Source organism: Corynebacterium sanguinis (assembly GCF_007641235.1).
GTDB classification, from domain to species: Bacteria; Actinomycetota; Actinomycetes; order Mycobacteriales; family Mycobacteriaceae; genus Corynebacterium; species Corynebacterium sanguinis.
The window spans coordinates 1,596,030-1,652,568 of the sequence record NZ_CP038157.1 but is presented as its reverse complement, the minus strand read 5'-3'; the positions used below and the strand labels follow the sequence as shown (position 1 = coordinate 1,652,568).

Annotated in this window: 56 protein-coding genes (1 of these 56 running past the window's edge); 18 read left to right on the top strand and 38 right to left on the bottom strand. The window is 66.4% G+C overall.

Going from position 1 to position 56,539, the window contains the following annotated elements; all coding sequences use genetic code 11:
- Positions 1-204: 204 nt before the first annotated feature.
- Positions 205-342, top strand: coding sequence for a hypothetical protein (locus tag E3227_RS11470; RefSeq protein WP_153257539.1), 138 nt, complete (start codon positions 205-207; stop codon positions 340-342).
- On the opposite strand, the gene smc is transcribed toward E3227_RS11470, so the two are convergent.
- The 10 genes from smc to gdhA form a co-directional block, all read right to left on the bottom strand.
- Positions 339-3,779: a chromosome segregation protein SMC gene (gene smc, locus E3227_RS07995; RefSeq protein ID WP_144318125.1), complete on the bottom strand. Its 3,441-nt coding sequence runs from the start codon at positions 3,777-3,779 to the stop codon at positions 339-341. The genes E3227_RS11470 and smc overlap by 4 nt on opposite strands.
- A gap of 122 nt (positions 3,780-3,901) precedes the next feature.
- Positions 3,902-4,645, bottom strand: a complete 744-nt coding sequence (locus E3227_RS07990; protein ID WP_136651583.1) for a hypothetical protein — start codon at positions 4,643-4,645, stop codon at positions 3,902-3,904.
- Complete coding sequence (locus tag E3227_RS07985; RefSeq protein WP_136651582.1) at positions 4,642-4,962, bottom strand: PadR family transcriptional regulator; 321 nt, start codon at positions 4,960-4,962, stop codon at positions 4,642-4,644. Before E3227_RS07985 ends, E3227_RS07990 begins: the two co-directional genes overlap by 4 nt.
- 100 nt (positions 4,963-5,062) lie before the next feature.
- Positions 5,063-5,347 carry an acylphosphatase gene (locus tag E3227_RS07980; RefSeq protein WP_136651581.1) on the bottom strand — a complete coding sequence of 95 codons (285 nt, stop codon included), beginning with the start codon at positions 5,345-5,347 and terminating at the stop codon, positions 5,063-5,065.
- Positions 5,340-6,839, bottom strand: a complete 1,500-nt coding sequence (locus E3227_RS07975) for an alanine/glycine:cation symporter family protein (RefSeq protein ID WP_144318124.1) — start codon at positions 6,837-6,839, stop codon at positions 5,340-5,342. The genes E3227_RS07980 and E3227_RS07975 overlap by 8 nt, the downstream gene beginning before the upstream one ends.
- A 53-nt stretch (positions 6,840-6,892) precedes the next feature.
- A complete protein-coding gene (mutM, locus tag E3227_RS07970) occupies positions 6,893-7,717 on the bottom strand; it encodes a bifunctional DNA-formamidopyrimidine glycosylase/DNA-(apurinic or apyrimidinic site) lyase (RefSeq protein ID WP_144318123.1) in 825 nt (274 codons plus the stop codon).
- Positions 7,717-8,481: a ribonuclease III gene (rnc, locus tag E3227_RS07965; protein WP_144318122.1), complete on the bottom strand. Its 765-nt coding sequence runs from the start codon at positions 8,479-8,481 to the stop codon at positions 7,717-7,719. The genes mutM and rnc overlap by 1 nt, the downstream gene beginning before the upstream one ends.
- Entirely contained in the window at positions 8,478-9,008 is a 531-nt protein-coding gene (locus E3227_RS07960; RefSeq protein ID WP_246062659.1) for a YceD family protein, read from the bottom strand. The genes rnc and E3227_RS07960 overlap by 4 nt, the downstream gene beginning before the upstream one ends.
- Before the next feature lie 32 nt (positions 9,009-9,040).
- Positions 9,041-9,847, bottom strand: a complete 807-nt coding sequence (locus E3227_RS07955; RefSeq protein WP_144318120.1) for a DivIVA domain-containing protein — start codon at positions 9,845-9,847, stop codon at positions 9,041-9,043.
- An 816-nt stretch (positions 9,848-10,663) separates the two neighbouring features.
- The gene (gdhA, locus tag E3227_RS07950; protein WP_136651575.1) at positions 10,664-12,010 is read right to left on the bottom strand and encodes an NADP-specific glutamate dehydrogenase; all 1,347 of its coding nucleotides are present in this window, start codon (positions 12,008-12,010) and stop codon (positions 10,664-10,666) included.
- A gap of 252 nt (positions 12,011-12,262) precedes the next feature.
- Here gdhA and E3227_RS07945 point away from each other — a divergent pair, with 252 nt between their 5' ends.
- Positions 12,263-13,393, top strand: coding sequence for a glycerate kinase (locus E3227_RS07945; RefSeq protein WP_136651574.1), 1,131 nt, complete (start codon positions 12,263-12,265; stop codon positions 13,391-13,393).
- On the opposite strand, the gene E3227_RS07940 is transcribed toward E3227_RS07945, so the two are convergent.
- Positions 13,363-13,761: a hypothetical protein gene (locus E3227_RS07940; protein WP_136651573.1), complete on the bottom strand. Its 399-nt coding sequence runs from the start codon at positions 13,759-13,761 to the stop codon at positions 13,363-13,365. The genes E3227_RS07945 and E3227_RS07940 overlap by 31 nt on opposite strands.
- A gap of 31 nt (positions 13,762-13,792) precedes the next feature.
- Here E3227_RS07940 and E3227_RS07935 point away from each other — a divergent pair, with 31 nt between their 5' ends.
- The 4 genes from E3227_RS07935 to E3227_RS07920 are packed head-to-tail and all read left to right on the top strand — an operon-like array spanning position 13,793 to position 19,319.
- Complete coding sequence (locus E3227_RS07935) at positions 13,793-15,118, top strand: DUF4921 family protein (RefSeq protein ID WP_211346221.1); 1,326 nt, start codon at positions 13,793-13,795, stop codon at positions 15,116-15,118.
- A 44-nt stretch (positions 15,119-15,162) separates the two neighbouring features.
- Positions 15,163-16,416, top strand: coding sequence for an amidohydrolase (locus E3227_RS07930; protein ID WP_136651572.1), 1,254 nt, complete (start codon positions 15,163-15,165; stop codon positions 16,414-16,416).
- Between the two features lie 60 nt (positions 16,417-16,476).
- Positions 16,477-18,867 carry a glycogen/starch/alpha-glucan phosphorylase gene (locus tag E3227_RS07925; protein WP_211346220.1) on the top strand — a complete coding sequence of 797 codons (2,391 nt, stop codon included), beginning with the start codon at positions 16,477-16,479 and terminating at the stop codon, positions 18,865-18,867.
- Positions 18,867-19,319, top strand: a complete 453-nt coding sequence (locus tag E3227_RS07920; protein WP_136651570.1) for a nucleoside deaminase — start codon at positions 18,867-18,869, stop codon at positions 19,317-19,319. The genes E3227_RS07925 and E3227_RS07920 overlap by 1 nt, the downstream gene beginning before the upstream one ends.
- On the opposite strand, the gene E3227_RS07915 is transcribed toward E3227_RS07920, so the two are convergent.
- From E3227_RS07915 to E3227_RS07905, 3 genes are read right to left on the bottom strand one after another with little or no spacing between them, the layout of a single operon-like run.
- The gene (locus E3227_RS07915) at positions 19,316-20,260 is read right to left on the bottom strand and encodes an ABC transporter substrate-binding protein (RefSeq protein WP_246062658.1); all 945 of its coding nucleotides are present in this window, start codon (positions 20,258-20,260) and stop codon (positions 19,316-19,318) included. The genes E3227_RS07920 and E3227_RS07915 overlap by 4 nt on opposite strands.
- Positions 20,257-20,985 carry an ABC transporter ATP-binding protein gene (locus tag E3227_RS07910; RefSeq protein ID WP_144318118.1) on the bottom strand — a complete coding sequence of 243 codons (729 nt, stop codon included), beginning with the start codon at positions 20,983-20,985 and terminating at the stop codon, positions 20,257-20,259. Before E3227_RS07910 ends, E3227_RS07915 begins: the two co-directional genes overlap by 4 nt.
- On the bottom strand, positions 20,982-22,040 hold the full coding sequence (locus E3227_RS07905) for a FecCD family ABC transporter permease (RefSeq protein WP_144318117.1): 1,059 nt from the start codon (positions 22,038-22,040) through the stop codon (positions 20,982-20,984). The genes E3227_RS07910 and E3227_RS07905 overlap by 4 nt, the downstream gene beginning before the upstream one ends.
- Positions 22,041-22,138: 98 nt before the next feature.
- On the opposite strand from E3227_RS07905, the gene E3227_RS07900 reads away from it, so the two are divergent.
- Positions 22,139-22,447 (top strand): ArsR/SmtB family transcription factor, encoded by a 309-nt coding sequence (locus tag E3227_RS07900; RefSeq protein ID WP_006840017.1) that lies wholly within the window; start codon positions 22,139-22,141, stop codon positions 22,445-22,447.
- Between the two features lie 239 nt (positions 22,448-22,686).
- On the opposite strand, the gene E3227_RS07895 is transcribed toward E3227_RS07900, so the two are convergent.
- Genes E3227_RS07895 through E3227_RS07860 form a run of 8 tightly spaced genes read right to left on the bottom strand, consistent with a single transcriptional unit; the run spans position 22,687 to position 28,742 of the window.
- Entirely contained in the window at positions 22,687-23,613 is a 927-nt protein-coding gene (locus tag E3227_RS07895) for an urea transporter (protein ID WP_170228655.1), read from the bottom strand.
- 31 nt (positions 23,614-23,644) lie between these two features.
- Positions 23,645-24,490, bottom strand: coding sequence for an urease accessory protein UreD (locus E3227_RS07890; protein WP_144318115.1), 846 nt, complete (start codon positions 24,488-24,490; stop codon positions 23,645-23,647).
- Entirely contained in the window at positions 24,487-25,101 is a 615-nt protein-coding gene (ureG, locus tag E3227_RS07885; protein WP_144318114.1) for an urease accessory protein UreG, read from the bottom strand. The genes E3227_RS07890 and ureG overlap by 4 nt, the downstream gene beginning before the upstream one ends.
- A gap of 11 nt (positions 25,102-25,112) precedes the next feature.
- On the bottom strand, positions 25,113-25,796 hold the full coding sequence (locus E3227_RS07880; protein WP_144318113.1) for an urease accessory protein UreF: 684 nt from the start codon (positions 25,794-25,796) through the stop codon (positions 25,113-25,115).
- Positions 25,796-26,287 carry an urease accessory protein UreE gene (ureE, locus tag E3227_RS07875; protein WP_144318112.1) on the bottom strand — a complete coding sequence of 164 codons (492 nt, stop codon included), beginning with the start codon at positions 26,285-26,287 and terminating at the stop codon, positions 25,796-25,798. The genes E3227_RS07880 and ureE overlap by 1 nt, the downstream gene beginning before the upstream one ends.
- Before the next feature lie 11 nt (positions 26,288-26,298).
- Complete coding sequence (ureC, locus tag E3227_RS07870) at positions 26,299-28,014, bottom strand: urease subunit alpha (protein ID WP_144318111.1); 1,716 nt, start codon at positions 28,012-28,014, stop codon at positions 26,299-26,301.
- A 5-nt stretch (positions 28,015-28,019) separates the two neighbouring features.
- Positions 28,020-28,430 (bottom strand): urease subunit beta, encoded by a 411-nt coding sequence (locus E3227_RS07865; protein ID WP_144318110.1) that lies wholly within the window; start codon positions 28,428-28,430, stop codon positions 28,020-28,022.
- Between the two features lie 9 nt (positions 28,431-28,439).
- The gene (locus E3227_RS07860; RefSeq protein ID WP_144318109.1) at positions 28,440-28,742 is read right to left on the bottom strand and encodes an urease subunit gamma; all 303 of its coding nucleotides are present in this window, start codon (positions 28,740-28,742) and stop codon (positions 28,440-28,442) included.
- A gap of 219 nt (positions 28,743-28,961) precedes the next feature.
- On the opposite strand from E3227_RS07860, the gene pabB reads away from it, so the two are divergent.
- The 3 genes from pabB (at position 28,962) to E3227_RS07845 (ending at position 32,956) form a co-directional block, all read left to right on the top strand.
- Entirely contained in the window at positions 28,962-30,875 is a 1,914-nt protein-coding gene (pabB, locus tag E3227_RS07855) for an aminodeoxychorismate synthase component I (RefSeq protein WP_246062657.1), read from the top strand.
- Entirely contained in the window at positions 30,872-31,579 is a 708-nt protein-coding gene (locus tag E3227_RS07850) for an aminotransferase class IV (protein WP_144318107.1), read from the top strand. The genes pabB and E3227_RS07850 overlap by 4 nt, the downstream gene beginning before the upstream one ends.
- Before the next feature lie 195 nt (positions 31,580-31,774).
- A complete protein-coding gene (locus E3227_RS07845; protein WP_136651556.1) occupies positions 31,775-32,956 on the top strand; it encodes a zinc-dependent alcohol dehydrogenase in 1,182 nt (393 codons plus the stop codon).
- Between the two features lie 76 nt (positions 32,957-33,032).
- Here the strand turns inward: E3227_RS07845 and pyk are convergent, their stop codons facing one another.
- The 4 genes from pyk to E3227_RS07825 form a co-directional block, all read right to left on the bottom strand.
- Positions 33,033-34,454 (bottom strand): pyruvate kinase, encoded by a 1,422-nt coding sequence (gene pyk / locus E3227_RS07840; RefSeq protein ID WP_136651555.1) that lies wholly within the window; start codon positions 34,452-34,454, stop codon positions 33,033-33,035.
- A gap of 25 nt (positions 34,455-34,479) precedes the next feature.
- Positions 34,480-35,445 (bottom strand): prolipoprotein diacylglyceryl transferase, encoded by a 966-nt coding sequence (gene lgt, locus E3227_RS07835; protein ID WP_246062656.1) that lies wholly within the window; start codon positions 35,443-35,445, stop codon positions 34,480-34,482.
- Between the two features lie 49 nt (positions 35,446-35,494).
- Positions 35,495-36,322: an indole-3-glycerol phosphate synthase TrpC gene (locus tag E3227_RS07830; RefSeq protein ID WP_246062655.1), complete on the bottom strand. Its 828-nt coding sequence runs from the start codon at positions 36,320-36,322 to the stop codon at positions 35,495-35,497.
- A gap of 67 nt (positions 36,323-36,389) precedes the next feature.
- On the bottom strand, positions 36,390-37,070 hold the full coding sequence (locus E3227_RS07825; protein WP_144318106.1) for a TIGR02234 family membrane protein: 681 nt from the start codon (positions 37,068-37,070) through the stop codon (positions 36,390-36,392).
- Positions 37,071-37,209: 139 nt separating this feature from the next.
- On the opposite strand from E3227_RS07825, the gene E3227_RS07820 reads away from it, so the two are divergent.
- Positions 37,210-37,431, top strand: a complete 222-nt coding sequence (locus E3227_RS07820; RefSeq protein ID WP_144318105.1) for a hypothetical protein — start codon at positions 37,210-37,212, stop codon at positions 37,429-37,431.
- Between the two features lie 295 nt (positions 37,432-37,726).
- On the opposite strand, the gene hisI is transcribed toward E3227_RS07820, so the two are convergent.
- The 10 genes from hisI to hisD are packed head-to-tail and all read right to left on the bottom strand — an operon-like array spanning position 37,727 to position 45,660.
- Entirely contained in the window at positions 37,727-38,080 is a 354-nt protein-coding gene (hisI, locus tag E3227_RS07815; RefSeq protein WP_136651550.1) for a phosphoribosyl-AMP cyclohydrolase, read from the bottom strand.
- A complete protein-coding gene (gene hisF, locus E3227_RS07810) occupies positions 38,077-38,850 on the bottom strand; it encodes an imidazole glycerol phosphate synthase subunit HisF (protein WP_144318625.1) in 774 nt (257 codons plus the stop codon). Before hisF ends, hisI begins: the two co-directional genes overlap by 4 nt.
- 16 nt (positions 38,851-38,866) lie before the next feature.
- Positions 38,867-39,658: an inositol monophosphatase family protein gene (locus E3227_RS07805; RefSeq protein ID WP_144318104.1), complete on the bottom strand. Its 792-nt coding sequence runs from the start codon at positions 39,656-39,658 to the stop codon at positions 38,867-38,869.
- 44 nt (positions 39,659-39,702) lie between these two features.
- Positions 39,703-40,446, bottom strand: coding sequence for a bifunctional 1-(5-phosphoribosyl)-5-((5-phosphoribosylamino)methylideneamino)imidazole-4-carboxamide isomerase/phosphoribosylanthranilate isomerase PriA (gene priA / locus E3227_RS07800; RefSeq protein ID WP_144318103.1), 744 nt, complete (start codon positions 40,444-40,446; stop codon positions 39,703-39,705).
- An 11-nt stretch (positions 40,447-40,457) separates the two neighbouring features.
- Positions 40,458-41,108 carry an imidazole glycerol phosphate synthase subunit HisH gene (hisH, locus tag E3227_RS07795; protein WP_144318102.1) on the bottom strand — a complete coding sequence of 217 codons (651 nt, stop codon included), beginning with the start codon at positions 41,106-41,108 and terminating at the stop codon, positions 40,458-40,460.
- An 11-nt stretch (positions 41,109-41,119) separates the two neighbouring features.
- On the bottom strand, positions 41,120-42,433 hold the full coding sequence (locus E3227_RS07790; protein ID WP_144318101.1) for an MFS transporter: 1,314 nt from the start codon (positions 42,431-42,433) through the stop codon (positions 41,120-41,122).
- Between the two features lie 3 nt (positions 42,434-42,436).
- Positions 42,437-42,625 (bottom strand): hypothetical protein, encoded by a 189-nt coding sequence (locus E3227_RS07785; RefSeq protein ID WP_136651545.1) that lies wholly within the window; start codon positions 42,623-42,625, stop codon positions 42,437-42,439.
- Between the two features lie 2 nt (positions 42,626-42,627).
- Positions 42,628-43,230, bottom strand: a complete 603-nt coding sequence (hisB, locus tag E3227_RS07780) for an imidazoleglycerol-phosphate dehydratase HisB (RefSeq protein ID WP_144318100.1) — start codon at positions 43,228-43,230, stop codon at positions 42,628-42,630.
- Positions 43,211-44,320, bottom strand: a complete 1,110-nt coding sequence (locus E3227_RS07775) for a histidinol-phosphate transaminase (RefSeq protein ID WP_375543106.1) — start codon at positions 44,318-44,320, stop codon at positions 43,211-43,213. Before E3227_RS07775 ends, hisB begins: the two co-directional genes overlap by 20 nt.
- Positions 44,321-44,355: 35 nt before the next feature.
- A complete protein-coding gene (gene hisD, locus E3227_RS07770; protein ID WP_136651543.1) occupies positions 44,356-45,660 on the bottom strand; it encodes a histidinol dehydrogenase in 1,305 nt (434 codons plus the stop codon).
- 808 nt (positions 45,661-46,468) lie between these two features.
- On the opposite strand from hisD, the gene E3227_RS07765 reads away from it, so the two are divergent.
- Entirely contained in the window at positions 46,469-47,536 is a 1,068-nt protein-coding gene (locus E3227_RS07765) for a YbjN domain-containing protein (protein ID WP_246062654.1), read from the top strand.
- Here E3227_RS07765 and E3227_RS07760 read toward each other — a convergent pair.
- Together E3227_RS07760 and E3227_RS07755 are read right to left on the bottom strand one after the other, a co-directional pair.
- Positions 47,508-48,047: a hypothetical protein gene (locus E3227_RS07760; protein ID WP_144318098.1), complete on the bottom strand. Its 540-nt coding sequence runs from the start codon at positions 48,045-48,047 to the stop codon at positions 47,508-47,510. The two genes, E3227_RS07765 and E3227_RS07760, sit on opposite strands and share 29 nt — an antisense overlap.
- On the bottom strand, positions 48,047-48,745 hold the full coding sequence (locus tag E3227_RS07755) for a nuclear transport factor 2 family protein (protein WP_144318097.1): 699 nt from the start codon (positions 48,743-48,745) through the stop codon (positions 48,047-48,049). Before E3227_RS07755 ends, E3227_RS07760 begins: the two co-directional genes overlap by 1 nt.
- Positions 48,746-48,914: 169 nt before the next feature.
- On the opposite strand from E3227_RS07755, the gene E3227_RS07750 reads away from it, so the two are divergent.
- The 6 genes from E3227_RS07750 to E3227_RS07725 all read left to right on the top strand — a co-directional run.
- A complete protein-coding gene (locus tag E3227_RS07750; protein WP_136651539.1) occupies positions 48,915-49,514 on the top strand; it encodes a TetR/AcrR family transcriptional regulator in 600 nt (199 codons plus the stop codon).
- Positions 49,515-49,575: 61 nt separating this feature from the next.
- A complete protein-coding gene (glgX, locus tag E3227_RS07745; protein WP_144318096.1) occupies positions 49,576-51,759 on the top strand; it encodes a glycogen debranching protein GlgX in 2,184 nt (727 codons plus the stop codon).
- A gap of 21 nt (positions 51,760-51,780) precedes the next feature.
- Entirely contained in the window at positions 51,781-53,178 is a 1,398-nt protein-coding gene (locus E3227_RS07740; protein WP_144318095.1) for a 3'-5' exonuclease, read from the top strand.
- A 36-nt stretch (positions 53,179-53,214) separates the two neighbouring features.
- On the top strand, positions 53,215-53,823 hold the full coding sequence (locus E3227_RS07735) for a hypothetical protein (RefSeq protein ID WP_144318094.1): 609 nt from the start codon (positions 53,215-53,217) through the stop codon (positions 53,821-53,823).
- A 71-nt stretch (positions 53,824-53,894) separates the two neighbouring features.
- Positions 53,895-56,435: a malto-oligosyltrehalose synthase gene (gene treY / locus E3227_RS07730; RefSeq protein WP_144318093.1), complete on the top strand. Its 2,541-nt coding sequence runs from the start codon at positions 53,895-53,897 to the stop codon at positions 56,433-56,435.
- A gap of 20 nt (positions 56,436-56,455) precedes the next feature.
- Positions 56,456-56,539 carry the 5' end (the start) of a GTP pyrophosphokinase gene (locus E3227_RS07725; protein ID WP_144318092.1) on the top strand. Its footprint extends 954 nt past the window's final position, so 84 of the gene's 1,038 nt are visible here — the first part of the coding sequence; its start codon is at positions 56,456-56,458; its stop codon lies off the right edge, out of view.

The window sequence follows — 56,539 nt, the reverse complement described above, 5'->3', positions numbered from 1 at the left end:
CGCCGACGCCACCCCGGCCACCGGTGAGACGCTGCTCCACGTCATGAACAGCACCTGGGTCCCCCAGCCTGCCGTCGACGGCATCCGCGTCAGCTTCGTCCCGCAGGGCAGCATGGAGGGCTTCCGCGTTGAGGGCGGCCCCTGCAACGGCTACGGCACCGCCACACCGGCGCCTACACCACCACGAGCCTCCCGGTCACTCGCATGGCCTGCGACACCATGGCCTACGACGGCGCGGTCACCGAGGCGTTTCGCAACGGCACCGGCTTCTACACCGTCGGCGAGGACACCCTCTACGTCGCCGGTGCATATGGCGCACTGAAGCTGGTCCGCGACAACTAGGAACTGGCGGGGCTCATCCGCTGCGAGATCACGCGGGTGACCCCGTCGCCGCGCATCGTGACGCCATAGAGCACGTTGGCCACGTCCATCGTGGGCTTCTGGTGCGTGATCACGATCAGCTGCGAGTCGCGGCGAAGTTCTTCGAGTAGCGCGATGAGCCGGCGCAGGTTGACGTCGTCAAGCGCCGCCTCGACCTCGTCGAACACGTAGAAGGGGCTGGGGCGGGCGCGGAAGATGGCCACGAGAAAAGCCAGCGCAGTCAGAGACTTCTCCCCGCCCGAGAGCAGAGAGAGCCGCTTGACTCGCTTGCCGGGCGGGCGCGCTTCGATCTCGATGCCGGTGGCGAGCATGTCGCCGGGCTCGGTGAGGATCAGCCGCGCCTCCCCGCCCGGAAACAGCGTGCCAAACACCGCGGGGAATTGCTTTTCGACGTCCGCCCACGCATCCGTAAACAGCTTCAGGATCTGATCGTCGACGTCGTTGATCACGCCGAGCAGGTCCCTGCGCGCCTGGTTGACGTCGTCAAGCTGGGTACTCAAAAACGAGTAGCGCTCCTCGAGTGCCTTGTACTCCTCCAGCGCCAGCGGGTTGACCTTGCCGAGCGCGCGCAGGTCCTTTTCCGCCTGCGCGAGGCGCGCCCGCTCGGCGGCGCGGTCGAAGCCCTCGCCGGGGCTGTGCTGGGCGAGAAGGTCGGCGATCGCGATGCCGAGGGATTCGGTGGCCTTCGCCTCGGCCTCGTCGATGCGCACCTGCGCCTGCTCGCGGGCGATGTCGGCGGCGTGCGCGCTGTCCGTCAGCCGGCTCAGCTGCTGCCGCGTCGCGCTGACCTGCTGTTTCGCCTGCTGCGCGCGGCCTCGAAGTTGCGCGACCTCGGCGGAGAGCTCGTCGCGGCGCGCCGCGGCCCGCGCCACCGCATCGCCAACGCGCCCAGCGAGAACCCGCGCGTGCTCGGCGACCGTCGCGGCTAGCTCGGCCTGCGCCTTCTGCTTGGCGACGCCCGCCAGAAAGCGCGCCTTCGCCGCCCGCTCGTGCTCCGCCTGACGACGCAGCGCGTCGCCCTTGCCCGCCGCTGCCTCCGCCGTCTGCTGCGCGGTGCGCGCCGACAGCGTGGCCTCCATCTCTAGTGCCGTGACCTCGGTCAGCGCGGCCTGGGCCCGATCGCGCTCGGCGCTTGAAGGCTCGTCTGCCTCGGTGGAGTCCGAGTCGATGCGCGACAGGCGATCGCGGGTCTCGGCAAGCTCCTCCTGGCGGCTGTGTAGACGCGCCTCGGCATCGGTGGCGCGCTGCGCTGCGCGCTCGTGCTCGGCGCGCTGGGCGTCGCGGTGTCGCGCCGCGCGCTGCGCCTCGCGGCGGGTCGCCTCCAGAGTCGCATCGTGCTCGCGCAGCGCCGCCTTCGCGCTCGCCGCGGCCACCCGCGCCTCCTCGGCCGACAGCTTGGCGCCTTCGAGCGTTCCGGAGAGCTCGCGCAGCCCGGCGCGCGCGGTCTCCAGCTCCGCCGCGGCGCGCTCGATGCGCGCGGAGACCTCGACGGTCGACACCTGCCCGGTGCCGGCGGCGATCCAGCCCTCGCCGGCGAGCACCCCGGTGCGCGTGACCGCCCGCAGGCGTGGGTCGTCCGCGACGATGCGCCTAGCTTCCTCGACTGTGTCGGCGAGGGCGACGTCGACAAGCACGCGCGTGAGCGGCCCCGCGATCGACGGGTCGAGGCGGACGTGGTCGAGCAGCCAGTCGACGGGCGCGTCGGTGTCCATCCGCCAGGTGCTGCCGCCAACCGGATCCACCACGATGGCACGCTCGGCCTGAGCCAGCGCATCCGCCACGTCCCCCGCCCCGACGAGCGCTTCCGCGAACGGGCCCAGAGCCGCGGCAAGCGCCTTAGCGACGCCCTGATCAGCGCTGATCAGCCCCGCCAACACGCCGACATCGCCGCCGAGCGCGTCCGCGGCAGCCTGCTTCGGAGCCTGCTCGGACAGGGTGGCGATGCGCGACTCCAACGTAAACACCGTGCGCTCGCGCTCCCGCTGTACCGCGCGCAGCTGCTCGAGGCGCTTATCGGCCGCGTCCGACTCCGCGGCCGCGCGCACGTGGGCCTGGTAAAGCTCATCACGCTGCTCGCCGTCGCCGGTAATGGCGCGGGCCAGCTCCTCGGCCTCCCTCGCGGCGACGTGCGCGCGCTGGCGGGTCTCGCCCAGTGCTTCCTCGATCCGGGAAATCTCCTCTTCGGCGGCGGCGACGGCGGCAAGCTGGCTTTCCTCCTGCGCCAGCAGGCGCACCACGCCCTCGCGGCGGTCCGCGATCGCGCGCACCTGCGCGAGGTGCTCGCGCTCCGCGGCGTCGAAGACCTCACGGCGCTCGGCGATCTCCTCCCGGATCGATTCGAGCTTCTCCGCCGCCTCCTCGGCGCGCTCCAGCGCCTCGGCGTACTGCTCGTCGGCCACGCTCGCCCGCGCCAACAGGTCGTCCGGGTCTTGGCCGTGGTAGGTGGTCTGCCCGACGGAGTTCGCGGCGCGCTCCGAAGCAATGCGCACCGTGGCGCTCACGCGCTCGGCCAGCGTAGACAGCGTAAACCACAGCTGCTGCGCCTCCTCGGCCGCCGGCTCAACCTCCCGCTGGCGGGCCTCAACGGCCTCCTGCTGCGCCTCAGCTTCATCCAGTTCTGCGGCGACGGCTTCAACCTTGGCGGTGACAAGCGCGACGTTGGAGGAGGCGTCGTCACGCTTCGCGCGAAGAGTGAGCACCTCATCGGCCGCGAGGATAAGGCGGGCCTCGCGCACCGTCGCCTGCACGCTCGCCGCGCGCTGGGCCGTTTCCGCCTGCCGGGCCAAGGGGGCGAGCTGCTTGCCCAGCTCCTCGGTAAGATCGGTGAGGCGATCGAGGTTCGCCTGCATCCCGGTGAGCTTGCGCTGCGCCTTCTCTTTGCGGCGGCGGTGCTTGAGCACGCCGGCGGCTTCCTCGATGAAGGCGCGGCGCTCCTCCGGGCGTGATTCCAGGATCTCCGCGAGCTTGCCCTGGCCAACGATGATGTGCATCTCACGGCCAATGCCCGAATCCGACAGCAACTCCTGGATATCCATCAGGCGGGCCTTCGACCCATTGACCTCGTACTCGGACGCGCCGTCGCGGAACATCCGCCGCGTAATCGCCACATCCGTGTAGTCAATAGGTAGCCGCTTATCCGTATTGTCAAAGGTCAGCGTCACCTCCGCGCGGCCCAAAGGCTTACGATCCCCCGCGCCCGCGAAAATGACGTCCTCCATCTTCCCGCCACGCAGGTTTTTCACCCCCTGCTCGCCCATCACCCACGCCAACGCGTCGACGACGTTCGACTTGCCCGAACCGTTAGGCCCCACAACAGCACAAATACCCGGCTCGAACTTCATCGTCGTCGCCGACGCGAAGGACTTAAACCCCTTAAGCGTGAGCGATTTCAGGTGCATTGTTCGGATTCTAGGACACGGGTGGGTTCACGCACCCCTTCAACCTAAACTCGGAGACCTAAGAACGCGCCCAGAACGGCCGTTTTTGCGTGACATTTACCCGTCCGGGTTTAGGGGGGAAGCTAACCCCGCGCCGCCCCCACGAGGGGCACCACAACCACCGCCCCGGAAAGCGCAAACCCAGCCGCAAACACCGCGGCCGCCTGTAAGCGTCCTCCTGCACGAGGGGTCTCCGATACCGCGCGGGCGAGACCAGCGGCGCTGAGCAGGGTGGCCAGCGAGATCCCGGCGAGCTCGTCGCGGACGTCTCTATGCTTCAGCGATGCAATCGGCAGCGCCATGCTCGCGGCGAGCGCCAGCGCGGGCCCGACGCCGGACGCCCCGGCCCTGCGCGCCACCGTGACGGCGCCCGCCGTCAGCGCAACCGGCGTCAGCCACGCCGCGACCCGGGCAGCCGCGGGCGTGTTGGCCAGGGTCGTTGCGTCGAGGTCATCGGGGCGCAGCCACCCGGCCTTGACGGCGACGGCACCCCAGTTGATGGACCAACCCAGGCCCATCAGGTGCGGTTGGAGAATCTTCTCGTCCTCGGGGTCGAAAATCCTCCGGCGCGAGGAAGCGAACAGCGCGCCGAACGGGGTGGTGCGCCGGCCGTGGTCGTCGTATCCCACGCCCTCGTACTCCCGCGCCACGCTCGCGGCGTAGTCGCGTGGGGTCCCGAGCTCATCGCAAAGCGATGCTCCGTCCGACGCAAGCTCTTCCAGCAGGTCCCGCTGCTCCCCCACGATCGCGTTAATGCGGGCGCGGCCAAGCCGCGTGGTGGCCAGCGCGCGCTCGATGGCGGCTGTGTATGTATCAATTGTGCTCATTGCTTGTCCTCTCCGAACAGTGCTGCGATGTCCCGGGTCAGGGTGTGGAAGTCTCCTTGTAGGTGGCGCAGGGCGTCGGTGCCGGCGTCGCTTAGCGAGTAGTATTTGCGCGGCGGCCCCTTCGGCGACTCCTCCCAGCGCGTTTGCACGATGTTGTTGCTGGTCAGCCGGCTCAGAAGCGGGTACACGGTGCCGGCCGGCGCAGCGAGGCTCGGGTAGTTTCCGAGCCGCTCAACAAGCGCCGCGCCGTAGAGCTCCTCGCGCTCGAGCAGCGACAGGATCGCCAGTTCGAGCGCACCCTTGCGTAGCTGGGTCATTGGGGGTCTTGTCGGTGTCAATAACCTCCTCCTTACTTTGCAATGCAAGGTACATTCTATCCCTAAGTACTTTGCAGTGCAAGGTATAAGCCCGAAGGCCCTAGCGCTCCTCGAAGCCTCGCGCACCCTTCGGCTCCGAGCACCGCTCCACCACCGTGTCCACCCGACCCGGCCGCCCGGCCGTCGACGGCTGCTCCCTCAAGAGCCGCAGGAACTTATCGACGCCCTCACGTGCGCCTTCAGCAACCACCTCGACGCGGCCGTCGTCAAGGTTCTTCGCGTAACCCGCCAACCCGAGCTCGAGCGCGCGCGAGCGGGTCCACCAGCGAAAACCCACCCCCTGAACGTGACCGTGCACGTGGGCGGCGAGGCGGACGCTACTCATTGTCCGCCAGCGTGATGCGGTCCTCGATGCTGCGCCGCGTCACGGGGTCGGAGCCGTCCCAGAACTCGACGTTCTTCAGCTCGGGCAGCATGTCGCGGTGGAAGACCGGGTCGACGCCCTGGCGGCGCTGCTCGTTGAAGTTCTTCAGCAGCTTGATCGCAACACCGCCCAGCGGGACGATCGCGATGATGTTGATAATGGCCAGGCTGCCGGCCATGGTGTCGCCGAGCGCCCACACCAGCGGCAGCGAGCCGAACGCGCCAAAGAAAACAAACCCGATCACGAGCACGCGGAACCCGGTCATCACGGCCTTCGACTTGGTCAGATACTCAATGTTGGCCTGCGCGAGGTAGTAGTTGCCGATCACAGAAGAGAACGCGAGGAAGAACAGGATGAAGGTGATCGCGTGCGCGCCCCAGGCGCCGACCGAATCAGCCAGCGCCGCCTGCGTCAGCGCGGCACCCTGGATGTTTTCCTTGCCGTAGGTCACCTGTGGGCCGAGCAGGACGATGAACGCGGTGATCGAACAGACCAACAGGGTATCGAAGTACACGCCGAGGGTCTGAACAAGACCCTGCTTCACCGGGTGCGACACGGTCGCCGTCGCGGCCGCATTCGGTGCCGAGCCCATACCCGCCTCGTTGGAGAAGAGCCCGCGGCGCATGCCGTGCATGAACGCCATCGCCAGCGTGGCGCCAGCGACCTCACGTAGTCCAAGCGCGCTGCCGACGATGGTGGCGATCATGTTCGGGACCTCGCCGATGTTCACAATCACCACGATCAGACCGATGATGACATAGGCGCCGGCCATAAACGGAACGATCACCTGCGTCGCGGACGCAATGCGGGTCACGCCACCGAAGATGATGGCCGCGGTCAGCGCGGCGATGACAACCGCGACGATGCCCTTGAGAGTGTTGCTGTTGTTGTCCAGGGAGCCTCCCACCGCTTCCACGATGGAGTTGGTCTGAATCGCGTTGTAGACGAAGCCGTAGGTGAAGGCTAGGAAGATGGAAAAGATGATCGCCACGGGCCTCCAGCCGAGCCCGCGTGTCATGTAGTACGCCGGGCCGCCGTGGTAGCTACCCTCGGGGTCTTTGGTCTTCCACAGCTGCGCCAGGGTGGATTCGACGAACGAGGTCGCTCCACCGATCAGGGCGATCATCCACATCCAGAACACCGCGCCCGGGCCGCCGATCGAGATCGCGAGCGCGACGCCCGCGATGTTTCCCGTGCCCACGCGCGAAGCGGCCGAAATGGTGAACGCCTTGAACGCCGAGATGCCGCCGTAGTCCGCATCCAGGTCGCGGCCCTCGCGGTCCTTGCCTTTCGGGGTCTCGGCGACCGCGCGGAACATCGACGGCAGCAAGCGGACCTGCACGAACAGCGTCCGGAACCCGAAGTAGATGCCCGCCAGCACGAGGAACCAGGGGACGATGTTCCAGATGAACCCGTTAATCGTCCCATCGACGATCTCGTATGCTTTTTCCATGCGCCAAATCTTAACGGGTGGGTGCCAGGCTATGTGTAACTAATCACAATAACTCACAGTGTCTGGCACCCCTGGCAGAAACAGCTCGAGCGCCCGTTGACCACAACCTTGCGCATCTCGGTGCCGCAGCGCAGGCACGGCTGGCCCTCCCTGCCATAGGCGTTGAGCGAGCGTGAGAAGTACCCGCTCGCGCCGTTGACGTTGACGTAGAGGGAATCGAAGCTGGTCCCGCCCTGTTCCAACGCCTTGGCCATGACGTCGCGGGAGTGCTCAAGCACCCGTACCGCGTCCGACTGGCGCAGCGACCTGGCCCGCCGCGTGGGCTTTACGCCCGCCGCCCACAGCGCCTCGTCGGCGTAGATGGAGCCAATTCCGCTGACGATCGCCTGGTTGAGCAGCACCGTCTTAATCGCGGAGCTGCGCGTGCGCACGAGGCGGGCGCGCTCGACGATGTCGAAGTCTGCCTCGAACGGGTCCGGCGCAATGTGGCCAATCGACTCCGGGACGCCATCTTCGCCCAGCGAGACGTACTGCCAGGAGCCGAAGGTCCGCTGGTCCACGAACGCCAGCTCGACGTCGTCAAGCAATGCTCGAATCCGCAGGTGAGGGCTCACCGCGGTGCCGGGAGAGCCGACGAGCATTTGGCCGCTCATGCGGAGGTGAACCATGAGCGCGGCGCCGTCGTCAAGCGTCAGCCACATGAACTTGCCGCGCCGCCCCGTGCCGGTGACCCGCCGGCCCGGCAGCATTTCGCGGAGGTCGACGGAGTTGCCGCGCACCGCCCGCGGGTGCAGCACCTCCACGGTGCTGAAAGTCCGTCCGACAAGATGGGTGTCGAGGCCGCGGCGCACCACCTCAACCTCAGGCAGCTCCGGCACTACCCCTGCCTCGCCACGGCCTCGGGGTGATCGCGCAAGAACGCCACCGCGACACGCGCCGCCTCCTGCTCCGCGAGCTTCTTGTTCGGCCCGACGCCGCGCCCGCGCGACTGCTCGCCGACGAGCACGTCGGCGGTGAACGTCTGGTCGTGATCGGGGCCGACCGAGGTCGCGCGGTACTCCGCCGCCGGGGCCTTGAGCTCCGCGAGGCGCTCCTGCAGCACCGTCTTCCAGTCCTGGTGGCGGCCCGTGGCCGTCGCGCTCTCCAGCTTCGATTCAAACAGCCGCAGCACGACGTCGCGCGCGGGCTCGAAACCGTGCTGGCGGTAGATCGCGCCGAACAGGGCCTCGGTGGTATCCGCCAGGATCGAGTCCTTGTCACGGCCACCCGTGACCTCCTCGCCCTTGCCCAGCAGCACATGCGCCCCGAGGCCAATCTCGCGCGCCACATACGCCAGGCCATAGCGCGAAACTATCGACGCCCGCATCTTCGAAATGTCCGACTCAGGACGCGAAGGAAATCGCTCGTAGAGGCTGTTCGCCACGGACAGGCCGAGCACGGCATCACCGAGGAACTCGAGGCGCTCGTTGTTGGGCAGCGGACCGTGCTCGTTGGCAAACGAGCGGTGCGTCAGCGCCAGACGCAGGATCTCGGGCTCAACCTCGACGCCGAGGGCGGCGAGCAGCGGGGCGTGGTCGACGCGCCCGAATGCCTCGTTCCACGCCTCCTCGCCGGTTATTTTGGTGCGGCGGGAGCGACTCACAAGAACTTCTCCAATCCGGCCCAGCGCGGATCAACCCGCTCCTCCTCGCCCGAGATCCCGTCCGGGCTGGGCACCTCACCCGCGTTGACGCACTCGGGCTCGCAGACCGGGTTGAACGGCAGGGTCATGCCCATCTCGTCGATAAACGCCTGTTCAAGGTCGACCGTATCGTCGACGACGGCCATGATCTCGTCGCCGGAGCCCTTGTCCTGGTCGTCATCGTCTGCGCCGACGATGAAGTCGTCGGAGGCGGAAAAGACCTGGTTCACCGTCGCGGAAAACTCCGGGGTCAGCCTGGCCAGGCAGCGCACGCACTCGCCCTCGAGGGTGCCGGTGGCGGTGGCATCGACGAGCACGCCCGAGCCGAGCGGGGTGATCGTCGCTTCGACCGTGACTTCGGCGCCCTTGGGCAGGGCAATCATTTCCGGGCCGATGCGTGACGGCGAGGGCCCCGTCTGCGTTGTGGTGACCGGAAGACCATCTCCGTGAACTGCTTCGGCGACGTTAAAGACAAAAGGATTAGCCATAACAGCCACCACCCTACAACGATGAACGGGAACTAGTAATCGAGCTCCGAGCCGGAGCCGTCGTTACGCGGGCGGCGCACCCGCTCGCGGCGCTCGACGCGCTCAATCCGCTCGCCCGAGCGCGGGCGATCGTAGCGCTCGCCAGCCGCTCCAGAAGCCCCGGCGCCGCGACGGAGCGCGGAGCGGTCAGAGGAGACCGTGCGCAACACAGAAGAAAGTGATTCCTCGAAATCGGCGAGCTTCGAATCAACGTAGCTATCGCACTCGGCGCGCAAGCGCGAGGATTCCGAGTGCGCCTGCTCAACCAGGCGGTGCGCCTCTTCGTCGGCGCGACGCATGACCTCTGATTCCGAGATCAGACGCTCCTGCTCCGCCAGGCCCTGCTCAACCGAGCGCTGGTACTCCTGGTTGCCGTTCTGGATCAGGCGCTCCGCCTCGCGCTGCGCGCCGGCGATGGTCGAGTCCGCCTCCTCGCGCGCGCGAGTGACGGTCAGCTCCGCGTCCTCCTCGGCGTTGGCGACGAGCAGGGTCGCGCGCGACTGGGCGTCGGAAAGCATGTCCTCAGTGCGGGTGTGGACGTCGGACATAATCTCGCGCGCCTCGGCCTCGGCGCTGCCGACGATCGCGTCGGCGCGCTCCTGGGCCCCGCGCAGGATCTCGTCCTGGTTGTCCAGCACGTCCTGGGCGTCGTCGATCTCGACGGGGTAAGCGTTGCGGATGTCGTCAAGAAGTGCGAGCACCTCGTTGCGCGGCACCATGCAGTTGGAAGTCATCGGCACGCCGTAGGCCTGCTCCACGGTCTGGACAAGTTCATCGAGAGCTTCGAATACGCGGTACATAGTGCTTTAGAGTACTGCGCCAGCGCGCCTGCCTCGGGTTCGGCGCGCGGGGGTTTGTTGGCGCGGCTGGTTGGGTCTAAGCGGGTGTGGTTCGTGTTGACCGGGTGGATGTGCGCGTGTGCGCGGTTTGGACTGCGCGATTTAGGGAATCTGTAGTAGCAAAGTCCCTGTTCGTGGGTAGGCCGCTCAGGTAAATTGCGCAATGCCCATTGCGCAGTCGGCTCCGCCGCGCACGCGGCAAGGAACACGAGTCTCGATCGCCCCACAAGCAGCAACGGTGCGCTTGCCGTAGGTCTCAGGTTGCCCCAACACGTCCGCGCAGTTTGGACTGCGCAATATAGCGAATCTGCACCAGCAAAGTCCCTGTTCGCGGCAGGCCCGCTCAGTTAGTTTGCGCAGTCCACATTGCGCAGTCGGCCCCGCCCATCCATGACCAGGAACACAGCCCTCACCCGCCCCACAAACAACACCGGCGCGCTTGCCGTAGGTCTCGGGCGGCCAGCAACGCGTCCGCGCAGTTTGGACTGCGCAATTTAGTAAATTTGCGTCAGCAAAGTCCCTGGTCGCAACAGGCCCGCTCAGCTAAATTGCGCAGTCCACATTGCGCAGTCGGCCCCGCCCATCCACGACTAGGAACCCAAGCCCGCGCCCGACCCAAAAACCGACCCACCCCACGCATCCGCGCAGTTTAAACCGCGCAATCCACCCACCAGAGACAGCAAAGCCCCTGGTCGCAAACAACCCGCGGAGCCAAACTGCGCAGTCCACAGCAGGCCCCGCCGCTCAAGCGACCAGGGACACACCCCAGCAAAGAGGCTAGATAACGCCCTGAGCAAGCATCGCGTCGGCGACCTTCTTGAAGCCGGCGATGTTCGAGCCGACGATGTAGTCGCCCTCGCGGCCGTACTCCTTGGAGGTCTCGTCGGCAACCTTGAAGATGTTCGACATGATCTTATGAAGGCGGTCGTCCGTGTAATCGAAGGTCCAGGAATCGCGCGAGGCGTTCTGCTGCATCTCCAGCGCGGAGGTTGCCACGCCACCAGCGTTGGCGGCCTTGCCCGGCCCGAAGCTGACCCTGTTCTCCCGGAAGACCTCGACGGCCTCCGGGGTCGAGGGCATGTTCGCGCCCTCGGCGACGTAGCGCACGCCGTTGGCGACCAGGTTCTTCGCGTGCTCGCCGTTGAGCTCGTTCTGGGTCGCGCACGGCAGTGCGACGTCGGCGCTGAGGTCCCAGATGCTGCCGTCGGAGTGGAAGGTCGCGCCCTCGGCGTCGTCGACGTAGGTGCCAACGCGCTCGCGCCGGACCTCCTTGACGTCTTTAAGCAGCTCGATGTCCACGCCGTTCGGGGTCTCCACCCAGCCGGAGGAGTCGGAGAAGCCGATCACGGTCGCGCCGAGCTCCTGGGCCTTTTCGATGGCGTAGATCGCCACGTTGCCGGAGCCGGACACGATAACCTTGGCACCGTCGAGGGACTCGCCGCGGGCCTTCATCATCTCGTCGGTGAAGTAGACGCAGCCGTAGCCGGTGGCCTCGGTGCGCACGAGGGATCCGCCCCAGCTCAGGCCCTTGCCGGTGAGAACGCCGGACTCGTGCTGGTTGGCCAGGCGGCGGTACTGTCCGAACAGGTAGCCGATCTCGCGGCCGCCGACGCCGATGTCGCCGGCCGGGACGTCGCGGTACTCACCGATGTGGCGCCACAGCTCCGTCATGAAGGACTGGCAGAAGCGCATGATCTCGCGCTCGGACTTGCCCTTCGGGTCGAAGTCGGAGCCGCCCTTGCCGCCGCCGATGGGCAGGCCGGTCAGCGAGTTCTTGAAGATTTGCTCGAAGCCCAGGAACTTGATGATGCCCAGGTTCACCGATGGGTGGAAGCGCAGGCCGCCCTTGTAGGGGCCGAGCGCCGAGTTGAACTGCACACGGAAGCCGCGGTTGACGCGGACCTGGCCGTTGTCGTCGACCCACGGCACGCGGAAGATTATCTGGCGCTCGGGCTCGCACAGACGCTCAATCAGGCCGTAGTCGGCGTAGTAACTGTCCTTCTCCAGCACGATCTTGAGCGAGTCGAGCACCTCGGCGACCGCCTGGTGGAACTCCGGCTCGCCGGCGTTGCGCTTGAGAAGTTTATCGTAGTAGCTGGCCACTTCTTGATCGATATTGGTCATGCGAATCCCTTTCCGTGGATGATCTCCAGCGGCCCGCGTCGAGCAGGGCCCTGGTTCATCCTCGCGTTGAACAAATATACCTAGCGTACAGCAGGTTTTAACCCTCCCCACACTACAGGCGCACCGGCGTCCGCAAAGCCGGGCGCCGACTCCGTTAAGACCGGGCACCTTGGTCGACCGCTGAACCGCGGCGCTAAAGTGGGCCCCAGCAGCACATTTACCACGCTTGAACCACTACTTCCAAGGAGCACTATGACGCGTATCACGCAAGGATCCCCCACTGTCGTCATCGCGCCCGACGCGTTCAAGGGAACGGCGAGCGCTCAGCAGGCCGCGAGCTGGCTTGCCGACGGCATCATCAGCGTGATCCAAGACGCGAACATCATCGCCGTCCCCATGGCCGACGGCGGAGAAGGAACGTCAAGCCTGTTTGAGGGCGAGCGCATCACGCTGCCCACCACCGACGCGGCGGGCCGGCTCACCGAGGCGACCTACACCTTTGATGCCGAAACCGAAACCGCCTACATCGACGTCGCCGCGGCGACCGGGATGCCCGCGGTCAAGGACAACCCCGTCGCGATGACAGGCGACACGTACGGCACGGGCGTGCTCATCGCCGACGCCGAGACCCGCGGCGCGCGCCGCATCGTGCTCGGCCTCGGCGGATCGGCCACCGTCGACGGCGGCACCGGCATCCTCGTCGCGCTCGGGGTCAACCCGCTCAACGCCGCGGGCTACAACCTCCCGCCCGGCGGCGGCGCCCTAGTCGACCTCGCCGACTTCGACACGGCGAAGATGAACATCCCCGCCGCCTCCATGGAGTGGATCCTGCTTGCCGACGCCCTCGTCCCCGCCACCGGCGAGCGCGGCGCGGCGCGCATCTTCGGGCCACAAAAGGGCGCGAGCGAGGAGGACGTGGAAAAGCTCGACCGCGCGCTGGCCCAGTTGTGCGAAGTTACCGGCGTCGACGGCTCCCGCCCCGGCTACGGCGCTGCGGGCGGGATCGCAGTGGGCCTGAGCTGGGTGTCGAAGCTCCTGCACGGCACGGAGGAGCACGTGCGCGTGCTGCCGGGAGCCCAGGTCATGGCCCAGGCGAACGATCTCCCCGACAAAGTCGCGACGGCTTCGCTCGTTGTCACCGGCGAGGGGCGCTTCGACTCGCAAACCGCCGAGGGCAAGGTGGTGAAAACGGTCCTCGATCTCGTTTCCCACACGGACGCCGTGGCCGCGGTGGTGGCCGGCTCCTTCGAGGCCGAGGTCGACTCCGCCAACCCGGCCGTGACCGTCACGCTCGAGGAGCTGGACGACGTGCAGGAGCAACTCACCCGCGCCGGCACGGAGGTCGCTGCACGCTACCGCAGGATCTCCACGACCCAGGGGTAAATCGACGGTTGCTCAAAGCGCTGCTCCTGCTCCAGGGCAGCCGGGTCGCGCGGCAGCTGCGCCTTGGGTGTGAGGATGCGCGAGAGCCCCATCGCGAGCTGGTTGTAGCTCGACGCGCCGGCAGCCGAAATGGAGAAACGGTGCGGCTGCGCCCCGGCCTCATCCGGGTCTTCACCGCGGTCGGCCTCGTAGACTCCCTTGAGCTGGGCGTGGGTGTGGGCGTCGAGAAGCGGGTGCGACTCGTGGCTGACCGAGGCCGAGTCGAGCACGCCGCGGGAGACCAGGATGTCGAGGGCGCGGGCGAAGGCGCCTTCAACCTCGCCGGCGGCGGCGTCGGGCACGAGAACGTCGAATTGGATGACGGGCATGACGCTAGGTTAGCTAATACGCTTTAACGTCATGACCTTCCCCGCGCACCCCTACCGCAATGCCCTTACCACCATGGCGGACGGGACGATCAAGCAGATCAACCCCTTTTCGGGCACCGAAGTGTGGACGGTGCCGGGTCGCGGCAACCGCCCATTGTCCACCGCTACCAAGGACCCGACGGAGCTGACGCCGCACGACTTCACCCACAGCTGCAACTTCTGCGAGGCCCACGCGCTGTCCACACCGCCGGAGAAGGCGCGCATCGTCCGCGACGACGCCGGCTGGCGCATCTTGAAAAACCTCCTGCCCCACGAGCTGGCCGCCATCCGCGCCGAGTTCCGCCGCGTACCCAACCTGTTTGAGATCGTCTCGTACAACTACTGGAACAAGAACTACGGCTACGTCATGCCCGACGAGCAGCAGCGACACATGGAGCGCTACCTGGGCGACCCCGCCGGGCGCGAGCACGTCTTCGACACCGTGCGCACCCGCCTGCGCGCCAGCGGCAAAAGCGCCGACGTCAGCGAGGAGGAACTGCTCGCGCTCGCCCCGGCCTACTTCGGCGGTGGGCACGACGTGATCATCGCGCGGCGCCACTTCGTCGACGACGCCACCGATTCCTCCCAGCTCGCCTCCTCCGGCACCCTGTCGGTGGACGAGCACTACGCGTTTATCTCCTTCACCATTGCCTCCATGCACGAGCTCTACGACCGCAACCGCTACGCGCCCTACGTGGTGGTCTTCCAAAACTGGCTCGCCCCGGCGGGCGCTTCCTTCGACCACCTGCACAAACAGCTCGTAGCTATCGACGAGCGCGGCGTGCAGGGCGAGATGGAGCTGGCCAAGCTGCGGCAGAACCTCAACATGTACAACGAGTGGGGAGTAAACTACGCGTTTTACAACAACCTCGTCATCGCGGAAAACGACGAGGCAATCCTGATCGCAGGCATCGGGCACCGCTACCCCACCATGAGCATCTACTCCAAGTCCGCCGCGACGCACCCGTGGGACATGAGCGATACGGAAGTCCGCGGTTTTTCCGACCTGTTGCACGCCGCGCACGCGGCGACGGGGCCCGACGTCGCGTGCAACGAGGAGTGGCACCACAAGCCTGTCGACGTGGACGTGCCCATGCCGCTGCGCGTGAACCTGAAGTGGCGCGTGTCCACCCTCGCCGGTTTCGAGGGCGGGACAAAAATTTACGTCAACACGCTGTCGCCGACCGACATTCGGGATCGGATGGTGACGCGTTTGTATGGGCGTCGAAAAGCGGGCGCGATTGCTGCCGACATCAGGATCGCCACCGAGTGCCACCCGGCGCGCAACGTCTTGCGCTACAACCCGCGGCTGACCTAGCTAGGGTGGCGGGTACACAAGCGGAGGAAGTGAGAAGGAACACAGTGAACGACATCAGCGCCATACTGGACAGCTACGAAGTAGACCCCGTGTGGCAGCGCCGGCTCTACGAGCTGCTGCACGCCAACCCCGAGCTGTCCATGCAGGAGGAGGAGACGCACCGCCGGATCCTCCACGAGCTCAAACGCTTTGACTGCGAGGTCATTAGCCCCATCGGCCCCTACGGGGTGGTGGCGGTGTTCCGCAACGGCGAGGGGCCGACGGTGCTCTTCCGCGCCGACTTCGATGGCCTGCCCGTCACCGAGGACACCAACGTATCCTACGCCTCCCACAAGATGATGACCGGGCGCGACGGGAAAACCGTGGGCACCATGCACGCCTGCGGCCACGACATCCACACCACCGCGCTGTTGAGCCTGTGCGATTTCCTCGACCACACTCGTGACAGCTGGTCGGGCACGTTCGTGGCGCTGTTCCAGCCCGGGGAAGAAACCTCGGAAGGCGCGATGTCTATGGTCGATGACGACCTGACCAGCCGCGTGCCGCGCCCCGCAGTGTGCTTCGGCCAGCACGTCATGCCGGGCCGCGCCGGCCAGGTGATGTCCAAGGCAGGGCCCCAGTTTGCGGCCTGCGACTCGATCCGCATCGTCATCCCCGGGCGCAGCGCGCACGGCTCGATGCCGCACAACGCTATCGACCCGACGTACACCGCGGCGATGATCATCACCCGGATGCAGGCGATTGTGGGCCGCGAAGTGGACCCGAACGACTTCGCTGTGATCTCCGTGGGCACCATGCGCGCCGGCTCGGTGACCAACATCATCCCGGCCAGCGCGGAGCTGACGCTGAACTGCCGCTTCTACTCCGACAAGACGAAGGAGAAAGTGTGCGCCTCCATCGAGCGCGTCGTCCACGCCGAGGTGCTCGCGTCCGGCATGACAGAAAAGCCCACCATCGAGTACTTCGCCCACGGTGAGCTCTTGACCAACGACGCCATCGTTTACCGCAAGGTTCGCCCCACTTTCGACGCGGTGTTCGGCAAGGACTCGGTCAACGCCCCGCGTAAGACGGTGTCGGAGGACTTCCCGTTCATTCCCATGGCGTTCGGCGTGCCCTACTTCTTCTGGCTGATCGGCTGCACCCCGCGCGAGCAGTGGGACGTGGCTGTTGCCGCCGACAGGGTGGCGGAGGACGTGCCGGTCAACCACATGGCCAACTTCCTGCCGGAGTACGAGCCGACGATCAACGCCGCGACCCGCGCGGCCGCGGCCGCGGTGCTGACTTATCTGGCGGGATAACGTTATCCCGGTAGGCTCGGTAGCTGACTGCACCAGCACACGACACCGAAGGTGGCGACAATGTCCGAATCTGCCCAGCCAACATTCGTCGAATCCATCCCCGGCCACGTCCGGGGGTTTTCCGGGGCGACACCGCAAAATTCAACCGTTAAGAAGTACTGGACCGGTTTGTCCGCGGCCGTTATCGACCAAATCGCTGATGATTGGGACGCGACGCGCAAGGCCTACGCGGCGACGCGTCGTCAAGCGTACTTCTCCGCCGAGTTCCTCCAGGGCCGCGCGCTGCTGAACAACCTCACCAACCTCGGGCTTGTCGACGAGGCCAAGCAGGTAGCAAACGAGCACGGCTTCAACCTCACCGACGTGCTCGACGCCGAGCACGACGCCGCGCTGGGCAACGGTGGCCTGGGCCGCCTCGCCGCCTGCTTCCTCGACTCCGCCGTAACCCTGGAGTACCCGCTGACCGGTTACGGCCTGTTGTACCGCTACGGCCTCTTCCGCCAGGAGTTTGTCAACGGCTTCCAAAAGGAGCACCCGGACGCCTGGAAGGAATCCTTTTACCCGTTCATCGTGCGCCGCGGCACGCAGCAGCGTGTGGTCACCTTCGACGACATGAGCGTGCGCGCGGTGCCCTACGACATGCCGATCACCGGCTACGGCACCAAGAACGTCGGCACGCTGCGGCTGTGGGACGCCAAGCCGATGCACGAGTTCGACTACGACGCGTTCAACTCGCAGCGCTTCTCCGACGCCATCCTGGAGCGCGAGGCGGTTCACGATCTGACGCGTGTGCTCTACCCGAACGACACCACCTTCGCGGGCAAGGTGCTGCGCGTGCGCCAGCAGTACTTCTTCGTCTCCGCCTCGCTGCAGGAGATGATTGACAACTACATCGTCCATCACGGCGAGGACCTTCGCGACTTCCACAAGTACAACTCCGTGCAGCTCAACGACACCCACCCGGTGCTGGGCATCCCCGAGCTGATGCGCCTGCTCATGGACTCCCACGGCATGGGTTGGGAGGACGCGTGGGAGGTGACCACGAAGACCTTCGCCTACACCAACCACACAGTGCTGGAGGAGGCGCTGGAGCGCTGGGACGTGGCGATTTTCAAGCAGCTCTTCTGGCGCATCTGGGAGATCGTGGTGGAGATCGACCGCCGCTACCGCATCGACATGGAGTCGCGCGGCATCGCCCCGGAGGCGGCGCACCACTTCTCGCCCGTGCACGACGGGCAGGTCCACATGGCGTGGATCGCCTGCTACGGCTCCTACTCCGTCAACGGCGTGGCGGCGATGCACACCGAGATTCTCAAGCGCGAGACGCTGAACTACTGGTATGAGATGTACCCGGAGCGCTTCAACAACAAGACCAACGGCGTGACCCCGCGCCGCTGGCTGCGCATGTGCAACCCGCGACTCTCCGCCCTGCTCGACCGGCTGCTGGGATCGGATGCCTGGGTCACGGACCTGCCCAAGCTCAAAGAGCTGCGCCACTTCGCCGACGATGCAGAGGTGATGCGCGAGCTGCGCGAGATCAAGGACGCGAACAAGCGCGACTTCGCCGCGTGGATCTACGACCACCAGGGCATCGAGATCGACCCGGACTCCATCTTTGACACCCAGATCAAGCGCCTGCACGAGTACAAGCGCCAGCTGATGAACGCCCTGTACATCCTCGATCTGTACTTCCGCATCAAGGACGACGGGGAACGTGACGTGCCGAAGCGCACGTTCATTTTCGGAGCGAAGGCCGCTCCCGGCTACACGCGCGCCAAGGGAATTATCAAGCTGATCAACTCCATCGCAGAGCTGGTCAACAACGACCCCGAGGTGTCGAAGTACCTGACGGTGGTGTTCGTGGAGAACTACAACGTCTCCCCCGCTGAGCAGATCATCCCGGCCACCGACATCTCCGAGCAGATCTCCACCGCCGGCAAGGAGGCATCGGGCACGTCCAACATGAAGTTCATGATGAACGGTGCGCTGACCCTGGGCACGATGGACGGCGCGAACGTCGAGATCGTCGAAGCGGTCGGCGAAGACAACGCCTACGTCTTCGGTGCGCGCGAGGAGGAGCTGCCCGAGCTCAAGCGCGGCTACAACCCGCACGCCCTCTACGAGTCCGTCCCGGGTCTCAAGCGCGTGCTCGACGCGCTCGTCGATGGCACGCTTGACGACGCCTCCACCGGCGTCTTCCACGACATCCGCGGCTCGCTTCTCGACGGCCAGGGCGCCGAGCCCGACGTGTATTACGTGCTGGGGGACTTCGCCGACTACCGCGCCACCCGCGACCGCATGAGCGAGGAGTTTTACGCCGATCCGGACCACTGGGCGCGGATGTGCTGGATCAACATCTGCGAGTCCGGCCGCTTCTCCTCCGACCGCACGATCAGCGACTACGCCACCGAGGTGTGGAAACTCGAGCGCACGCCTATTGAGGGCCGGTAATGGATCACCTCGCGCGCGCGGTCGAGATTGCCGTGGAGTCGGCGCGAACGGGCGGTGGCCCGTTCGGGTGCGTGGTGGTTACGGAACGCGGCGTCTACGAGGGGCACAACGAGGTAGTTTCGCGCTGTGACCCCTCGGCGCACGCCGAGGTTCAGGCGATCCGCGCCGCCGCGCGGGCGCAACGCACCCACCAGTTATCGGGGGCCGTGCTGTACGCCTCGGGCCAGCCGTGCCCGATGTGTTTCGCGGCGATTCGCTGGGCCCGCATCGATGAGGTCTACTACGCCGCGACATACGCTCAGGCCGCCGACGCGGGTTTCGACGATTCCTTCATCTCCGACGTCATGGTCGGGCGTGTCCCGGATCCCTCACCCTTCCGCCACGTGCCGCTGGATCAGTCCAACGCGCCCTTCGAGGCGTGGGCGGCCAACTCCGATCGGGTGGAGTACTAGCTCTTTAGCTCGAGCACCCGCTGCAACTCCTCGGCTCCTGCCACGCTCAGCGGTGAGGCCGGTTCGACAAATGACAGGTACATCGGAATAACCTCTCCCGAGCGCACCGCCGCGATCGAGTCCGCCCCGGGCAGGGAGGTCACGGCGCCTGCGGCGTTGTCCTCGCCTGAGTTGAGCACGACGATGACGTCGGGGTTCGCCGCAACGAGCTGCTCGGCGCTGATCTCGAAGACGCGCTCGCTGACATCCGCGAAGACGTTGCGCAGGCCCAGCGACTCGGACACCGGCGCCGCCATCGAAGCCGCGCCGTAGCCGTAGGTCGTCCCGCCCTCGACTCCGGGGTAGACGAACGCGACGCTTCTGCCCGAGCCCACGGAGGCATCGAGCTGGGCTACGCGCGTATCGACGCCCTCCTTCACCGCCCCGGCGCGTTCCGGCACGCCCATCGCGCGGGCGTAGAGGTCGATGTGGGCGTCGACATCCGCCCAGCTCGCGGAGGTGATCTCACCGCAAAACCCCGGCTCGGAGAGAATCGGGACTTCCCCGGCGGTCTGCGGGTTGACGGTGTCGCTGTAGCCGATGATGAGGTCGGGGTTTTCGGCCATGACGGCCTCTTTGGTGATCTGGATGTGCCCGGTGCTGTTGAGGCGGTCTGACAGCGACGCAATGGCGTCGAGCTGGGCGTTGACGGCATCGGTGAAGTACTCGGGCGGGAAGAAGCCCGCCTTGGCCACGACCTTGTCAAGCACCCCGAGGCCATCCAGCGTGGCCACCGCTGTGGAGTCCTGCAGCACGACGCGCTCGGGGGCGTGGGTAAACGCCACCTCGCGCCCGCAGTTGCCCACGGTGTAGGCGGCCTCGGAGTGCGGGGCCGGCGCGCAGGAGCACAGCAGCGTTGCGGCCGCAAGCGTCATCCCGGTTAGGGCAAAGGTGGGTTTCACGGTTGTTCCTCTCGTGTGAATGTCACATGGTTGCCCGCGCGGTGGACGCGGACGTTGTAGATCGGCTCGAGCACCTCGGGGACGAGCACCTCGCGTGGGGCTCCCGCGGCGGCGACGCGACCGTCAGCCAGGACGTAGACCTCATCGCAGTAGTCGAGGGCGTGGTTGAGGTCGTGGAGCACCACCACGGCGCCGCCGTCGAACTCGCGCAGAATGTGGAAGAGGTCGAGCTGGTGGTGGATGTCGAGGTGGTTGCCGGGTTCGTCGAGAAGCAGGTAGCGCGGGCGCTGCGCGAGCGCGCGGGCGATCATCGCGCGTTGCCGCTCCCCGCCGGAGAGCTGGTCCAGCGGCCGGTGCGCCAGCCCCAGCAAGCCCACCTTCTCCAATGCGGTGGCGACCTCTTCTACCCCGCGACCGCGCCGGTCCCGGTGCGGTAGGCGCCCGAGCGAGACGAGCTCGGCCACGCTCAACCGGTCGTTGAATGAGGGCTCTTGGCTGACCACCGCGACTCTCCGGGCGAGCTCGCGCGGGGAGAGTGTGTTGAGGTCCGTGGCGTCGATACGCACCCGGCCCGCCGTCGGTGTGAGCGCTCCGAACAAGCACTTCAGTAGGGTTGTCTTGCCCGCCCCGTTCGGCCCGACGATGCCGGTGACTGACCGGTCCGCGCATTCTACGTCTACCCCGCGCAAGATGGAGCGGTACTCGATACCGCGTGCCTCGATCACTGTTTCTCCCCCGATCGTGCCACCAGAACGACCAGAAGCGGGGCGCCCACCAGCGCGGTGAGCACGCCAATCGGGATTTCCTGGGGTGCCAAGAGCGTGCGCGAGGCCACGTCGGCGGCCACGGTAAGGCCCGCACCGAGCGCGGCCGCGACGGGGAGGACGTGACGGTGCAGACCGCCGACGAGGCGGCGGGCGATGTGGGGGACAACGAGGCCAACGAAACCGATCGAGCCGGCCACCGACACCACGGCACCGACCACGAGGCAGCACACCACGACGAAGATAAGCCGGGTGCGATCCGGGTGCACCCCGAGTGTTCGGGCGGCGTCGTCGCCGAGCGTGAGGGCGTCGATACGCGTGCCCAGAACCCAAAAAGCCAGGCAGCAGGCACAAACCACCGCGATGGTGGCCCAGAGGACCGGGCCGAAGGCGGCCATGGACAGCGAGCCCAGCAGCCAAAACATCACCGAACGCGCGCCCTGCGCATTATCGGAAGCGAAGACGAGCAGGGAGGTCACGGCCGTGAGCGCGTAACCGACAGCCACCCCGCCCATGAGCAAGCGTGCCGACGACAACCCGCCCCCGCCCCGCGCCAGAGCGAGCATGAGCACGGATGCGGCGGCGGCACCGAAAAAAGCCATCGCCTGCAGCGCGAGCGCGCCGAAGATCCCGGTGCCGACCCCGAAGAGGATCGCGGCCGCCGCGCCCGTCGACGCTCCGGCGTTGATCCCGAGGATGTAGGGATCAGCCAACACGTTGGCCACCAGCGCTTGAAGCACGACGCCGGCCACCGCCAACCCCGCACCCACCGTCGCCCCGAGCAGGACCCGCGGCAGGCGGATGTCCCAGACAACGCTGCTGTACGTGGCCAGTTCCTCGGGGATCGTAGCGCCCGCGAGGTGGCGGCCGATGACGTCGGCGGCGACTCCCGGGGGTACGACCGTGGGGCCGGCGGCCACGGCGATCACGCAGACGGCGACCGTTGCGGACAATGCCGCGGCCGACCACCCCAGCGCGCGGGTGCGCGCGCGATGCAGCCCCAGCGTGTCGCCCATGGGCACCTCCCTAATCGGTCATTCAATTGATCGTTTGACTATTGCACACAAGCACACACTACTCCCCAGGTGAATAATGGAGCCTGTGAGGAGCCGGAATGTCTGATCTCGAACACACCATCGCCATCGCCGACGAGTGGGCGCCGACGTTTCGCCTGCTTGGCGACGCCACACGCCTCAAACTCCTCTGCGCGATCCACTTCTCCGGGCAGCACGCACTGACCGTCGGCGAGCTCGCCGAGGCCACCGGGATCAGACTTGCCACCGCATCGGCCGCGCTGCGGGCGCTTCAGGCCGCGGGCACGGTCACCGCTCGGCGCGAGGGCCGATCGGTCTTCTACGGGATGCGCGACGACCGCGTCCACGAGCTGCTGCACTTCTTCGGCGCCGGGCACGCGGGAAGCTAGAAGGCTCATCGGCAGCATGTGCCGTTCTTCGGGGCCTGCGGTACGGCTCGCGCGGTGGTGCGGGTTATTAAGGCACGTCGGAAGTGGGCCAGGTTTGAAGGCGCGACCACACCTGAAAATGGCTCCGCCTGGAACGTCCGCTTCCCGGTCTTTCAAAGTGACGCCTCTATCTGCTGGCACGGAGTTGTCGATAACGGCACCCACAATGGGCTCACCGGCAGATCTTCGTTCAGCGCCACCTAGCGTGTGCCTGAACCATCCCGGCGCCGGCATCTACCCACCGCAGCAGCGGCCAGGACAACCCACGTTGAGAAGAGGAACGGCCACGTGAACGTTGGCAGGGAATCGCTGCGTAGCGCGGCGGTCAGCGCCACGCTCACCAGCACCCCGGCCGCGGCCCAACCGACGCGCGACTTCAGCGACGATGCGACCGGGACAACCGCCCCCAGCGCCATGGCTGTGAGCACACCGGAGTACGTCATCAGTCCAGTCGATGCGGGCTCGATACCGACCACCACGTCGGCCGCGGCGGTGGCAATGACCGCCCCGGGCAGACCGAACCCCGCCACCGCGGGCGCCCCCAGGGCCACACCGGCGAGGATGAGTGCGCCGGTAAGGGGGCCGTCGGCAAGCACGACCTCCGCGAAGCCATTGAGCACTCCCAGGCCGAACCCCTCGATCACACCGCCGTCCGAGGTCGGGCCCGTCCCCGCGGACTGAGTCGGGATAAGCAGGAACATTGCGGAAGCAAGCAGACAAAACGGCGCCGTGGACACGGGCAGGCCGAAGCGCGCCAAGGCGGGAGCGCTGAAGGCCCGCTCGACAAGCTGGAAGACAACGACGGTGGCAAAGCCACCGCACACCGCGAGCAACACCCCCGACGCGATGGTCGGTGCCACAAGCCACGAGACGACACCGACGAGGGCCCTGTTGAAGCCCGCGATGCCCTCGCTCCGTGTTTGCCGGTCCTGCCCCATCGCCCACGCGCCGACCTCCTGCGCGGCGGCGCCGAGCAGCATGAAGATGGCCGCTAGCGGGTTGTACACCGCTACTCCGGCGGTGATGAGCAGGCCTGTGCGCCAGTCGGCGATGAAGAAAATCTGGGATACGCCCCGTAGCACCGGCGCGACGGCGCCCGCCGGGGTGTGCATACTCAGCGCGCTCATGGCGCGATTGCCTCCTTGTCCTTGATAAAAACTAGTACTTGCGCAGCCGCAGCGGCCCGCGGCCATCCGCCTCTCGGCAGATCTCGACCACCGCGTCGTGGAGTGCTGCGATGTCAGCTGTGTTCGATGAGAGCGAGCGGATCGAAAACGCCGCGGGCGCTCCCGGCCATGGCGCGCCGATGCGGCTGAGCGCGCAGTGGAGGTTCGGCGAGCGTGCGGCGTCGACGGCGCCGGCTAAGGCGTCGGCACGCGAGGCGAGCTGCGGGCCAGCGACGATGAGCTGCCCGCTGTGGCTGTATCCCTCCATCACTCCCATACCGAGGTCGCCGGCCGCCGGGATGAGCCGCAAGTTGTCCACGGCGAACGGCACCTCCCTACCATCAGTGGAGAGCCGCAGCTCGGTGCGCATCCGCAGCTCGTCGAAGGAAAACGCCGTTCCTTCCGGTGACCACCCCGGTGTGACGATCTCCCCCATCACCAGCCGCGATGACGGTTCGATCACCGCCACGGACTCCTGGCGGTAGGTGCCCTCGCGGTAGACGATGAGCTGGTCGGGCAGGTACTCGAACGTCGCATCGCGCCCCACGTTAACCCGCATCCGCTGGACGGCCGGGCCTTGCGGGGTGCGGTAGACTTTCGTGGCCGACTGGGTGGTCACCAAAAGCGAGGCGGCGTCTTCGACGTCGAAGTCCAACGAGTAGGAATCCGCGCCGAAGTACGCCCCGCCAGGGTTGATCACCGTGTAGGTGACCTGGCCGGAGTCGTCGAGGTAGTGCGGGCGGATCACCCGCAGCGCGCCGGAGAACTCCTGCTGCGCCGCAAAGCTCCTGCCGGACGCGTCGCGGGCGACGCGCAGGCGCAGGCGGCCTCCCCTCACTGGTTGAGGTCCAGCATGAGGGCGTCGTGACGCAGCCAGTCCAGCACCCGGTCGAGGCCCTCGTCGGTCTTCAAGTTGGTAAACGCGAACGGCTTGTCTTTGCGGAACACCTGCGAGTCGCGCTCCATCACCGCCAGGTCGGCGCCGACGTAGGGCGCGAGGTCGGTCTTGTTGATGATGAACAGGTCGGACTTGATCATCCCCTGGCCCGCCTTGCGCGGGATCTTCTCGCCCTGGGCGACGTCGATGATGTAGATGGAAAAGTCCACCAGCTCCGGCGAGAACGTCGCCGAGAGGTTGTCGCCGCCGGATTCGACGAAGATGACGTCGAGGTCCGGGAAGCGGGACTTCAGCTCCTCGATGGCCGCCTCGTTCATGGAGGTGTCCTCGCGGATCGCGGTGTGGGGGCAGCCGCCTGTCTCCAGGCCGACGATGTGGGCGTCGTCAAGCACGGAGTTGCGCGCCAGGATGTGCGCATCCTCGATGGTGTAGATGTCGTTGGTGATCGCCGCCATGTGTAGCTCACCCTCGACCGCGCGCGAGATGCGCTCGAGCAGCTGCGTCTTTCCCGCCCCGACGGGGCCGCCGACGCCGATAATGACCGGATCCATGTGATTTCTCCTTAACTCATAAACAAGCGCGAAAGCTGGCGCTCGTGGTTCATCTGCGCGATCTCCAAGCCCGGCGCGATCGCACCGAGGTCTTCTTCGCGCAGGCTTTGCGACGCCTCCACCGCGCCCACCACCCACGGCTGCGCCTGCCGGATGAGGCGCTGCCCGGCGTTTTGCCCGAGCGGGATGGCGCGCACCGCGTTCTGCACCAGCGAGATGACGCAGGCGTAGACGTGCTGGGCCACCGCGGAATCGGAGTCGATGCCCGCATCCCGCGCCACGAGCGCCCACACGATCGCCGGGTGGCCGAACGCGCGGCCCGCCTTGAGAGCCTCGGCGTAGGCGGAAAGGGCATCGCTGGGGTAGTTCGCCGCCGAGATGGTGAGCATGCGCTTGCCCATTGTCATCCCGGCCTCGCGCACCTGGGCGGGCAGGGCCTGGGCGGTGACCAGCTGATCAAGGCGCTCGACCTCGTGCGCTTCCCGCGCGGCCATCACCGCACGGACCGCCAGCGCGTCGGTAAACGTCAGCTGCTGGGCGATAAAGGACTCCAGCCAGTGTGCAAAGCCCTCGGCGCTATCGATCGCTCCGGTTTCGAGGTAGCTCTCGAAACCGAAGGAGTGCGCGAACGCCCCGGTCGGCAGCGCTGAATCTGCCAGCTGCATGCCGGTGAGCAGGCGGGCCACATCCGCCATCAGTGGGTGTGCTCCGCGTGGCGGAAGGGCACTTCCATGACGCGCTCGCGGCGCTCGAACGCGACGCCGTGGTGGGCGAGGAAGTCCTCCACGGTGTGGTCGTAGAGCACCACCATGACCTCGGCGCCGAACTCGCTCTCAGCGCCGAAGAACTGGGCTTGCAGGTGGCGGTTTCCCAGCGAGTGCGCGACAAACCCCATCTGGCGGATGGAGTCGGGGCGGATGACGATGACGTCGCTCGGAAGCGTCGCCACCACCACCGCGTTGAGCCCGCCCTCGTTTTCCTCAAGAAGCAACACGTCGCCGTCTTTCAGGTCGGGCGCGCCCGGCACCAGCCGGATGCCGAGCTCGCGCCCGTGGTCCGTACTCACCCGCTGGATGCGCTTGACCAGGTCCTCGCTCGGCAGCGAGACCTTTTCCACGTGCACCCCCTCGAGCCGACGCGCCATCTCGGGCTCGTCGATGGTGCCTGCAATCTCGGTGATGATCATGAGACTTCCTCCTAGAACAGCATGTAGCGCTGGGCCAGCGGGACCGTCGCCGCCGGCTCGCAGGTGATCCGCTCGCCGTCGACCGTGACCTCGTAGGTCTCCGGGTCCACCGCGATCGTGGGAGTGGCGTCGTTGAGCTTCAAATCCGCCTTGGTCAAGTTCCTGATCCCGTGGACGGGGCGCACCTTTTTGCGCAGCTGCAGGATCTCCGGTACGCCGCGCTCGATGGCGGCCTGGGACATGAACGTGATCGACGAGCGGTAAAGCGCAAGCCCGTGGGCGCCGAAGGATTCGCGGTACATGTTCGGCTGGGGCGTCGGGATCGAGGCGTTGGGGTCGCCGAGTGCGGTGTAGACGACCTGGCCGCCCTTGATCACGGACTCGGGGCGTACGCCGAACATCTGCGGCTCCCACAGCACGAGGTCGGCGAATTTGCCCACCTCGACCGAACCGACCCAGTCATCGATGCCTTGCGCGATGGCCGGGTTAATCGTGTACTTGGCAATGTAGCGGCGGATGCGGAAGTTGTCGCCGAAGATTCCCTCGTCCTCGGCGAGCTTGCCGCGCTGCTTCTTCATCGAATCAGCGACCTGCCAGGTGCGGATGATGACCTCGCCGACGCGCCCCATCGCCTGGGAGTCGGAGGAGGTAATCGAGAAAATCCCCATGTCGTGCAGCACGTCCTCCGCAGCGATCGTCTCGGGACGGATGCGCGAATCAGCAAACGCAACATCCTCCGGCAGGTTGGGGTTGAGGTGGTGGCACACCATGAGCATGTCGAGGTGCTCGTCGACGGTGTTGACGGTGTATGGAAGCGTCGGGTTGGTCGATGCCGGCAAGATGTTGGATTCCCCAGCGAGTTTGATGATGTCCGGCGCATGCCCACCGCCGGCGCCCTCGGTGTGGAAGGTGTGGATGACGCGGCCCCCGATGGCGTTTCGGGTGTTTTCCACGAAGCCAGCCTCGTTGAGGGTATCGGTGTGCAAGGCGACCTGGATGTCGAACTCGTCGGCGACCTTGAGCGCGGTATCGATCGACGCCGGTGTCGCACCCCAGTCCTCATGAACTTTCAGGCCCGCAGCACCTGCGCGCACCTGCTCTGCGAGCGGGGCGACGGATGAACCGTGCCCTTTGCCGAGGATGCCGAAGTTCATCGGGTAGTGCTCGAAGGAGCGCAGCATGTTGAAGATGTTCCACTCGCCCGGGGTGATCGTTGTGGCGCGGGTGGATTCGCTCGGGCCGGTGCCTCCGCCGAACATGGTGGTGATCCCCGATGCGAGTGCGGTGGGGATCTGGTCCGGGCTGATGAAGTGGATGTGGGTGTCGATTCCGCCCGCGGTGAGGATTTTGCCCTCGCCGGAGATGATGTCGGTGGCCACGCCGATGGTGATGTCGACACCGTCCATCACGTCCATGTTGCCGGCCTTGCCGATCTGCGAGATGTAGCCGTCGCGCACCGCGACGTCGGCCTTGTACACGCCGGTGTAGTCGATGACCAGCACGTTGGTGATTACCACATCGGGCACGTTGTCACCGCGCACGTGGCGGGAGTTTTGCCCCATGCCGTCGCGGATGACCTTGCCGCCGCCGAAGGTGGCTTCCTCGCCGTAGGTGGTGTAGTCGTGCTCGACGGTGGCGAACAGGTCGGTATCCGCCAAACGGACGGAGTCCCCGGTCGTCGGGCCGTAGAGTCCCGTGTAGTTGTCGCGGTCCATTGTGAAGCTCATGGGCTCTAAGCCTCCTTATCGACGATCTTCGGATCCGAGAGGTCGGCCCCGTACTCGGCAAAACCGTATCCGGCTTCTCCCATCACGTTGACGCGCGCGGGCTTGCGCACGTCAAGCGGCCCGTTGACCAGGTTGTGGAAGCCGTAGACCTTGCGCTTGCCGCCGAGGGCAATGAGCCGAACCGTCCTTGTGTCGCCCGGCTCGAGGCGCACGGCGGTGCCCGCCGGAATGTCGAGCCGGTGTCCGAGCGTGCGATCCCGGTCGAAAACCACGCATGGATTGATTTCGGCGAAGTGGTAGTGGGACCCGACTTGCACGGGACGATCTCCGGTGTTGGTGACTTCTAGTTCGATTGCCTCCCGGCCAGCGTTGCACTCAATGGGCTCGCTGGCTAGGACGTATTCTCCTGGGCGCATCGTGACTCCTTAGCGGATCGGGTTGTGGACGGTGACCAGTTTCGTTCCGTCGGGGAAGGTGGCCTCCACCTGCACGGATTCAATCATTTCGGGCACCCCTTCCATGACGTCGTCGCGGGTGAGGATCGTTGTTCCCCAGTTCATCAGCTCGGCGACGCTGCGCCCGTCCCGCGCGCCTTCGAGAAGCTCGTAGGTGATGATCGCCGTCGCCTCCGGGTAGTTCAGTTTCAGCCCGCGCGCTTGTCGACGCCTGGCCAGATCTGCCGCGACAACGATCAGCAGCTTCTCCTTGTCCCGTGGCACCATGTACATCCAGCGTCACACTCCTTTTCACGTGATTCTTCGGAACTTCAGCGGCGCGTTTGTTCACTGCGGTGCGGGGAGCAAAAGCGTCGTGCGAATGCGTTAGAAAAAACCCTACTCCTCCCCGCCCGCTCTAAGGCGCCTGTGCTGCTGTCTCGCTGGGCAACTGGGCTACACTTTCCACCCAACCACGGACGGCGCACGGCGAGCTGCGCTGCCGCGACGTCAATGAAAGGCGCGTGCCCGCATTTGATCCTGCTTATCGACAACCGCGACTCCTACACCTTCAACCTCGCCCACCTCATCGCCAAAGTCTCCGGTAGCGAGCCGGTGGTCGTGCGCGCGGACGATGTCACGGTCCTCGACCTCCCCCGCCGCATAAAGGCGGGTGAGTTCTCGCACATCGTCATCTCTCCCGGTCCGGGGACCCCTTCGTGCGAAGCCGACTTCGTGGGCTCGCGCGCCGTGATCGAGGCGGCGGGCGGGATTCCCGTCCTCGGGGTCTGCCTGGGTCATCAGGGCCTCGCCCACCTCGCCGGGGCCGAGGTCGGGCGCACCGACCCCAGGCACGGATACACCAGCACGATCACCCACTCCGGCGAGGGCATCTTCGCCGGGCTGCCGCAAGGTTTCACGGCCGTGCGCTACCACTCGCTGCACATCGACAACGTCCCGGACGGGGTGGTTGTCCACGCCCGCAGCGAGGACGGTGTGGTCCAGGGCCTCGAGGTGGCAGGCCAGCCTCACTGGGGTGTGCAGTTCCACCCCGAGTCGGTGCTGACCGAGTACGGCGCAGAGCTGCTCCGCAACTTCCTCGCCCTCGGCGCGTGGAGAGTGCACCACGAATGCGTCGGTGAAGCAATCGACACAGAGGCTACCGCGCGAGCGCTTATGGGCTCGAGCGGAGACGCCTTCTGGCTGGACTCCGCAACCGGCGACGGATTCAGCATCATCGGCTCGACGGCTGGGTCGCTGTCGAAAACGCTGAGCTACCGCCTGACGGATCCCGGACCCGACGTGTTGAGCCTGCTTGCCGACGAGCTCTCCGCCGGCGTGGCTGCCAGTACGCTCCCCGACCTGCCGTTTCGCGGCGGCTGGGTCGGCTTCATCGGCTATGAATGCGCCGCGCTGACCCTGCCGGGGCTTTCCCCGACCCACGCCAGAGCGCACCCGGACGCGTACTTTATCCGGCCGCAGTCCTTCATCGTCTACGACCATGTCCAAGAACGCGCTCACCTCATGGTCTGTGCCCGGGGAGACGAGAAGACGGCTGAGGTTGAACACCTGATGGCCGCTCTGCGCAACGCGGTGACAACCCGATCCGCGCACCGCGGGCGGGCGTCGATAAGCGAAGGCTCGTGGCGGCTCGCGGGCGGCGAGTACGACGCGCGCTTCGGTGAGGTAAAGCGGGCGCTGGAGCGCGGCGACTCCTACGAGGTGTGCCTCACCGACACCTACGAGGCCCGCGTTGCAGGCGAGGGAATCGATCTGTATTCGCGGCTGCGCAGAACCAACCCCGCGCCCTTCGGGGCGTACCTGCGCCTCGGCGGTATCGAGGTGCTCTCCAGCTCGCCCGAGCGCTTCCTCCGCGTGCGCGGCGACCGGGTGGAAACGAAACCGATCAAAGGCACTCTGCCGCGCGAGCGCCGAGCCCAAGAACTGCAGGAAGACGCCAAGACGCGGGCGGAAAACCTCATGATCGTCGACCTGCTGCGCAACGACCTCGCGCGCGTGTCCGTCCCCGGCACTGTGGACGTTGCGCAGCTCATGACCGTGGAAACGTATGCCACGGTACATCAGCTCGTCTCCACGATTACCGGGCGGTTGCGTCCCGACCGCGGGCTGATCGACCTGGTGCGTGCGACCTTCCCACCGGGTTCGATGACGGGGGCACCGAAGGAGCGCACGTGCGCGCTTATCGACGCCCTCGAGCCCGGCCCGCGCGGGGTGTACTCGGGCGCGATCGGTTATTTCGGTTTCGACGGCAACGCGGAGCTCAGCGTCGTCATCCGCACCGCGGTCAAGCAGGGTGAGCGGCTCACAGTGGGCGCCGGGGGCGCGATCGTGTGGGATTCTCGCGCCGATGCGGAATACACCGAGCTGCAGCTCAAGGCCAACGCTGTGATCGCGGGGCTGACGTGACGTCCTACGTGTGGCAGGGCCGCTGGGTTCCCACGCGTGATACGCCGCAGGGTTTCGACTGCGCGGACTCGTGGCGCCACGAATATGGCCGCGCCCGCGGGCTCGAGCTGCACCGGATGCGCTTCGCCGCAGGGGTTGGCCCGCTTCCGGCCGGGATGTGGGAAAGCGCGCTCGCGCTTCTCGACGCCTCCGCCGATCTGTTCCCCCGCATCTCGGTGTACGAGGAAAGATTCCGCCTCGACATCCGCCCAGCGCCGCCGGTGCGAGAATCGACCGACCTGACTCTGGTGTCCGCACCGGATCCCAGAACGATGCCGCTGCTCAAGGGCCCCGATCTGATGCGGCTAGCCGAGCACCGGCGCGCGCACGCCATCGCGGGGACGGACGACGTCATTCTCGGAGACTTCGCGGAAACCACCACCGGCACGCTCGTCGGCTGGAATGGCCGGACCCTCGTGCTACCCGAAGCCACGCGCCTGCCCAGCACGACTGAGGCGCTCGTCGTCGAGCGAGCCAAAAAGCTCGGCTGCGATGTCGCGCACGGTGTCCTCGATCCGGCCAAGCCGATGTGGTTTCTCAACGCCCTGCACGGGATCAGCCCGGTGCGCCGGATCGTCTCGCATACCGCTGTGGTGCTTCTACCTCGCAGCCCCGGCGAGTCGGAGTGGCACAGCTGGTGGCGGTATAAACAATTAGATTTTTAGCATGTACCGACGCTTAGCCAAAATTTCTTGAAACTTTAAAGGGACCGCTGAAATGCGAAAATACCTCAGCCAGTGCGTTTAGTCCCCCTAATTGAAAATGATTACTGACACGTCACGCACATGAGGCGTATCGTGATTCACGTACCCAGTGAGCGCGCCGACCTCGTGCTCCGCAAACGACGAGAGGATTAACACATGAAAGCACTGACGTGGCAAGGGGCCGGTAAAGTCTCAGTTGAAACAGTCGACGACCCCACGATTGAGAAACCCACTGACGCGATAATTGAGGTCACCTCGAGCGGCGTATGCGGCTCCGACCTCCACCTCATCTCCGTTTTGGCCCCGTACATGAACGAGGGCGACATCATGGGCCACGAGCCGATGGGCCGCGTCGTCGAGGCCGGCTCCGCGTCCGGCCTGAAAGTCGGCGACCGCATCGTCGTGCCGTTTAACATCTCCTGCGGTCACTGCTGGATGTGTGACCACAGCCTGTACTCCCAGTGCGAAACCACCCAGGTCACCGAGAAGGGCTCCGGCGCCTCCCTGCTCGGCTTCTCCGAGCTTTACGGTTCCGTCCCCGGCGGCCAGGCCCAATACCTGCGCGTGCCGCACGCCGACTTCGGCGCCATCAAGGTGGGCAACGAACTTGAGGATCACCGCTACGTGTTCCTCAGCGACGTGCTGCCGACCGCGTGGCAGGGCGTTAAGTACGCCGACGTGGGCGAGGGCGACACCATCGCCGTGTACGGCCTTGGCCCGATCGGCCAGATGGCAGCTCGCATGGCACGCCACATGGGTGCGCGCGTGTTCGGAATTGACCCCGTCGCGGAGCGCCGCGAGATGGCCGCACGCCACGGCATCGAGGTATTCGCCGGCGGTGATGAGACTGTCGCCGAGCTGCGAGACATGACCGACGGCCGCGGCCCCGATGCGGTGCTTGATGCCGTGGGGATGGAGGCACACGGATCACCCGTCGGCGGTGCCATTCAGACCGCCGCCGGTTTCCTTCCGGACGCCGCGGCGCAGAAGGTCATGGAGACCGCAGGAGTCGATCGCCTCAGCGCTTTGCACGAGGCCATCGACCTCGTCCGCCGCGGTGGCACGATTTCCATCAGCGGAGTCTACGGCGGCGCGGCCAGCCCGATGCCACTGCTGACCCTTTTTGATAAGCAGATTCAGATGCGCATGGGCCAGTGCAACGTGAAGAAGTGGATCTCCGACCTCATGCCGCTGGTCGAGGATCCTTCCGATCCGCTCGGTGTCGATGACCTAGTAACCCACCGCGTGCCGCTGTCCGAAGCTCCAGAGGCGTACAAGAAGTTCCGCGACAAGGAGGACAACTGCATCAAGGTCGTCCTCGACCCCGTCGCTGGATAACGCCCTTCATCCGACGTGAATAGTTCCCGGCCCCTGATGGGTGCCGGGAACTTTGTTTATGGTGCGCAATCGCCCGCTACGGGTTGCGCGTGTCCTCGCCCAGTTGGTGGACGTGGATCGTGTTCGTCGTGCCACTGACTCCGGGCGGGGTGCCGGCGACGATCACCATCGTGTCGCCCTTGCTGTAGGTTCCGATGCTGAGCAGGTACTCGTCGACCAACCGGACCATCTCATCAGTGCCGTTGGTCTGCGGGCACAAGAAGGTCTCCGCGCCCCACGTCAGCGCCAACTGCGAGCGCACCTGCTGCACCGGGGTGAATACCAGCAACGGGTGGTCCGGGTGCAGGCGAGCGACGCGGCGCGCGGTGTCGCCGGACTTGGTAAACGTCACGATCGCGCGCGCGTTCAGGCGCGTTGCGATGTCGTGCGCGGAGTACGCGATCACGCCGCGCTTGGTGCGCGGGATGTGGTTGAGCGGTGGGACGGTGCCCATCGACTCCGCTACCCGCACGATGCGGCTCATCGTGCGCACGACGTTGTGCGGGTCAACACCGACGGAGGTCTCGCCGGACAGCATCACCGCATCTGCCCCATCGAGCACGGCGTTCGCCACGTCGGAGGCCTCCGCGCGAGTCGGGCGGGAATTCTCAATCATCGAGTCGAGCATCTGCGTAGCGACGATCACCGGCTTCGCGTTCTCGCGCGCGATCTGGATTACGCGCTTTTGCACGAGCGGCACCTGCTCGAGCGGGATCTCCACGCCCAAGTCGCCGCGCGCCACCATCACCGCGTCAAACGCCAGAATGATGGACTCGAGCGCGTCGACAGCCTCGGGCTTTTCCAGTTTCGCAATCACCGGCACGCGACGACCCACCTCGTCCATCACCTCGTGCACGAGGTCGACATCGGACGGCGAACGCACGAACGACAGCGCGATGAAATCGACGCCCAGGTTGAGCGCGAACTTGAGATCGTCGATGTCTTTCTCGCTCAGCGCCGGGACGGAGATGTTCATCCCCGGAAGGGACACACCCTTGTTGTTGGACACCGGCCCGCCCTCGGTGACGCGGGCGACGACGTCGTTGCCATCGACCTCGGTGACCACGAGTGCGACCTTGCCGTCGTCGACAAGCAGGCGATCGCCCGGCTTCGCGTCCTCCGCGAGCTGCTTGTACGTGGTGGAGACGCGGTCGTGTGTGCCCACGACGTCCTCAACGGTGATGCGGACTTCTTCTCCGGTATCCCACTGCGTGGAGCCCTCCTCGAAGCGGCCGAGGCGGATCTTCGGGCCCTGTAAATCGGCGAGGATCCCGACCGCGTGGCCGGTTTCGTCGGTGGCCTCGCGCACCCACCGGTAGTTGCGTTCGTGGTCCGCGTGGTCGCCGTGGGAGAAGTTGAGGCGAGCGACGTTCATTCCATCACGGACAAGACCGACGATAGCTTCCTTGCTGGCCACGGCTGGGCCAAGCGTACAAACAATTTTGGTTCTTCTATCCACTTCGTGCACCAGCTTCGCTCGAGGTTCAATAAGTGCGCGGCTTAGAGCCGTCGTGCGCTTCCCCACCGTACCGCGTCGCGGGCAGGTTCGCTGAGTCGGAATCGGCGCTGGCCGGCTCTCCCTCCCGGTCGTTGCGGGGGTCAACCTCGTCGGGCGTTTCCTGCCCCCGCGGCAGCCGCAGGAAGATAATCAGCGCGACGACGAAGAGGATTCCGGACACCCACGTGTTCACGCGTAGCCCCAGGATGAGGTTGGCCTCGTCGGCACGCATGAGCTCGACGAAAAAGCGCCCCAGGGCGTAGCCGGCCAGGTAGAAGGCGAACACGCGGCCGTGGCCGAGGCGCCAGGCCCGCTCGGCCCAGAGCAGGAAGGCGAACACGGCGAGGTTCCACACCAGCTCGTAGAGGAACGTGGGGTGCACGCTGGCCACGATCTCGCCGGTGGAGCGGCCGGTCAGCGGGGCGTAGTTACCGGCCTCGTCCACGCGGTAGTAAATGTCCAGCGCCCACGGCACGTCCGTCGGCCGGCCGTAAAGCTCCTGGTTGAACCAGTTGCCGAGCCTGCCAATGGCCTGCGCGAGAATGATCGTCGGCGCGACCGCGTCGGCAAACGGCGCGAGCGGGACCTTCTTGTAGCGAAACAGCGCCCACACCGCGAGCGTGCCCAACGCCACCGCGCCGAGGATGCCCAGGCCGCCGCCGGCGACGTTGAACGCCTGCCACGGATCGCGCCCCGGGCCGAAGTACTTGTCGTAGTCCGTGATCACGTGATAGAGGCGCCCGCCGATAATTCCGGCTGGGATTGCGACGATCGCCGCGTCCCACACCACGTCCGGGTCCCCGCCCCTCGCCTTGTAGCGCTTCAGCGTCAGCCACAGGGCGATGATGATGCCGGTGATGATGCACAGCGAGTAGGCACGGATGGGCACAGGCCCGATGTGCCAGACGCCCTGCGGCGGCGAAGGGATGTTGGCCAGGATCATGGTTTCCACGCCCATTAGTGTGCCCGACTCGGTGGCCAAAGGGGAAACGGAAACGCGGTTAGCTGCGCGAGGGGCAGGCCGGGTGCTGGCCCGCTGCCGCGAGCCGGCGCGTCGCTGCGGTGACATCGTCGGAGCTCATCACAGCCTCAGCAGCCAAGACGGCGTCGGCGCCGGAAGAGGCGGCGTCGATGAGATCGCGGGCGGTGCGCACCCCGCCGAGGCTGATCTTGATCACAGCAGACGGCAACCCCGGTGCAATCTCAGCGAAAGCAGCGGGGTTGAGGGAGTTGGTATCGAAGGTCCAGGAGTTCACGGCGATGACGGTGGCGCCGGCGCACAGCGCCCGGTCGGCCTCCTCGCCGGTGCGTACTTCCGCCATCACCACCATGCCTAAGGACTCCGCGCGGTCTATCAGCGCCTCGAGCCGGTTTTGGTCGAGGATGCCTACCTGTAAGGGGATCATGTCGGCGCCAAAACAGCGGGCCTCGTGGATCTGGTACGGGTCGACGATCACATCGCGGCACACCATGGGAAGGTCCACGGCGTCGCGGGCGTTCGCCATGTCGGTCAGGGAGCCGTCGAAACGCAGCCGCTCGGTCTGGCAGGCGATAAGATGCGCGCCGCCGGCCTCGATCGCGCGGGCCACGTCCTCGACCGGGGTTTCGCTCTGGGCGAACGGGGCCGTCGGGCCGAAGACGGGCGAGTTGCGCTTGATCTCGACGATCACCCCGCAACCGTGGCGCAACAGCGCGGCGCGCACATCACGGGTCGGCTCCATCTCCCGCGAGCGCGCCTTGATGTCTTGAAAAGGGACGACGGCTTCACGCTTTTCGACGTCACGCAACACGGCGGCGACAACGCCGTTCGCGACTTTTGCCGTATGCATAACCGTCTCCCTTCCGCTGCGCATAAGGGTAACCGCCCAAGCGCGCCGACAAAAAATCGGGCGCACGCTAGCGCCGCTTATCGACGCCCTCCCCAACACCACCGGCCGGATCCGTCGGGTCGATGTCCGCGTCCAACGCATCCCACAACACCCTGCCCGAATCCGGGTTCTCCTCGAGATCGGAACCGATCTTCTGCCTGCGCACCGCCTCGGTTTCGTACTTGTTCAGCTTCGCGGAATCCACACCGGGGCGCGCCGCCACCACCGCCCCGCCCGCCGCGGCGAGCAGAAAACCGAGCAGCGTCAACACCAGGTAGGCGGGGTTGACCTGGATGGAGGTTATCTCCGCCATGGCAGAGATCGTGCCCTCGCGCGCCTGCGCCTCCTCGGCGCCGGCGGTAAGCAGGGCGCGCACCCGCTCGGGGTCCGCGCCGGAAACAAGGAGGTTCAGCGGAGATAGTGCCGCGCCCACGGCGGCGACGGCCGCGATTGCGCCGATGATGCGTCGGGGGAGGCGTCGTAAAGCAAGCGCGGCGACTGCAGCGGCCAGCAGAAGAAGCGCAACCGCCGAGGCTTCGGTGGACCACTGCGCCCCCGACAGCGCGCGGACCCCGCCGCCGACGCGGTCATCGAAGTAGCTGACCTGCATCCACGGCGCGCGGCTAAACGCCGCCACGATGATCCCGCCCACGCCGATGCCGGCTGCGCCAATGCGCGAGGCGCCCCTATCCGCTGTTTGCTGTGCCATGTGCTTGATCCTAGAGCAGGGGCCGGGAGGTGATGTGTGCAGGTTTGTTGGGCTTACGAGGTTGAGCGCGCTTTGATAGCGTGCGAGTAAGGCCCGCCGGTTGAGTGGCGGGGCCGTTGGAAGGGAGTTTCTGATTCAAATGACAGAGGTAGACAGGTCCACTCCATCGACGTGGGCAGTGGTCGGAGCAATTCTTGCAGTGGGGATGTTCCTTCTGCTGCTGCTGTATCTGGGGCTGAGCCGCTACTTCAACGCGCAGGAGCTCAAGACTTTGGTGGATGGCGCGGAAGCCGCAGGGCAGAGCTACTCCGTAATTATTTACAACGGCTTGACGGGTCGGTACTCGTTTAAGGCGGGTTAGGTTTTGTTGCTGAGGTATAGGAGCTAGACCTCAGCACCTGGCGCTGCGGAAAAGCGCAGGTCACCTGTTACACATGTGGCACCTACACCGTTGGGGTATGGCCACTAGACCTCAACGCACCGCTCCACACAAAAGCCCAGCACACCTGTGACGCGTGTGGCACCCACACCGCTGAAGTATAGCTACTAGACCTGAGCGCACCGCCCCACACAAAAGCCCAGGTCACCTGTTACGCATGTGACACGAAAACCGCTGAGGTATAGCAACTGGACCTCAACGAGACCCACAACGCACCTCACAACAACGCGTCGGCGTCAAAACAAGTCCGGTCCCCCGTGTGGCACGCCCCGCCGACCTGCTTGACGGTGACAAGCAGGGTGTCCCCGTCGCAGTCGAGGCGCACCCCGGTTACTTCCTGCGTATTTCCCGAGGTCAGACCCTTGATCCAGTATTCGTCTCGCGACCGCGAATAGTACGTGCCCTGGCGCGTAGCCAGGGTGTGGGCCAGCGCGTGATCATCCATCCAGGCCATCATGAGCACCTCCCCGGTGCCGTGAGCCTGAACGATCGCGGGCACAAGACCTGCACTGTTGCGCTTTAGCCGCGCCGCAATCGCGGGGTCGAGAGTGTACTCGGCGGGGTTCGTCACCGGACATCCCGCCCAGCAGCGCGCAACGAATCCTTCACCGACGAAATGGAAACCTCGCCAAAGTGGAAAATCGACGCCGCCAGCACCGCGTCAGCACCAGCCGAAACAGCGGGCGGGAAATGCGCCGCCTCGCCGGCACCTCCGGAAGCGATCACGGGAACGGTCACCGCCGCACGCACCTTCTCAATGAGCCCGATGTCAAAGCCCGCCTTGGTGCCGTCGCCGTCCATCGAGTTGAGCAGGATCTCACCCGCTCCGAGCTCCTCGCCCCGGCGCGCCCACTCGATCGCGTCGATGCCCGCCGAGCGGGTGCCACCGTGCGTCGTCACTTCAAAACCGGAGGGCTGGGGCGTCCCACCCTCCGGCACGCACCGCGCGTCGACGGACAGCACAACGCACTGGGCGCCGAAGCGCTCGGCAAGCTCGCGGATCAGGCCGGGGTTGGCGATCGCCGCGGTGTTGACGCTGACCTTGTCGGCGCCGGCGCGCAGCAGCTCCCGGACGTCGTCAACCGAGCGCACTCCCCCACCCACGGTGAGCGGGATGAAGACCTGCTCCGCGGTGCGCCGCACGACGTCGAGCATGGTCCCGCGGCCAGCTGTCGACGCGGTGACATCGAGGAACGTCAGCTCGTCCGCGCCCTCCTCGCCGTAGCGCTTGGCCAGCTCGACGGGGTCGCCCGCGTCACACAGGTTCTCAAAGTTGACCCCCTTGACCACGCGGCCGTTATCCACATCGAGGCAGGGAATAACCCGTATCGCGACACCCATCTTTGACATTGCCCTTTCACTTAGAGGAAACGGATCGCATCGTGCTCAGCGCAATCTTGTGCGCTCTGCGCGTGCCAGCGATCACTCCGACGGCGTCCATCGTCCACGGCTCCCCGTCCGGTCCGGTCACCACAGCACCCGCGCAGCGCGACAGCAAAATGCCCGCGGAATTGTCCCACAGGTGCGGCGAGAAACTCACCGCCGCCTGATAAATGCCCTGGGCAACGAACGCGAAGTCCACGCCCACCGACCCGGAGATACGTGGCCGCAAGTCGGTGTCGGCCAGCGTCGCGATCATGTTCAGGCGCACGTCCGCTGGAAAGCGCTCGGAGTCGGGCGAGCGCACCGAGCCCACCCCGACCTGCGACGCGGCGGTCGTGTCCGTGCCAATCGGCGGCAGCTCCTGGCCGTTGAGGTACACCGGCGAGCCATCCACCCCGGTCAGCCGCATATTCATCAGCGGAATATCGGTCACGGCAACCACCGGCTGCCCGTTCAGAATCAGCGAGACCAGAATCGAACAGTTCGGGTTGCCGGATGAGTAGTTCGAGGTGCCGTCGATGGGGTCGACTACCCAGCACGCCGACGAGTTGAGGTCGCCGCCCTGTTCCTCGCCGTAGACGGGGATCCCGGTCTCCCGGGTCAGCCGGGACCGCATGAGCTTTTCAATCGCGAGATCCGCCTCCGTCGCGAAGTCCCCGGACGCCTTGAAAAGCGCCGGCGCCGCGCCGAGGTGGGAGATGAATAGCTCGCGCGCCTCGTCCACGACCGACTCCGCGATCTCGAGGTAGTGCTCGTTGCTATCCATATCGCTACTTTACTCGAAACTCCTTATAAGAAAACGCCGCGGTATCAGCTCTCGCTGCGTCCCAGCGCATCCAGCGCCTCGCGCAGGGTGAATTTGTGCTCGTAGAGCGCCTTACCGATGATGACCGAGTCGATCCCCTCCTGCGCGAACTGCGCAATCTCGAGCACATCGCTTATCGACGACACCCCGCCACTCGCCGTAACAAAAGCGTCAGTTGCCGCCGACACATCCCGCAGCAGATCCACGTTCGGCCCGGTCAGCGTGCCGTCTCGGCTGACGTCGGTGACCACGAAGCGCGCGCACCCGGCGGCGTCGAAAAACTCGACGACCTCCCACAGGTCCCCGCCGTCGGAAGTCCACCCGTGGCCCTTGGTGCGCCACTGGCCGTCTTCCTCGCGCACCGCGATGTCGATGGCAATCGCGTCGCCGTGGCGCTTGATCGCGTCTGCCGTCCACTGCGGGTTGTTCAGCGCTGCGGTCCCGATGTTGACCCTCTTCGCACCGGTGGCGAGGGCGCGTTCGAGGGAGGCGTCGTCACGAATGCCCCCCGTCAGCTCCACGGCGATGCCGAGGTTTCGGGTGATCTCAGCCATCAGCTCGTGGTTGGAGCCGCGACCGAAGGCGGCGTCGAGGTCCACGAAATGCAGCCACTGCGCTCCCTCGTCGCGCCACCGCTCGGCGGCCTCGAGAGGAGAGCCGTAGCTCTTTTCGGTTCCGGCCTCGCCCTGGTCGAGGCGCACCGCTTGGCCGTTGACGACGTCAACGGCGGGGAGAAGTGTGAAACTCATAGCGACCAAGTCTAACGCAGGGTGCGGACCCAGTTTCGCAGCAGCGCCAAGCCCGCCTCCCCGGACTTCTCCGGATGGAACTGGGTCGCCCACAGCGGCCCGTTTTCCACGGCGGCGACGAAGCGGTCCCCGCCGTGCTCGGACCACGACACAGCCGGCGCGGCGATGAACTCGTCCGGCTGCATCTCCCACGACCGTACGCCGTAGGAGTGCACGAAGTAGAACCGCGTCTCCGGGTCCAACCCGGCGAAAAGCTCCGAACCCGGCGCAATGTCCACGGTGTTCCACCCCATGTGCGGCAGCACTTTCGCCTGCAGCTTATCGACGACCCCGGGCCACTCCCCGATCCCCGAAGCGTCCACCCCGTGCTCGACGCCGCGCTCAAAAAGCACCTGGAAACCGACGCAGATCCCGAGCACGGGGCGAGAGCCCGCGAGGCGCTGGCCGATCACGCGCGGGGCGTTGACAGCGCGCAGCCCCTCCATGCACGACGCGAACGCGCCGACGCCGGGGACGACGAGCCCATCGGCGTCGACGGCCAGCTTCGGGTCGTCGGTGACGGTGACGCTCGCCCCGACGTGCTCGAGCGCGCGCTGGGCGGAGCGGATGTTTCCGGCTCCGTAGTCGAGCAGGACGACGGATGGCGATGTCGGTTGCGTCATGTCGAATTAGTTTAGCGGCCCGGGCGCTTGTACCCGCGGTCCCTCCCGGGCGCGCGCACGGACTTCAGCCTCACGGCCAAGTTGTTGACCTCCGCGACGCGGTTGCGCCCGAGCACGAGGTCCGCCACGGTCACCGCGATGCCGACCGCGACGACCACGCCGGCAACGCCAAACATGGGCGCCATCGTCATCGACGTGAGCATCATGCCGTAGACGGTCGAACCGAGGCCGGTTCCGCTGTCGAAGGCGACGTTCCACATTGCGGAGGCCTCGGAGGCCTTCGACTTGGGAAGCCGGTAAAACAGCATGGTCAGCGATTCGTTTTGTACGGCGCCGAAGCCCGCGCCGTACAACAGCGCGGCGAGCAGCAGCCACCACACGCTGGCTTCGGCCCAGATAACGGCCGCGATGATAAAGATGCCTGCCGCGGCGGAGACCTGGAACGGAATGAGCACCGTGCCCGGCACCCCGCGCCTATCAAGGACCGCACCAGCGTAGTAACGCGAGAACATCGCCGCGAAGTTCATCACCGCCAGCAGCACACCGCCGAAGGCGGCGCCGGCCGTGGGGTCGAGTTCGCGCACGCTGATTGGCAGGAAGTTCGTCACCGCCCCGTAGGCGGTGGTGACCAGCGCCAGCGCGATCATGGGCACCGCCACAAGCCGCCACAGCGGCACCCGCACGGAGCTCAAGTCCGCTGTGGTGGGGTCCGCCGCGGGGATGGTCGGGATGCGCACGCACACAACCAGGCCGATCAGGCCGATGGCGGCGGCGAGGACGTAGACCGGCTCGTAGCCCACCCGATCCGCCAAGGCCAGGCCGGACGGCAGAGCGACCATCTGTGAAAACCCCACGCTCAGGCCGAAAATGCCCGCGGTGCGCCCGAGCAGGCGAAGCGGCACGAGCTCGGTGATAATCGCGGCTTCGGCGACCGACAGCGCGCCGAAGCCGATGCCGCGGATCACGCTCACCGTGATCACGATGACCGGATCCATCCCGAGCGCGTAGCCGAGGGCGGGCAGGCCGAGCAGTAGCGAGGCCACGGCGATGACCGCGCGGTAGCCGAAGCGGCGCAGCAGTTTCGGCACAAGGATCTGGGTGATCACGGTCGCGGCCATAAACGCGCCTGTTGAGCCGCCGGCGAGTGTTTCCGACCCGCCGGCATCCAGCACGGCGGTAGGCACGACCGGCAGCAGCAGCGACCACGCGCCGAAGGCCGCGGCAACGGCGATCAGGGTCGGAACCAGCCCACGTGCCTTCCACGGCGAGGTGATCGCGTTGACTTCCTCGGTGGTGAGCACCTGAGACCAGCGCGCTCGGATCATCGTCTACCCCACTGCGCCCAGCATGGACAGTACAGCGACACACAGCGCCACCGCGGCGGCGATGGCGAGCACGACCGTGGCCACCTTCGACCCGCTCTGATAGGCCGACCACACCCCGCCGAGAAGCAACCCGGCGATAAGGAAGCTGATCAGCACCCACATTCCGCTGGCCACGCTGAACTCCTGCGGCATGTCTAGAGCGCTCCCTTCGTCGACGGCACACCGGTGATGCGGCCATCGCGCTCGGTGGCTTGGCGTAGCGCGCGGGCAACGGCCTTGTACTCGGCCTCGGTGATGTGGTGCGGGTCGCGCCCGTAACGCACGTTAACGTGCAGCGTCACGCGCGCGTTGTACGCGAGCGTTTCAAAGAAGTGGCGGTTGATCACCGTGGCGTAGTGCCCGCCGATGATCTGCCACTGCAGGTGGTCGGGCTCGCCGTTCATCACAAAGTAGGGCCGGCCGGAGAAGTCGACGACGGATTCCACCAGGGTCTCGTCCATGGGCAGCAGGGCGGAGCCGAAGCGGCGGATGCCCTGCTTGTCGCCGACGGCGTCGGCAAGCGCCCAGCCGAGCGTGATCGCGGTGTCTTCGACGGTGTGGTGCGCATCAATGTGGGTATCGCCCTCAGCTTTTACCGCGAGGTCGAAGGCGCCGTGCGTGCCGAACGCGGTGAGCATGTGGTCGAAGAACGGCAGGCCGGTGGAAATATCCGTCTTGCCCGACCCGTCCAGGTTGATCTCGACCGTGATGTTGGACTCGCTGGTGGTCCGAGAGGCGCTACCGAGCCGCTGACTCATTGATGATCTCCTTCGCTGCCGCGAGAAACTGGTTGTTTTCCTCATCCAATCCGATGGTCACCCGCAGGTGGCCTGCGACACCGACGTCGCGGATGAGAACACCGTAGCCGAGGAACTTTTCCCACGCCTCATGCGCGTCATCGAAATGCCCGAAGAACAGGAAGTTCGACTCGCTGGGCACGACGGAATACCCCATCTCCAAAAGCGCCGCCTGCACCCGCTCACGCTCGCGCGCAAGCTTATCGACGCCCGCCAGTGTCTCCGCACCATGGCGCAGCGCCACCCGCGCCGCAGCCTGGGTGAGCACGGACAGGTGGTAGGGCAGGCGCACGAGCATGACCGCCTCGATAAATGCCGGGGCCGCCACGAAGTAGCCCAGGCGCGCGCCCGCGAAGTCGAACGCCTTGGACATGGTGCGGCTGACCACCAGCTTCGTCGGGTAGCGCTCCACCAAGCTGACCGCCGATGGCGAGGGGGAAAACTCGGCGTAGGCTTCGTCGACGATGACGATGCCCGGCGCGGCGTCGATGATGCGCTCGATGGCGGCGAGCGAGGTGACATCTCCGGTGGGGTTATTCGGGGTGGTCACGAACACGATGTCCGGCTGGTGCTCGGCGATGGCTTGAAGCGCCGTGTCCATGTCGATGCGGAAGTCCGGGCCGCGCTCCACCCCGATGAACTCGGTTTGGGTCCCGCTGGACAGGATGGGGTGCATGGAGTAGCTCGGGGTAAAACCCATCGCTGTGCGCCCCGGCCCGCCGAAGGCTTGCAGCAACTGCTGGAGCACCTCGTTGGAGCCGTTGGCCGCCCACAGGTTGTCGCGGGTGACGGCCACGCCCGTTTGGCGGGTGACGTAGGCCGCGAGGTCGGTGCGCAGCTCGACGGCGTCGCGCTCCGGGTAGCGGTTCAGCGTGGGGCCGAACTTGGTGATTTCGGCCACGAGGTCATCGATAAGCTCCTGCGATGGCGGGTAGGGGTTTTCATTGGTGTTCAGCGCTACGGCGACGTCGATCTGGGGTGCGCCGTAGGCCTGCTTGCCGCGCAGCTCCCCGCGCAGGGGAAGCGCGTCGATGGCCGTGTCCGCGGCGATGGTGTTGTCGAGGAAGTCCACTTGTGAGTTTCTCCTTAGATTCCGCGGGCCTTGATGGCCTCGCCGTGGGCGGGAAGCTGCTCGTCGGCGGCGAGGACGACGATGTGGGAGCCGATCTCCTTGAGCGCCGCCTCGTCGTATTCGATGAGGTTGACCGGTTTGAGGAAGGTGTGCGTGGACAAGCCCGCCGCGAAACGCGCCGTGCCCGAGGTCGGCAGCACGTGGTTCGAGCCCGCGGCGTAGTCACCAAGTGGCACCGGCGAGTAGGGGCCGACGAAGATCGCCCCGGCGTTGGTCAGCCGCTCCGCCACCGCGCGGGGGTTTTCGGTGTGGACTTCGGTGTGCTCGGAGGCATAGGCGTCGGTGACGGCGATGGCGGTTTCGAGGTCGTCGACAAGCACGATGCCCGACTGCCTGCCGCCGAGCGCCGAGGCGGCCCGCTGCGCATTGAGGGTTTGTCCGGCGAGACGCTCGACCTCCGCGCGCACGGCGTTGGCGAGCTCCTCGGACGGGGTGATGAGCACGCTCGCGGCGTTTTCGTCGTGCTCGGCCTGGGAGATGAGGTCGTAGGCGACGAAGGTGGCGTTGGCGGTGTCGTCGGCAAGCACCGCAATCTCGCTCGGACCGGCCTCGGAATCGATGCCGACGACGCCGTTGACCAGGCGCTTTGCCGCGGCGACGAAGACGTTGCCGGGGCCGGTGACCATGTCGACCGGCTCGAGGCCGAACTCGTCGTCGCCGTAGGCCAGAAGTGCGATCGCCTGGGCCCCGCCGACGGCCCACACCTCGGTCACGCCGAGCAGCGAGCAGGCGGCCAGGGTGGTCGGGTGCGGCCAGCCGCCGAACTCCTCCTGCGGCGGGGTACACACCACCATCGACGTCGCGCCCGCCTCCTGGGCCGGAATGACGTTCATGAGCACGCTCGACGGGTAGACGGCCTTGCCGCCGGGCACGTAGAGCCCCACCCGCGCAATCGGGATGAACTTCTCCGTCACCGTCGCCCCCGGGGCCAGCTCGATCGTGCTTGTCGACGGCTTCTGCGCAGCGTGGACTGTCCGAATCCGGCCAATCGCCACCTCGAGCGCCTCGCGCACCGCGGGGTCGAGGTTGGCCAGGGCGGCGTCGATACGCTCAGCGGGCACCCGCACCGACTCGGGGCGGATCCGGTCGAACTTCTCGCCGTACTCCAGCGCCGCTGTTGCGCCCCGCTTTTTGACGTCTTCGACGATGGGCGCAACTGTGGGCAGTACTGCGGTGACGTCGACGCCTCCGCGAGGCAGGGCGCGGCGCAGCTCGGAGGTGGAGGGGGTGCGCCCTCGCAGGTCAGTCACGTGCAACATCGTCGGCTCCTCGCAGCAGGGAAAAATCGGCTTCTCGGCCCCTCATTGTATTCCCCTGCCCGACACCGCCGGTTCTTTGCCCGCTTCGCGACGCCGCGTTGGCTTGCTTGGGGTCTTGTTGTTCGGTTTTGTGGGATGTCACGGTCGGGCAGCTGGCGGGGATAGCGACCTGGGGTTTTGCGGCGCGCTGTCGGTTGACCGTGACATCTCGGTCGGTGGGATGTCACGGTCGGGCGCCTGGGCGGGTTGCCGAACTGGGGTTTTGCGGCGCGCTGTCGGTTGACCGTGACATCTCGGTCGGTGGGATGTCACGGTCAGGCCCCTGGGCGGATTGCCGACCTGGGGCTTCGCCCCCGCTGCTAGCTTCACCGTGACATCTGACGCTGTGAGATGTCACGGTCAAGCCCCCACCAATAAACCCGACCTGGGGTTTTGCACCCAGCGACCCGTTCACCGTGACATCTGACACCGTGGAACGTCACGGTCAAGCCCGTAGGCAGATTTTTGACCTGGGATTTTGCCACCGCTGCCCGGTTCACCGTGACATCTGACACCGTGAAATGTCACAGTCAAGCCCGTAAGCGGATCACCGACCTGCAGTTTTACACCCCGAAGGACCCTTCACCGTGACATCCCACCGAACCGGAGCCCACCAACCAAAAACCACAGAAACCCAGACACCCCGCCACAAGGCCGATTCACTCACCGCCGCTACGAGTCGCTTAAGCTCGCCTATATGCCGTGAGCGCCACCGGCAGGCGCAACAACGACGACGAGTACCGGTTTCAAGCACCACAGGGAGGTGGCCGTGGGAAAGCACAGCGCGCAGCTACCCTACCCCGACGAGTCCGCCTCCTCATCCGAGGTCACCCTTAAGCGCATCGTCGCTGCCCTCGACGGCCTCGGGCTGAGCCCGATGTACCATCCCGACCGCCCGGACCGCGCCGTCGTGCCTGCGTACGCGTTCGTGAGCACGGTGTGGATCTCCTACGACAAGCCGCTGATGCTGGTCGCCGACTTCACCGAACGCGTGCCCACCGAATTCGAGCGCTCCGCGGAGCTGGCCGACTTCATCAACGAATGGAATCGCGACAGAGTCGGGCCGACCGCCTCGTACCGGCTGATGGATTCCGGCGACCTCGCCGTCAGCCTGCGCGCTGGGGTGCGCACGCGCTGCGGGCTCACGGACGAGCAGCTCATGGCCGAGCTTGCCGACGCCTTCGAGCACGCCGCGGCCTTTTCCACCCAGCTGCGCCAACGCTTCTTGCCTATCGAGTTCGACCAGCCGCTGCCGCCGGCGCTGGCGCGCGCCCAAGACACCGACGCTTTGTTGGGCCGCCACCCCTCCGAGCGCCACCTTCCGCGCGGCGAACACCGAAAGTTTTCGGACATCCACGACGTGCCCGACGTTTACGACAACGTCGACGACGAGTTTGTTGAGCCCGTTGACTTGGATTCGTTTACGGACACGTTGGACATGCTCGACTTCACCTACGACTTCCCCGCCGAGGACCTCATCACCACCGGTGTTAACTCCATCGCGTTCGCGGTCTGCATCGATGCCGGCGAGTACGCCCGGATCACCGCGATGTGGGACACCGGCCAGCGCAGCGAGGACGGGTTCCTCGCCATGTGGCTGATCTGCAACGACCTCAACGAGCAAACCGCGGGCCTGCGCGCCTACCTGCTCGACCTCGACGGATACCTGCACCTACACGTGGAAACAACCTGCCTCGTCTCCCAGGGCTTGTCCCCCGCACAGCGGCACAACTATCTGATCTCGTCGTTCGTCTCCATCCTCGGGGCGGTGGATCAGATCAGCACCCAGGTCAAGGGCGCGTCGGCGGTTAATTGGCCGGGGCGGGCTGAGGGCTAACGGCCGGCACGTCGCGCTGGGCGGCCTGCAGCTCAGAGGCGGCCGTGAGCAGGTAGAACATCAACGCCGCGACGAACGGCCCAGCGAGCCAGCCCATGCCGGGGTTTAGCGGGGGCACGACGCTGAACCCATCGCCGTTGGCTAGCGTGGCGTCATGGGGCGAGGGGTGGGTAAAGGCCGCGGACCAGCTGCCGAAGGTATGCACCGCGAAGGCCGCGGCGGCCGCGCACACAATCACCCACAATAGAGCGCGCAACCCGACGAGGCCGCGCGCGAAAGCGAAGATCGCGATGATCAGCCCCAGCACAGCGCTGACCAGAACGAACCCGCCGAGCGAGGCGAACTCGACGCTGGGTGGGCTCGCGACCTCGTCGACAACGTAGGAGCCTTCGCTCAACGTCCCCACGTAACCCGGCCGGGTAAGACCCCACACGGCCCCGGCGACGGAACCCAGGCCCAGAGCGAGCATGAGGAGGGCCGCCGCAGCGCCGGCCCCGGTGGAAAACTTCATTAGTTGCAGAGCTTCCAGCGCCCGTCTTCGCGCTCGAAAATCAGGGTCTGCTCTTCACTGCCGTTCTGGTTGGTCACCGTCGCGGTGGCCGACGCCCGGTTGCCGTCAACCTTGGCGTCGGTAAGCGACACCGTGCTCTGCGGCACCGTAACCGCCTGGCCGGCCTGGGCCTGCAGGCGCGCCGCCTGCTCAATCTGGTCCAGGGTGTAGCCCGAGCGGTTCATCTCCTCCTGCACCGGCTCCGTCACCTTGCGGCAGGAATTTTCCATCAGTACGCGGGTCCACTTTTCCGGGCTCGGCGGGTTGAGCGCCGCGTGCATTGTCTGCTCCATCTCCTGCTTGTCAGCGTCGGAGGCCTGGCTGCCACCCTGCAGCGGCTGCTGGGGCGGCGGCGTGAAGTTCGGGTCTTGGAACGGGTTGGACAGCCCCCCGCCAGCGGCCGCCGGGGCCTGGGGGTTGGCACCAGGGGCGTTCGCCGCCGACTGAGCGGCAGACGACTCAGCGGCGCTCGACTCCGTGGCCTCCGTCGTGCCGGAAGGCTCGGTGCTCTGCGTCGTCGTCGCGGAGGTAACCGTCGAGGTGGAGGAGGCTACGTCAGCGGTCTCCTCATCGGAGCCGCAGGCGGTGAGTGAGATAGAGGCGGCGGCCAGTGCGACAGTTGTCGCGGCTACCTTGTGGGAACCGGTTGGAAACATCACTACTACAACTCTCCTCGCAAAAATGCATTGTGTGGCCGTTTACCGCTTTTGTGGCTTTGTCAATACTAACAACGCATTGCTTAGTGGGCTGTGGGCCATCAGTGACAGATGTTTGAGAAGTTGCTGTGAGAATCACAGTGCCGTGGTCGTCTGGGTAATGTCGACAAGCATGCATCCGCCGTTGTCTCGGGAGTCGATCAGCCGCCAGGGCTTGGCCATCCTCGACGAATACGGCCTGGCGGACGTGACCATGCGCCGCGTCGCCTCCGCCCTCGGGGTCGCCCCCGGCGCGCTGTATTGGCACATCAGCAACAAGCAGGAACTCATCGCGGGAATCGCCACGCTCATCATCGCCCCGCTTATCGACGCCCCACCCCACGCCGCCCCCAGCCCCGCGGCACTGTGCGCGAAACTGCGCGAAACCCTGCTTCGCCACCGCGACGGCGCGGAGGTTGTCACCACCGCGATGAGCCAACCGGGGTCCACCGTGGCACACGAGCTGACCCGGATCATGCGCGAGGCCATCGCGCGCGAGTTAGCGGACGCGCGGCGGGAGGCGTCGATAAGCAATGTGCACTCGGTGGCCGACGGACTGTTGTACATGACCCTCGGCGCAGCGAGTGTCCACCAGGCCGCGGAGCAGCTCGCGGAGGCGACCGGTGAGCGCGCCGCCGAACCCGCGACCGCCGCCACGGACGTTGCGGCCGCGATTTCGCTGCTGCTCACGGGCCTTCTCGACGCGAGCTCACCGCCGCCGACCGAACCCTAGCGTGCCAGGGCCGACCCGCAGCGCGCGAGCAACGTCCGCGCCTGCGATACGATTGGCTCCCATGACTGATGAGAACGTTGTGGTGTGGCCCGGTTCGGCCTACCCCCTTGGATCGACCTACGACGGAGCCGGCACCAACTTCGCACTCTTTTCGGCTGTCGCCGACAAAGTTGAGCTGTGCCTGATTGACAAGCAGGGCGCGGAAACGCGCGTCGCGCTCGAGGAAGTCGACAACTTCGTGTGGCACGCCTACCTGCCCGGCATCACCCCTGGCCAGCGCTACGGCTACCGCGTCCACGGCCCCTGGGACCCGCACAACGGCAAGCGCTGCGACCCGACCAAGCTGCTGGTTGACCCCTACGCCCGCGCCTTCGCCGGCGAGTTCGACCAAGACTCCTCCCTGTTCTCCTACGACATCCACGCCGAAGAGCCCGGCACCGGCCGCAACGAGGAAGACTCGCTCGGCCACACGATGCTTTCTGTGGTGATCAACCCCTTCTTCGACTGGGGCGATGACCGCTCCCCTCGCATCCCGGACGAGGAAACCGTGATCTACGAATGCCACGTCAAGGGCATGACGCAGACCCACCCCGACGTGCCGGAGAACCTGCGCGGCACCTACGCCGGCATGGCGCACCCGGCGGTGATCGACTACCTCAAAGACCTCGGGGTGACCTCCATCGAGCTGCTGCCCGTCCACCAGTTCCTGCAGGACGACCGCCTGCGCGACCTTGGCCTGCGCAACTACTGGGGCTACAACACGTTTGGCTTCTTCGCCCCGCAGCAGGACTACGCGTCGTCGGAAAAGCCCAGTGACGTCGTCGCCGAGTTCAAGGGCATGGTCCGCGCCTACCACGAGGCCGGCATGGAGGTCATCCTCGACGTGGTCTACAACCACACCGCCGAGGGCAACCACCAGGGCCCGACGATCGCGTTCCGCGGCATCGACAACGAGGCCTACTACCGGCTTGTCGACGGCGACAAGTTCCACTACATGGACTACACCGGAACCGGCAACTCGCTCAACGTGCGCGACCCGCACTCCCTGCAGCTGATCATGGATTCGCTGCGCTACTGGGTCTCGGAGATGCACGTCGACGGCTTCCGCTTCGACCTCGCCTCGACGCTGGCGCGCGAGTTTTCCGACGTGGATCGCCTTGCAACCTTCTTCGACTTGGTTCAGCAGGACCCGATCGTCTCCCAGGTCAAGCTCATAGCTGAGCCGTGGGACGTGGGCGAAAACGGCTACCAGGTGGGCAACTTCCCCGCGCTGTGGAGCGAGTGGAATGGCAAGTACCGCGACACCATGCGCGACTTCTGGCGCGGCGAGGCCTCCACCCTCGGCGAGTTCGCCTCCCGGCTGACCGGCTCCTCCGACCTGTACCAGCACAACGGGCGCCGCCCGACGGCGTCGATCAACTTCATCACCGCCCACGACGGGTTTACCCTCAACGACCTCGTGTCCTACAACGAGAAGCACAACGAGGCGAACATGGAGGACTCCCGCGACGGCGAGAGCCACAACCGCTCGTGGAACTGCGGCGTCGAGGGCCCCACGGACGACCCGGAGATTTTGCAGCTGCGCGCCCAGCAGCGCCGCAACTTCCTGACCACCCTGCTGCTCTCCCAGGGCACGCCGATGATCGCCCACGGCGACGAGTTCGCGCGCACCCAGGGCGGCAACAACAACGTGTACTGCCAGGACAACGAGATCGCCTGGATGAACTGGGACCGCCTCGAGGAGGCAGAGGAGCTGCACGACTTCACGCGCCGTCTCATCGCGATTCGCAAGCAGCACCCCGTGTTCCGCCGTCGCCGCTTCCTTGAAGGTGGCGCACTCGGCAACGACGTGGTTGACCGCGAGATCGCGTGGCTGGTGCCGTCGGGCAAGCTGATGAAGCGCGAGGACTGGGACTTCGCCTTCGGCAAGGCGCTGATGGTCTACCTCAACGGCAACGCGATTACGGAGCCGGACCGCCGCGGCCAGCGCGTCTCCGACGACTCATTCATCCTCATGTTCAACGCGCATTTCGAGGCGATTGAGTTCACCCTGCCGGATAAGTGGCTGGGCTCGAAGTGGGAGGTGCTCATCGACACCACCGAGCCTCTGGGCTACCCGGCGGACCAGGATGCGCTTGACGCGGGCGCGACCATCAGCGTCCCGGCACGCTCCACGGTGGTGCTCAAGCAGATTGAGCCGCCGGTGATAGACACCGATGACGTGCACGCTGAGGTTGCGATCTAAATCTCGGCAAAGGAGAGTTACGTGTCTGAGGTTTCTTCACATTCTGCGCTCAAGGCGCGCGGGGTCACGCTCAAGGTGGAGGGCACTGAGCTAGTGCTCAGCCCGTCGCCGCTGGAGGCGTCGATAAGCGGCTCAAGCGAGCCCGTGCGTATCGACGCCACCACGATCACGCGCCTGCACGTCACCGACGGTGACGCCTGGCGCGGCGGCGCGTGCGGCATTGAAACGCCGCAGCGCACGGTCGATGTGGCTTTCTTCCCCGGCGACGCCCAGGCCCCCGCGCGGTTGCGCGAGCTTATCGACGCCGCAGCGCGCGGCGAGGCCGCTAGTACACGGATCCCGGGGTTCGACTTCGTCGGCTTCGACGTCGAGACGGCCAATCCGGCGTGGGGATCGATCTGCCAAATCGGCCTCGTCCGAGTCATCGACGGCGAGGAAACCGAGCGCGCGACCTGGCTGTGCACTCCCCCGCCGGGCCTCGACGAGTTTGAACCCTCCAACGTGGCCATCCACGGCATCTCCGCCGGGGCGGTCGCCGACGCCCCGCCGGTGGCGCAGCGCATCGACGAGCTGGTCGAGTTCGTCGGCGAGCTGCCCGTGGTCGCGCACAATGCGCAGTTCGACGCCACGGCCCTGCGCGACGCCTGCCGCGCCGTGGGGCACGACATCCCGAACATCCTGTTCGCGTGCACGCTCGCGCAGTCGCGCGCGGCGAAGCTGAAGGTGGAAAACCACCGCCTGCCGACCCTCGCGGAGCACTTCGGGGTCAGTTTGGACAAGCACCACGATGCCGGCGAGGACGCCGCCGCGTGCGCGGGCATCATGGTGGGCCTTGCCCGCGACGCCGGCCACGAGGGAAGCCTGATGAACTTCGTCCACTCCACCGGGTTTACCCTCGGCGTGATTGGCGACGAGCGCGTCACACCCGTGCTGCGCGACCGCTCGGGCGCAGCCCGGGCGCTGCAGGCCTCCTCGACAGACGGCGCCGCCGTGACCCCGCGCGGCAGCAACCAGCACGAATCGCGGGTGCCCGCACCCGCCCAGGAGTCCGCGCCGGAGGAAGAATCCCCGCGCCGCGGCCCCGCCCCTTGGCAGTCCGTGGCCACCCCGGACACCATCCCGGACCCCGACCCCCAAGCCGACCCCAACTCCCCGCTCTACGGCCACAACGTCACGCTCACCGGCGAGTTCGAGCCTTTTGACAAGGGCCAACTGTGGTCCGGCATCGCCGCCCAGGGCGGTCAGGTGGGCAAGAACGTGACCAAGAAGACCACCATCTTGGTCACCGGCGAGTGGGCGACGATGACGTCGAAGGAAAAGCGCGCCCGCGAGCTCATGGACAAGGGCCAGGACATTGAGATCTGGTCGGCCGAGAAGCTACTCGACGCCCTCGGGCTCAACGAACAGCCACCGTTCTAGGGAACCGAACCCGTTGCGCGGCAGTCTAAGAAAAGTATGACTGCCGCGATAAGCGCTCTTCTTAGCCCCTACGCAGCCGCCGTGCCATGCGCGCTGACGCCCCGCCTCGTGCGGCGCAGCGCGCACCCGGATGCCGTCTGCTGGTCAAGCAGTGAATTTTCCGCCAGCACCGCCTACATCACGCTCTCGCCCGAGTTGGTGTGCGTATTGGCGGATCACACCGGCCGGCCAGCGAGCCACCAGAGGATCGGCGCGATGGGCCGCAGCGTCACCGGGGCGTGGAACGCGGCAGCGCGCGGCGTGATCAATGAGGCAGTCAGCGACGGGCAGGTCGAGCTGTGGGTCAGGGACGCCACCGCAGCTTTTGGAGCTGACGTCCCGCGCGGGCTCCAACTGCGCGACGACCGGATGATACCCACGACGTGGCTGACCCACCCAAAGCTCTTTACCGTCTTAGATTCGCACTTCACGCAAGTGTTACGGCCGCGCTTCGGCCTGACATACCTCACCCACGACTACCGCGAACTGTTCGTCTTTGACGCGCTCCCCAGCTCGTTCGCGCGGCGCTTCGCTTCGGCGTGCGTGATGCGCTACTCCGTGGGCTTTCCCCTCGTGGAACGCAGCGACCACCCTGCCGCGTGCTGAAAAAAGATTACGCTTGAACGGGCACGTACGACGTAGGAAAGCAACACAAGATCTATTTCTCAGGAGCCCTGATGCGACGCCCGATTACATCCACCTACCGCCTCCAGCTGCGCGGCCCCCACGCCGACCCCACGGGGCGGCGGTACGGGTTCGCGGAGGCCGCGGAGCAGATCCCGTACCTGCGCTCGCTCGGTGTCTCGCACCTGTACCTCTCCCCGATCTTCACGGCGGTCAAAGAGTCCAACCACAACTACGACGTCACGGACCCCACCGTGGTCAACCCGGAACTCGGCGGGATCGAGGGCCTGCGCGAGCTCGCCGCGGCTGCCCACGACGCGGGCCTGGGCATCGTGCTCGACATCGTGCCCAACCACCTCGGCGTGGAAACGCCGCGGCTGAACAAGTGGTGGTGGGACGTGTTGAAGCTGGGCCAGGGCTCGGAGTACGAGTCCTACTTCGACATCGACTGGCACGAGGACAACGGCGCTGGCGGCCGGCTCGGCCTGCCCGTTTTGGGCGCGGAGGGCGACGAGGACAAGTTCGAGCTGGTCCACCTCGACGAGATCGACGAGGACGTGCTCGAGTACTACGACGATTACTTTCCGCTGGACCCCGAGAGCTACAGCTCGCTTGACGACGACCCCCTTGACGTCTACTCCAAGCAGCACTACCGCCTGATGTTCTGGCGCGACGGGGTGATCTCCTACCGGCGCTTCTTCTCCGTTAACGGCCTCGCCGGGATCCGCCAGGAAGACCCCCTGGTGTTCGAGCAAACCCACCGGATCCTGCGCCAGCTCATCGCCGAGGACCTGATCGACGGCGTACGCGTGGATCACCCGGACGGCCTGGCGGACCCGTTTGACTACCTCACCCGCCTGCGCGGGCTGATGGGCGACGACCGCTGGCTCGTGGTGGAGAAAATCCTCGGCGTCAACGAGCCGCTTGACCCGCGCCTCGCCGTCGACGGCACGACCGGCTACGACGCGATGCGCGAGTTCGACGGGGTGTTCATCTCGCGCGAGGCGGAGGACTCGTTGAGCATGCTGGCGATGCAACAGTCGGGCTCGACGTGGGACGAGGCGGCCATTTCCGCCGCCGAGCACCAGCTCAAGCGCGACGTGGCGTCCTCCGAGCTGGGCGCGGAGATCCAGCGCCTCACCCGCGCGATTCGCCGCGACAACTTCTCCACGGCCGGCTCCACCGTCTCCGAGGAGGACCTGCGCTCGACCGTGGTCGAGCTCGTCGCGGCGATTCCGGTGTACCGCGCTGACTACATCTCCCTGTCGCGCATCACCTCCTCGGTGGTGGCCGAGATGGCGCGCCGTTTCCCCTCCCGGCGCGACGCGCTCGATCTGATCACCGCCGCGCTGCTGGCTAACAGTGAGGCGAAGACGCGTTTTTCCCAGGTCTGCGGCGCGGTGATGGCCAAGGGCGTGGAAGACACCCTGTTCTACCGCGCGAGCCGCCTTGTGGCGCTGCAGGAGGTCGGTGGCGCTCCCGGCCGGTTCGGTGTGTCTGCGGCCGAGTTCCACCTGCTGCAGCAGGAGCGCGCCAACCTGTGGCCGCTTGCGATGACCTCGCTGACCACGCACGACACGAAGCGCACGGAGGACACCCGCGCGCGGATCATTGAGATTACGGAGGTTGCGAACGATTTCGCCGAGCTGGTGCGCCAGGTCAACGCGATCGTCCCGGCGCCCGATGCCGCGACCGCGCACTTTCTCATCCAGAACCTGCTCGGCGTGTGGCCGCACGACGGGGAGATTACGGAGTCGCTGCGTTCCCGCCTGCACGACTACGCGATCAAGGCGGTGCGCGAAGCCGGGGTGAAGACGAGCTGGTTCGATCAGGATGAAACGTTCGAGCAGGCCATCACCGACTGGATCGACGCGCTGCTCTCCGGCCCGGTGACGTCAGCGATCACGGACTTCGCCGCGCGCTTGCACGGCGGCGCAATCCAGGTCTCTCTGGGCCGCAAGATGCTGCAGCTCATCAGCCCCGGTATCCCGGATACCTACCAGGGTCAGGAGTACTTCGACCTCTCGCTGGTTGACCCCGACAACCGCCGCTTCGTCGACTACACGCAGCGCGCCCAGACGCTGGAGCAGTACCTCGAGTTCAAGGCAGGCACCGATCGCTCGCTGGCGGCGTACCTGGCGTTCGGCGAGGAACCCGCCGAGGGCGCCGGGGACGCAGTCTCGCCCGCGGTGTACCCGCACCTGCCGGAGATCATCGACCGCGCGAAGCAGGCCGTCGTCCGCGAGGCGCTGATGCTGCGCCGTGAGCACCCGGATGTGTTCTTGGCCGGGGAGCACCAGCCCGTCTTCGGTGTCGGCGAGGCGGAATCGCACCTGGTGGGCCTCGCGCGCGGCGACGGCGATGTGCGCGGCGCGGCGGGCCTGTCCGTCATCGCGCTGGCAACGCGCCGCCCCCTGCTGCTTGAGCGTCGCGGCGGTTGGGGCGACACCACGGTGACCCTGCCGGAGGGCAGCTGGGTCGACCGCGTCTCAGGCCGAACGTTCGAGGGCACCGTGCCCGTCGCCGACGTGCTCGAGGTCCTGCCCACGGCTCTACTCGTCTCGCGACGGCTGATCAACTCCGTGGCCCTGTAAGGCAGGTATCCTTGGCCCCCGTGAAAAACGAGCGCAGCGGAAAGAAGCGCAAAGGCGCCAAGCCCTCCGACGACACGATCGCGCGTCTCGGGTCGACCTACCAC

What these genes read in the sequence shown, in the direction of transcription:
- E3227_RS07760 (WP_144318098.1), bottom strand. Translation starts at nt 48,047, where the DNA reads ATGAAGTTTTCCACCGGGGCCGGCGCTGCGGCGGCCCTCCTCATGCTC.
- E3227_RS07920 (WP_136651570.1), top strand. Translation starts at nt 18,867, where the DNA reads ATGGATCACCTCGCGCGCGCGGTCGAGATTGCCGTGGAGTCGGCGCGA.
- E3227_RS07925 (WP_211346220.1), top strand. Translation starts at nt 16,477, where the DNA reads ATGTCCGAATCTGCCCAGCCAACATTCGTCGAATCCATCCCCGGCCAC.
- E3227_RS07865 (WP_144318110.1), bottom strand. Translation starts at nt 28,430, where the DNA reads ATGCGCCCAGGAGAATACGTCCTAGCCAGCGAGCCCATTGAGTGCAAC.
- E3227_RS07830 (WP_246062655.1), bottom strand. Translation starts at nt 36,322, where the DNA reads ATGCATACGGCAAAAGTCGCGAACGGCGTTGTCGCCGCCGTGTTGCGT.
- hisF (WP_144318625.1), bottom strand. Translation starts at nt 38,850, where the DNA reads ATGGGTGTCGCGATACGGGTTATTCCCTGCCTCGATGTGGATAACGGC.
- E3227_RS07905 (WP_144318117.1), bottom strand. Translation starts at nt 22,040, where the DNA reads ATGGGCGACACGCTGGGGCTGCATCGCGCGCGCACCCGCGCGCTGGGG.
- hisH (WP_144318102.1), bottom strand. Translation starts at nt 41,108, where the DNA reads ATGACGCAACCGACATCGCCATCCGTCGTCCTGCTCGACTACGGAGCC.
- E3227_RS07945 (WP_136651574.1), top strand. Translation starts at nt 12,263, where the DNA reads ATGACGCGTATCACGCAAGGATCCCCCACTGTCGTCATCGCGCCCGAC.
- E3227_RS11470 (WP_153257539.1), top strand. Translation starts at nt 205, where the DNA reads ATGGCCTGCGACACCATGGCCTACGACGGCGCGGTCACCGAGGCGTTT.
- E3227_RS07845 (WP_136651556.1), top strand. Translation starts at nt 31,775, where the DNA reads ATGAAAGCACTGACGTGGCAAGGGGCCGGTAAAGTCTCAGTTGAAACA.
- gdhA (WP_136651575.1), bottom strand. Translation starts at nt 12,010, where the DNA reads ATGACCAATATCGATCAAGAAGTGGCCAGCTACTACGATAAACTTCTC.
- ureE (WP_144318112.1), bottom strand. Translation starts at nt 26,287, where the DNA reads ATGATCATCACCGAGATTGCAGGCACCATCGACGAGCCCGAGATGGCG.
- E3227_RS07985 (WP_136651582.1), bottom strand. Translation starts at nt 4,962, where the DNA reads ATGACCCAGCTACGCAAGGGTGCGCTCGAACTGGCGATCCTGTCGCTG.
- E3227_RS07805 (WP_144318104.1), bottom strand. Translation starts at nt 39,658, where the DNA reads ATGGATAGCAACGAGCACTACCTCGAGATCGCGGAGTCGGTCGTGGAC.
- hisD (WP_136651543.1), bottom strand. Translation starts at nt 45,660, where the DNA reads ATGTTGCACGTGACTGACCTGCGAGGGCGCACCCCCTCCACCTCCGAG.
- treY (WP_144318093.1), top strand. Translation starts at nt 53,895, where the DNA reads ATGCGACGCCCGATTACATCCACCTACCGCCTCCAGCTGCGCGGCCCC.
- E3227_RS07980 (WP_136651581.1), bottom strand. Translation starts at nt 5,347, where the DNA reads ATGAGTAGCGTCCGCCTCGCCGCCCACGTGCACGGTCACGTTCAGGGG.
- E3227_RS07880 (WP_144318113.1), bottom strand. Translation starts at nt 25,796, where the DNA reads ATGGCGGATGTGGCCCGCCTGCTCACCGGCATGCAGCTGGCAGATTCA.
- E3227_RS07940 (WP_136651573.1), bottom strand. Translation starts at nt 13,761, where the DNA reads ATGCCCGTCATCCAATTCGACGTTCTCGTGCCCGACGCCGCCGCCGGC.
- E3227_RS07990 (WP_136651583.1), bottom strand. Translation starts at nt 4,645, where the DNA reads ATGAGCACAATTGATACATACACAGCCGCCATCGAGCGCGCGCTGGCC.
- hisB (WP_144318100.1), bottom strand. Translation starts at nt 43,230, where the DNA reads ATGAGTCAGCGGCTCGGTAGCGCCTCTCGGACCACCAGCGAGTCCAAC.
- E3227_RS07820 (WP_144318105.1), top strand. Translation starts at nt 37,210, where the DNA reads ATGACAGAGGTAGACAGGTCCACTCCATCGACGTGGGCAGTGGTCGGA.
- pabB (WP_246062657.1), top strand. Translation starts at nt 28,962, where the DNA reads ATGAAAGGCGCGTGCCCGCATTTGATCCTGCTTATCGACAACCGCGAC.
- E3227_RS07735 (WP_144318094.1), top strand. Translation starts at nt 53,215, where the DNA reads ATGACTGCCGCGATAAGCGCTCTTCTTAGCCCCTACGCAGCCGCCGTG.
- E3227_RS07860 (WP_144318109.1), bottom strand. Translation starts at nt 28,742, where the DNA reads ATGTACATGGTGCCACGGGACAAGGAGAAGCTGCTGATCGTTGTCGCG.
- E3227_RS07900 (WP_006840017.1), top strand. Translation starts at nt 22,139, where the DNA reads ATGTCTGATCTCGAACACACCATCGCCATCGCCGACGAGTGGGCGCCG.
- E3227_RS07895 (WP_170228655.1), bottom strand. Translation starts at nt 23,613, where the DNA reads ATGAGCGCGCTGAGTATGCACACCCCGGCGGGCGCCGTCGCGCCGGTG.
- priA (WP_144318103.1), bottom strand. Translation starts at nt 40,446, where the DNA reads ATGAGTTTCACACTTCTCCCCGCCGTTGACGTCGTCAACGGCCAAGCG.
- E3227_RS07975 (WP_144318124.1), bottom strand. Translation starts at nt 6,839, where the DNA reads ATGGAAAAAGCATACGAGATCGTCGATGGGACGATTAACGGGTTCATC.
- E3227_RS07825 (WP_144318106.1), bottom strand. Translation starts at nt 37,070, where the DNA reads ATGGCACAGCAAACAGCGGATAGGGGCGCCTCGCGCATTGGCGCAGCC.
- E3227_RS07935 (WP_211346221.1), top strand. Translation starts at nt 13,793, where the DNA reads ATGACCTTCCCCGCGCACCCCTACCGCAATGCCCTTACCACCATGGCG.
- E3227_RS07955 (WP_144318120.1), bottom strand. Translation starts at nt 9,847, where the DNA reads ATGTACCGCGTATTCGAAGCTCTCGATGAACTTGTCCAGACCGTGGAG.
- ureG (WP_144318114.1), bottom strand. Translation starts at nt 25,101, where the DNA reads ATGGATCCGGTCATTATCGGCGTCGGCGGCCCCGTCGGGGCGGGAAAG.
- E3227_RS07750 (WP_136651539.1), top strand. Translation starts at nt 48,915, where the DNA reads ATGCATCCGCCGTTGTCTCGGGAGTCGATCAGCCGCCAGGGCTTGGCC.
- glgX (WP_144318096.1), top strand. Translation starts at nt 49,576, where the DNA reads ATGACTGATGAGAACGTTGTGGTGTGGCCCGGTTCGGCCTACCCCCTT.
- E3227_RS07960 (WP_246062659.1), bottom strand. Translation starts at nt 9,008, where the DNA reads ATGGCTAATCCTTTTGTCTTTAACGTCGCCGAAGCAGTTCACGGAGAT.
- E3227_RS07790 (WP_144318101.1), bottom strand. Translation starts at nt 42,433, where the DNA reads ATGATCCGAGCGCGCTGGTCTCAGGTGCTCACCACCGAGGAAGTCAAC.
- smc (WP_144318125.1), bottom strand. Translation starts at nt 3,779, where the DNA reads ATGCACCTGAAATCGCTCACGCTTAAGGGGTTTAAGTCCTTCGCGTCG.
- E3227_RS07785 (WP_136651545.1), bottom strand. Translation starts at nt 42,625, where the DNA reads ATGCCGCAGGAGTTCAGCGTGGCCAGCGGAATGTGGGTGCTGATCAGC.
- ureC (WP_144318111.1), bottom strand. Translation starts at nt 28,014, where the DNA reads ATGAGCTTCACAATGGACCGCGACAACTACACGGGACTCTACGGCCCG.